55 protein-coding genes are annotated in these 54,853 nt (G+C 71.6%); 34 read left to right on the top strand and 21 right to left on the bottom strand.

Translation table 11 applies throughout. From position 1 onward, the window contains the following. The first annotated feature begins 214 nt into the window (after positions 1-214). From ACFWUY_RS25390 to ACFWUY_RS25380, 3 genes are all read left to right on the top strand, one after another. Positions 215-904, top strand: coding sequence for a TetR/AcrR family transcriptional regulator (locus tag ACFWUY_RS25390; RefSeq protein ID WP_384113487.1), 690 nt, complete (start codon positions 215-217; stop codon positions 902-904). Positions 905-1,097: 193 nt separating this feature from the next. Continuing rightward, positions 1,098-2,483 carry a serine hydrolase domain-containing protein gene (locus ACFWUY_RS25385; RefSeq protein ID WP_384113484.1) on the top strand — a complete coding sequence of 462 codons (1,386 nt, stop codon included), beginning with the start codon at positions 1,098-1,100 and terminating at the stop codon, positions 2,481-2,483. Between the two features lie 118 nt (positions 2,484-2,601). Further along, positions 2,602-3,090, top strand: a complete 489-nt coding sequence (locus ACFWUY_RS25380; RefSeq protein WP_384113482.1) for a carboxymuconolactone decarboxylase family protein — start codon at positions 2,602-2,604, stop codon at positions 3,088-3,090. Positions 3,091-3,120: 30 nt separating this feature from the next. Here the strand turns inward: ACFWUY_RS25380 and ACFWUY_RS25375 are convergent, their stop codons facing one another. The 4 genes from ACFWUY_RS25375 to ACFWUY_RS25360 form a co-directional block, all read right to left on the bottom strand. Continuing rightward, the gene (locus ACFWUY_RS25375) at positions 3,121-3,306 is read right to left on the bottom strand and encodes a DUF1272 domain-containing protein (protein WP_384113480.1); all 186 of its coding nucleotides are present in this window, start codon (positions 3,304-3,306) and stop codon (positions 3,121-3,123) included. A gap of 198 nt (positions 3,307-3,504) precedes the next feature. Beyond that, complete coding sequence (locus tag ACFWUY_RS25370; RefSeq protein ID WP_384113475.1) at positions 3,505-3,822, bottom strand: hypothetical protein; 318 nt, start codon at positions 3,820-3,822, stop codon at positions 3,505-3,507. Positions 3,823-4,044: 222 nt separating this feature from the next. After that, the gene (locus tag ACFWUY_RS25365; protein ID WP_384113468.1) at positions 4,045-4,422 is read right to left on the bottom strand and encodes a VOC family protein; all 378 of its coding nucleotides are present in this window, start codon (positions 4,420-4,422) and stop codon (positions 4,045-4,047) included. A 35-nt stretch (positions 4,423-4,457) separates the two neighbouring features. Continuing rightward, a complete protein-coding gene (locus ACFWUY_RS25360) occupies positions 4,458-5,354 on the bottom strand; it encodes a DMT family transporter (RefSeq protein ID WP_384113597.1) in 897 nt (298 codons plus the stop codon). 204 nt (positions 5,355-5,558) lie between these two features. Between ACFWUY_RS25360 and ACFWUY_RS25355 the strand changes: the two genes are divergently transcribed. Then, complete coding sequence (locus ACFWUY_RS25355; RefSeq protein WP_384113461.1) at positions 5,559-6,416, top strand: LysR family transcriptional regulator; 858 nt, start codon at positions 5,559-5,561, stop codon at positions 6,414-6,416. Between the two features lie 5 nt (positions 6,417-6,421). Here ACFWUY_RS25355 and ACFWUY_RS25350 read toward each other — a convergent pair whose 3' ends face one another. The 3 genes from ACFWUY_RS25350 to ACFWUY_RS25340 form a co-directional block, all read right to left on the bottom strand. Continuing rightward, complete coding sequence (locus tag ACFWUY_RS25350; protein WP_384113458.1) at positions 6,422-6,994, bottom strand: GNAT family N-acetyltransferase; 573 nt, start codon at positions 6,992-6,994, stop codon at positions 6,422-6,424. Positions 6,995-7,142: 148 nt separating this feature from the next. Beyond that, entirely contained in the window at positions 7,143-7,673 is a 531-nt protein-coding gene (locus ACFWUY_RS25345) for a cytochrome b (protein WP_384113455.1), read from the bottom strand. An 80-nt stretch (positions 7,674-7,753) separates the two neighbouring features. After that, positions 7,754-10,561 carry an FAD-binding and (Fe-S)-binding domain-containing protein gene (locus tag ACFWUY_RS25340; RefSeq protein WP_384113451.1) on the bottom strand — a complete coding sequence of 936 codons (2,808 nt, stop codon included), beginning with the start codon at positions 10,559-10,561 and terminating at the stop codon, positions 7,754-7,756. Positions 10,562-10,612: 51 nt separating this feature from the next. On the opposite strand from ACFWUY_RS25340, the gene serC reads away from it, so the two are divergent. Continuing rightward, positions 10,613-11,731, top strand: coding sequence for a phosphoserine transaminase (gene serC / locus ACFWUY_RS25335; RefSeq protein ID WP_384113445.1), 1,119 nt, complete (start codon positions 10,613-10,615; stop codon positions 11,729-11,731). Between the two features lie 78 nt (positions 11,732-11,809). Here the strand turns inward: serC and ACFWUY_RS25330 are convergent, their stop codons facing one another. Next, positions 11,810-12,178: a hypothetical protein gene (locus ACFWUY_RS25330; protein ID WP_384113438.1), complete on the bottom strand. Its 369-nt coding sequence runs from the start codon at positions 12,176-12,178 to the stop codon at positions 11,810-11,812. Positions 12,179-12,300: 122 nt separating this feature from the next. Further along, positions 12,301-13,290 (bottom strand): WD40 repeat domain-containing protein, encoded by a 990-nt coding sequence (locus tag ACFWUY_RS25325; RefSeq protein WP_384113434.1) that lies wholly within the window; start codon positions 13,288-13,290, stop codon positions 12,301-12,303. A 71-nt stretch (positions 13,291-13,361) separates the two neighbouring features. On the opposite strand from ACFWUY_RS25325, the gene ACFWUY_RS25320 reads away from it, so the two are divergent. Together ACFWUY_RS25320 and ACFWUY_RS25315 are read left to right on the top strand one after the other, a co-directional pair. Continuing rightward, positions 13,362-14,213 carry an alpha/beta fold hydrolase gene (locus ACFWUY_RS25320; RefSeq protein ID WP_384113426.1) on the top strand — a complete coding sequence of 284 codons (852 nt, stop codon included), beginning with the start codon at positions 13,362-13,364 and terminating at the stop codon, positions 14,211-14,213. A 125-nt stretch (positions 14,214-14,338) separates the two neighbouring features. After that, complete coding sequence (locus tag ACFWUY_RS25315; protein WP_384113419.1) at positions 14,339-15,043, top strand: GDSL-type esterase/lipase family protein; 705 nt, start codon at positions 14,339-14,341, stop codon at positions 15,041-15,043. Here the strand turns inward: ACFWUY_RS25315 and ACFWUY_RS25310 are convergent. Continuing rightward, a complete protein-coding gene (locus tag ACFWUY_RS25310) occupies positions 15,027-15,446 on the bottom strand; it encodes a carboxymuconolactone decarboxylase family protein (RefSeq protein ID WP_384113414.1) in 420 nt (139 codons plus the stop codon). The genes ACFWUY_RS25315 and ACFWUY_RS25310 overlap by 17 nt on opposite strands. A gap of 63 nt (positions 15,447-15,509) precedes the next feature. Here ACFWUY_RS25310 and ACFWUY_RS25305 point away from each other — a divergent pair, with 63 nt between their 5' ends. Next, on the top strand, positions 15,510-16,040 hold the full coding sequence (locus ACFWUY_RS25305) for a MarR family winged helix-turn-helix transcriptional regulator (protein WP_384113411.1): 531 nt from the start codon (positions 15,510-15,512) through the stop codon (positions 16,038-16,040). A 47-nt stretch (positions 16,041-16,087) separates the two neighbouring features. Here the strand turns inward: ACFWUY_RS25305 and ACFWUY_RS25300 are convergent, their stop codons facing one another. Continuing rightward, positions 16,088-17,077 carry an aldo/keto reductase gene (locus tag ACFWUY_RS25300; protein ID WP_384113405.1) on the bottom strand — a complete coding sequence of 330 codons (990 nt, stop codon included), beginning with the start codon at positions 17,075-17,077 and terminating at the stop codon, positions 16,088-16,090. A gap of 189 nt (positions 17,078-17,266) precedes the next feature. Continuing rightward, positions 17,267-17,875 carry an RNA 2',3'-cyclic phosphodiesterase gene (gene thpR / locus ACFWUY_RS25295; RefSeq protein ID WP_384113397.1) on the bottom strand — a complete coding sequence of 203 codons (609 nt, stop codon included), beginning with the start codon at positions 17,873-17,875 and terminating at the stop codon, positions 17,267-17,269. A 33-nt stretch (positions 17,876-17,908) separates the two neighbouring features. Here thpR and ACFWUY_RS25290 point away from each other — a divergent pair, with 33 nt between their 5' ends. Continuing rightward, positions 17,909-18,409, top strand: coding sequence for a GNAT family N-acetyltransferase (locus ACFWUY_RS25290; RefSeq protein ID WP_384113391.1), 501 nt, complete (start codon positions 17,909-17,911; stop codon positions 18,407-18,409). A 41-nt stretch (positions 18,410-18,450) separates the two neighbouring features. Here ACFWUY_RS25290 and ACFWUY_RS25285 read toward each other — a convergent pair whose 3' ends face one another. The 3 genes from ACFWUY_RS25285 to ACFWUY_RS25275 form a co-directional block, all read right to left on the bottom strand. After that, positions 18,451-19,851: a signaling protein gene (locus ACFWUY_RS25285; protein WP_384113385.1), complete on the bottom strand. Its 1,401-nt coding sequence runs from the start codon at positions 19,849-19,851 to the stop codon at positions 18,451-18,453. Between the two features lie 241 nt (positions 19,852-20,092). Beyond that, the gene (locus ACFWUY_RS25280) at positions 20,093-21,430 is read right to left on the bottom strand and encodes an MFS transporter (RefSeq protein ID WP_384113378.1); all 1,338 of its coding nucleotides are present in this window, start codon (positions 21,428-21,430) and stop codon (positions 20,093-20,095) included. A 26-nt stretch (positions 21,431-21,456) separates the two neighbouring features. Continuing rightward, entirely contained in the window at positions 21,457-21,900 is a 444-nt protein-coding gene (locus ACFWUY_RS25275; protein ID WP_384113372.1) for a MarR family winged helix-turn-helix transcriptional regulator, read from the bottom strand. 210 nt (positions 21,901-22,110) lie between these two features. Between ACFWUY_RS25275 and ACFWUY_RS25270 the strand changes: the two genes are divergently transcribed. Further along, positions 22,111-22,365 (top strand): hypothetical protein, encoded by a 255-nt coding sequence (locus ACFWUY_RS25270; protein ID WP_384113364.1) that lies wholly within the window; start codon positions 22,111-22,113, stop codon positions 22,363-22,365. On the opposite strand, the gene ACFWUY_RS25265 is transcribed toward ACFWUY_RS25270, so the two are convergent. Further along, positions 22,335-23,789: an NCS2 family permease gene (locus tag ACFWUY_RS25265; RefSeq protein ID WP_384113356.1), complete on the bottom strand. Its 1,455-nt coding sequence runs from the start codon at positions 23,787-23,789 to the stop codon at positions 22,335-22,337. The two genes, ACFWUY_RS25270 and ACFWUY_RS25265, sit on opposite strands and share 31 nt — an antisense overlap. Positions 23,790-23,953: 164 nt before the next feature. Between ACFWUY_RS25265 and ACFWUY_RS25260 the strand changes: the two genes are divergently transcribed. From ACFWUY_RS25260 to ACFWUY_RS25250, 3 genes are all read left to right on the top strand, one after another. After that, a complete protein-coding gene (locus ACFWUY_RS25260; protein ID WP_384113352.1) occupies positions 23,954-24,247 on the top strand; it encodes a DUF2530 domain-containing protein in 294 nt (97 codons plus the stop codon). An 88-nt stretch (positions 24,248-24,335) separates the two neighbouring features. After that, a complete protein-coding gene (locus ACFWUY_RS25255; RefSeq protein WP_384113346.1) occupies positions 24,336-26,744 on the top strand; it encodes an HAD-IC family P-type ATPase in 2,409 nt (802 codons plus the stop codon). 183 nt (positions 26,745-26,927) lie between these two features. Then, positions 26,928-27,260, top strand: coding sequence for a hypothetical protein (locus tag ACFWUY_RS25250; RefSeq protein ID WP_384113343.1), 333 nt, complete (start codon positions 26,928-26,930; stop codon positions 27,258-27,260). Positions 27,261-27,443: 183 nt separating this feature from the next. Here ACFWUY_RS25250 and ACFWUY_RS25245 read toward each other — a convergent pair whose 3' ends face one another. The 3 genes from ACFWUY_RS25245 to ACFWUY_RS25235 form a co-directional block, all read right to left on the bottom strand. Then, positions 27,444-28,100 carry a hypothetical protein gene (locus tag ACFWUY_RS25245; RefSeq protein ID WP_384113340.1) on the bottom strand — a complete coding sequence of 219 codons (657 nt, stop codon included), beginning with the start codon at positions 28,098-28,100 and terminating at the stop codon, positions 27,444-27,446. A 226-nt stretch (positions 28,101-28,326) separates the two neighbouring features. Beyond that, the gene (locus ACFWUY_RS25240) at positions 28,327-28,614 is read right to left on the bottom strand and encodes a hypothetical protein (protein ID WP_384113337.1); all 288 of its coding nucleotides are present in this window, start codon (positions 28,612-28,614) and stop codon (positions 28,327-28,329) included. 471 nt (positions 28,615-29,085) lie between these two features. Next, positions 29,086-30,255, bottom strand: coding sequence for an IS701 family transposase (locus ACFWUY_RS25235; RefSeq protein ID WP_384113334.1), 1,170 nt, complete (start codon positions 30,253-30,255; stop codon positions 29,086-29,088). Positions 30,256-30,430: 175 nt separating this feature from the next. Here ACFWUY_RS25235 and ACFWUY_RS25230 point away from each other — a divergent pair, with 175 nt between their 5' ends. After that, positions 30,431-31,330 (top strand): TetR family transcriptional regulator, encoded by a 900-nt coding sequence (locus ACFWUY_RS25230; protein ID WP_384113331.1) that lies wholly within the window; start codon positions 30,431-30,433, stop codon positions 31,328-31,330. A 160-nt stretch (positions 31,331-31,490) separates the two neighbouring features. Here the strand turns inward: ACFWUY_RS25230 and ACFWUY_RS25225 are convergent, their stop codons facing one another. After that, a complete protein-coding gene (locus ACFWUY_RS25225) occupies positions 31,491-32,117 on the bottom strand; it encodes a ScbR family autoregulator-binding transcription factor (protein WP_384113328.1) in 627 nt (208 codons plus the stop codon). A 111-nt stretch (positions 32,118-32,228) separates the two neighbouring features. Between ACFWUY_RS25225 and ACFWUY_RS25220 the strand changes: the two genes are divergently transcribed. The 5 genes from ACFWUY_RS25220 (at position 32,229) to ACFWUY_RS25200 (ending at position 37,474) form a co-directional block, all read left to right on the top strand. Further along, positions 32,229-33,176, top strand: coding sequence for a ScbA/BarX family gamma-butyrolactone biosynthesis protein (locus ACFWUY_RS25220; RefSeq protein ID WP_384113325.1), 948 nt, complete (start codon positions 32,229-32,231; stop codon positions 33,174-33,176). A gap of 163 nt (positions 33,177-33,339) precedes the next feature. Beyond that, a complete protein-coding gene (locus ACFWUY_RS25215; RefSeq protein ID WP_384113321.1) occupies positions 33,340-33,948 on the top strand; it encodes a sigma-70 family RNA polymerase sigma factor in 609 nt (202 codons plus the stop codon). 62 nt (positions 33,949-34,010) lie between these two features. Further along, on the top strand, positions 34,011-35,246 hold the full coding sequence (locus tag ACFWUY_RS25210) for an MFS transporter (protein WP_384113312.1): 1,236 nt from the start codon (positions 34,011-34,013) through the stop codon (positions 35,244-35,246). A gap of 288 nt (positions 35,247-35,534) precedes the next feature. After that, the gene (locus tag ACFWUY_RS25205) at positions 35,535-36,740 is read left to right on the top strand and encodes an IS701 family transposase (protein ID WP_384113309.1); all 1,206 of its coding nucleotides are present in this window, start codon (positions 35,535-35,537) and stop codon (positions 36,738-36,740) included. Positions 36,741-36,790: 50 nt separating this feature from the next. Next, a complete protein-coding gene (locus ACFWUY_RS25200; RefSeq protein WP_384113304.1) occupies positions 36,791-37,474 on the top strand; it encodes a response regulator transcription factor in 684 nt (227 codons plus the stop codon). 88 nt (positions 37,475-37,562) lie between these two features. Here the strand turns inward: ACFWUY_RS25200 and ACFWUY_RS25195 are convergent, their stop codons facing one another. Continuing rightward, positions 37,563-38,318, bottom strand: coding sequence for an arylmalonate decarboxylase (locus tag ACFWUY_RS25195; RefSeq protein ID WP_384113300.1), 756 nt, complete (start codon positions 38,316-38,318; stop codon positions 37,563-37,565). Between the two features lie 281 nt (positions 38,319-38,599). On the opposite strand from ACFWUY_RS25195, the gene ACFWUY_RS25190 reads away from it, so the two are divergent. The 15 genes from ACFWUY_RS25190 (at position 38,600) to ACFWUY_RS25120 (ending at position 54,625) form a co-directional block, all read left to right on the top strand. Then, entirely contained in the window at positions 38,600-39,754 is a 1,155-nt protein-coding gene (locus ACFWUY_RS25190) for an isopropylmalate synthase (protein ID WP_384113297.1), read from the top strand. Between the two features lie 50 nt (positions 39,755-39,804). After that, positions 39,805-39,993 carry a lysine biosynthesis protein LysW gene (locus ACFWUY_RS25185; protein ID WP_384113294.1) on the top strand — a complete coding sequence of 63 codons (189 nt, stop codon included), beginning with the start codon at positions 39,805-39,807 and terminating at the stop codon, positions 39,991-39,993. Between the two features lie 27 nt (positions 39,994-40,020). Beyond that, positions 40,021-40,872, top strand: coding sequence for a RimK family alpha-L-glutamate ligase (locus ACFWUY_RS25180; protein ID WP_384113291.1), 852 nt, complete (start codon positions 40,021-40,023; stop codon positions 40,870-40,872). Beyond that, complete coding sequence (gene argC / locus ACFWUY_RS25175; RefSeq protein WP_384113288.1) at positions 40,869-41,927, top strand: N-acetyl-gamma-glutamyl-phosphate reductase; 1,059 nt, start codon at positions 40,869-40,871, stop codon at positions 41,925-41,927. The genes ACFWUY_RS25180 and argC overlap by 4 nt, the downstream gene beginning before the upstream one ends. Then, positions 41,924-42,730 carry an acetylglutamate kinase gene (locus ACFWUY_RS25170; protein WP_384113285.1) on the top strand — a complete coding sequence of 269 codons (807 nt, stop codon included), beginning with the start codon at positions 41,924-41,926 and terminating at the stop codon, positions 42,728-42,730. Before argC ends, ACFWUY_RS25170 begins: the two co-directional genes overlap by 4 nt. Positions 42,731-42,758: 28 nt before the next feature. Beyond that, entirely contained in the window at positions 42,759-43,325 is a 567-nt protein-coding gene (locus tag ACFWUY_RS25165; protein ID WP_384113283.1) for a type 1 glutamine amidotransferase, read from the top strand. A gap of 167 nt (positions 43,326-43,492) precedes the next feature. Continuing rightward, positions 43,493-44,602, top strand: coding sequence for a Glu/Leu/Phe/Val dehydrogenase dimerization domain-containing protein (locus tag ACFWUY_RS25160; protein WP_384113280.1), 1,110 nt, complete (start codon positions 43,493-43,495; stop codon positions 44,600-44,602). Next, the gene (locus ACFWUY_RS25155) at positions 44,599-46,332 is read left to right on the top strand and encodes an AMP-binding protein (protein WP_384113277.1); all 1,734 of its coding nucleotides are present in this window, start codon (positions 44,599-44,601) and stop codon (positions 46,330-46,332) included. The genes ACFWUY_RS25160 and ACFWUY_RS25155 overlap by 4 nt, the downstream gene beginning before the upstream one ends. A gap of 29 nt (positions 46,333-46,361) precedes the next feature. Beyond that, the gene (locus ACFWUY_RS25150; protein ID WP_384113594.1) at positions 46,362-47,633 is read left to right on the top strand and encodes a pyridoxal phosphate-dependent aminotransferase; all 1,272 of its coding nucleotides are present in this window, start codon (positions 46,362-46,364) and stop codon (positions 47,631-47,633) included. 99 nt (positions 47,634-47,732) lie between these two features. After that, positions 47,733-48,662 carry a fumarylacetoacetate (FAA) hydrolase gene (locus tag ACFWUY_RS25145; protein ID WP_384113274.1) on the top strand — a complete coding sequence of 310 codons (930 nt, stop codon included), beginning with the start codon at positions 47,733-47,735 and terminating at the stop codon, positions 48,660-48,662. Between the two features lie 93 nt (positions 48,663-48,755). Beyond that, the gene (locus ACFWUY_RS25140) at positions 48,756-49,724 is read left to right on the top strand and encodes a PDR/VanB family oxidoreductase (RefSeq protein ID WP_384113271.1); all 969 of its coding nucleotides are present in this window, start codon (positions 48,756-48,758) and stop codon (positions 49,722-49,724) included. 100 nt (positions 49,725-49,824) lie between these two features. After that, complete coding sequence (locus ACFWUY_RS25135; protein WP_384113268.1) at positions 49,825-51,135, top strand: acyltransferase family protein; 1,311 nt, start codon at positions 49,825-49,827, stop codon at positions 51,133-51,135. After that, positions 51,132-52,205, top strand: coding sequence for a pyruvate dehydrogenase (acetyl-transferring) E1 component subunit alpha (pdhA, locus tag ACFWUY_RS25130; RefSeq protein ID WP_384113265.1), 1,074 nt, complete (start codon positions 51,132-51,134; stop codon positions 52,203-52,205). Before ACFWUY_RS25135 ends, pdhA begins: the two co-directional genes overlap by 4 nt. Before the next feature lies 1 nt (position 52,206). Next, a complete protein-coding gene (locus tag ACFWUY_RS25125; protein ID WP_384113259.1) occupies positions 52,207-53,229 on the top strand; it encodes an alpha-ketoacid dehydrogenase subunit beta in 1,023 nt (340 codons plus the stop codon). Positions 53,230-53,269: 40 nt separating this feature from the next. Then, positions 53,270-54,625 carry a dihydrolipoamide acetyltransferase family protein gene (locus ACFWUY_RS25120; RefSeq protein WP_384113591.1) on the top strand — a complete coding sequence of 452 codons (1,356 nt, stop codon included), beginning with the start codon at positions 53,270-53,272 and terminating at the stop codon, positions 54,623-54,625. Positions 54,626-54,853 lie beyond the last annotated feature (228 nt).

The raw sequence follows: 54,853 nt of genomic DNA, 5'->3' as shown, positions 1-54,853 counted from the left end.
ACAATCAAGCGTGCTTGCTTTAGTTTGTCGGCAACGGCCCGGCTCGCCGTCGTGGTGGTGTCGTACGCGAAGGGTGGACGGTGCGCGACACGGGATCGGGACTTTTACGGTGTTCAAGTCCCGGCACCGAGGGCTGCGGGCCTCGACTTGAACACTGCGCAAGCGCAGACCTGAACTTTGTGCAAGACGCCTGCCCGGCCTTATCGTGAGAGCCATGCCACGTGACACGCTGACCCGCGAGCAGATCATCCGGACCGCCGTCGAACTGCTCGACGCCGAGGGCCTGGAAGGCCTCAACATGCGCGCCCTGGGCAAGCGTCTCAACTCCGCCGCCACCGCCGTCTACTGGCACGTCAAGAACAAGGACGATCTGCTCGTACTCGCCGGGGACCAGGTCTGGGACGAGATCCGCCTCCCCGACCTCGACGCGGTGGACTGGCGCACCGCGGCCACCGCGATGGCCGGCGACCTGTACGCGATGTTCACCCGCCACCCCTGGCTGGTGCAGGCGTTCGCGACCCACCTCTTCCGCGGTGCCGGAAAGGCCCGCCACGACGACCACAACCTCGCCGTGTACGAGAAGGCGGGCTTCGTCGGCCCGCAGGCCGACCTGGCGGCCGCCGCCGTCTTCACCTACGTACTCGGCAACGCCGCGCCGGCCGCCGCCACCACCTCCCTCACCCGCCGGATCGAGCGCGAGGGCGGCGACCCCGCGGAGGTGTTCGGCACGGTGATGAAGGAGGCGGTCGAGGCGGCCGCCGGGTTCCCCCGACTGCGGGCCCGGATCGACTCCGCCGCCGACTCGTCCGCCGGCTACGCCGAAGTCCCGTACGACAGCTTTGAGTTCGGGCTCAGTGCACTGCTGTCCGGACTGGCGGCCGGGCTGCCGGGCCAGGCGAGCTGACGGCATTTCGGATCAGGGCCCGGGTCGGCGACCCGGGCCTTTCGCATGGGCGCCCGAGCGGGCCGGAGGAAGGCCGAGAACTACTTGCACATCGTTCAAGCCCTGTGTAGCTTTTCACTTGAACTTAGTTCAACCGACGGGGAATGCCGCTGCCGCCGGGTGTGGCGCGCCGAGTACGACAGGGGGAGACGTCATGTCGCAGAACACGCTGGCCGCCTTCGTCGCGAAGACGGCCGAGGAGTACGGCCTGCCCGGCGCCGCCGTCGGCGTCCGGGCCGCCGGACAGGAGACGTACGCCTGCCACGGGGTGACCAGCGTGGACCACGCGCTACCCGTCGACGAACGGACGCTGTTCCTCCTTGGCTCCGTCAGCAAGACCTACACGGCGACCGCGCTGATGCGTCTGGCGGCGAGCGGCCGCATCGACCTGGACGCGCCGGTCCGTCGCTACGTCCCCGAGCTGACGCTCCCCGACGAGCGGGCCGCCGCGGAGATCACCGTGTTCCAACTGCTCAACCACACCGCCGGGCTGGACTGGCGGATGGCGGTCGACACCGGCGAGGGGGACGACGCCCTGGCCGCCTACGTGGCGGACATGGCCGACTCGGAGCTGATCGCACAACCCGGCACCCGCGCCTCCTACAGCCAGATCGGGTACAACCTGGCGGGGCGGGTCATCGAGAAGGTCACCGGCCAGACCTACGAACAGGCCGTCGCCACGCTGCTGTTCGAGCCGCTGGGTCTTGAGCACACCTCCTTCTCGGTCGCCGACGTCATGACCCGGCGCTTCGCCGTCGGTCACCACACCGGCGACGACGGCGAGCCGGCCGTGGTCCGCCGGTGGAAGGACAGCCGTGCCAACAACCCCGGCGGGGGCGCCGCGGCCTCGGTGGAGGACCTGCTCCGCTGGGCCCGCTTCCACCTCGGCGACGGCCGGACCCAGGGCGGCGCCCCCCTCCTGCCGGCCGAGACCGTACAGCGGATGCGACAGGAGAGCGTCGAGCTGCGCGGCTCCACGCTCGGCGACGCCTTCGGCGTCTGCTGGTTCCTGCGCGAGGTGGGGGGCGTGCGGACGGCGGGCCACGGCGGTTCCGCCAACGGCCAGTTCGCCGAGGTGCTGATCGCACCCGAACACGACTTCGCGGTCGTCGTCCTGTCCAACGCGGGCCCCGAGACCGGCCTCGCCTTCAACCAGGCCGTCCTCCGGTGGGCCCTCGAGCACCACCTGGGAGTGGTCGAGCGGACCCCGGAGCCGATCCCGTACGACGAGGCCCGCGCCCACGAGGTCACCGGCAGTTACGAGAACGAACTGATGAAGCTCACCATCGCCACCGACGGAACCGGACTGACGATCGCCTGCGACATCAAGCCGGAGATCCGCGCGGCGGCCGACACCGAGCTGCCCCCGGACCTCCCCCCGGCCGGTCTCGGCCTGCTGCCCGGCGACGCCGACGAGTACATCGTCACCAGCGGCGGTCTCGCCGGCCAGCGCGGCTTCTTCACCCGCGACGACGACGGCACGATCACCGGCGCCGACCTCGCCGGCCGCCTCTTCACCCTCGCCCGGGCAGACCGGTAACCCGACCCCGGCGACTCCCGCCGGCTTTCCTGTCACATCCCCGTGCGCCCGTCCGTCAGTGCTGTGAAGACACCGACAGACCCCCTACGAAACAGACCCACCACGAAGGAGACACGCCATGACGAACCCCTCGATCTCCCGGATGCCCGACCCCGCCAAGTTCGTGCCCGAGCTGAACGACATCAGCGCCGCCCTGTTCCGGGCCACGGGCAACCAGTCGGTGCCCCGCACCACGATCAACCTGATCCACCTCCGCGCCGGGCAGATCGTCAACAACACCTACCTGACCATCCTCAACACGGGTTTCCTCCGCAAGGCCGGGGAGTCCGAGGAGCGCATCACGGCCGTGTCGTCCTGGCAGGACGCCCCCTACTTCACCGACGCCGAGCGTGCCGCCCTCGCCTTGGTGGAGGCCACCCTCCAGCCCGCGCCGCACGGCCGGGAGCGGGTCACGGACGAGCTGTACGCCACGGCGGCCGAGCACTACGACGAGAAGGCGCTGGCCACCCTCACCGTCGCGATCGGCCAGATCAACTTCTTCATCGCCCTCGCCGTCATCGGCAAGCCCCAGCCGGTCGCGTCGCTGGCCGGCGAGCAGTGGGACTGACCCGGTACGTCGTCCGACAGGATCCGGGCCTCAGGACGCGCCGGCGCGTCGCGGCCGGGGCACCAGCTCGCCGCCGCAGTTGGGGCACACCGACGCCATGGCGTCGGCGCAGGGAACGCAGAAGCTGCACTCGTACGAACAGATCCGCGCGGGCCCGTCAGGTGTCAGGGCCGCCGTCTCGCAGCGCTCGCACCGGTCTCGCATCTCCAGAGCCACGATCGGCCCCCTCCCTCGTACGTCCACGGACACCCCATGGTCCGTGGACGCCCCGTCCGCTCTCCACCGCCCCGACGGCCAATGACCAACGGAATCGGGTCAGCGCCCCCTCGCCTCGGGGCTCGGGGGCGGGCTCGGGATCTCAGGTGCTCAGGGACTCAGGGACTCAGGGACTCAGGGACTCAGGGACTCAGGGACTCAGGGACTCAGGAACTTCACCGAGTAGAAGTGGTCGGGCGCCCACTGACCGGGCTCGAGAAACGTCACCACGTCACCGATACGGCAGTCCGTACCGTGGAACAGTACGGCCGTCCGGTCGGTGTGGTTGGACAGCTCGTTGGCCTGGCCCGGCATGTTGTAGCAGTGATCGTCCTGAGGGTCGGGCTTGTGGTACCTCCACCCGTCCACGTGGTAGGTGAAGGACCCGCGCGCCGCCTGAGCGGTCGTCGAGAACCCGCCGCACAGGACGGCGGAGGCGGCGACGGCCGTGACCAACGCCTTTCCGAGGTACTTCATGAAATCGCTCCTTCGGTGACGCCCTCGGCGGGCGCCCTTGGGAGGCGCCCCGGGCTGACGCCTTCACACGGACGGACGCCAGTGTGGGCGCCCGGCCGTGTGAGCGGCACGGCCGTCACCCGAACGGCGAAGGAAGAAACGATCCCCTCTCACTCGTCGGAGCTATCCCCCGCCCCGCAAACTTCGCCTCCTTGACGAAAAGCCCCCATCGACGGAATCCGGTCAGTGCCTGACCAGGCAGAACGGATGGCCCGCCGGGTCCGCGTACACCCGCCAGCCTCGCGTCCCGGCCCCGTCGTCGAGGAGCGTCGCGCCCCGCGCGAGGACCTGTTCATGGGCGGCGTCGAGATCCGCGACGCCGAAGTCGAGGTGGAACTGCTGGGGGCGTTCCGGGTCCGGCCACACCGGCGGGCGGTGGTCGGCGACGCCCTGGAAGCAGAGGACGAGCCCGCCGGGTGTGTGCAGCGTGGACCAGGCCTCGTCGAGGGACCAACGCCGGTCCGGCCGGTCGACCTCCCCGCCGAGCACGGCCCGGTAGAACTCCGCGAGCTCGCGGGGCGCGGAACAGTCGAGGACGACGCACTGCAGTTCAGCGATCATGCGGGGATCCTAGGAGGCCGCCCGGCCGCCCGGCCTTACGCGGCGCCCCTGACCTGGGTGCGGACCGCGCCCATGCTCGCCGCTATGACGAGGGCGATGGCGAGGGCGTCCGTGACCGACAGGGCCTGGCTGAGGACGAGGAAGCCGGCCGTCGCCGCGATGGCCGGTTCCAGACTCATCAGGATCGCGAAGGTGGGCGCGGGCAGGCGGCGCAGGGCGAGGAGTTCGAGGGTGTACGGCAGGACCGAGGACATCAGCGCGACCACGAGGCCGAGGCCGATCGTCGACGGCACGAGGAGCTTGTCGCCCGCCTCCACGATCCCGAACGGCAGGCTGAGGACGGCGGCGAAGGCCATGGCGAGCGCCAGCCCGTCCGCCTGCGGGAAGCGCCGGCCCGTACGCGCGCTGAACACGATGTACGTGGCCCACATGGCGCCCGCCGCGAGCGCGAAGGCCGCGCCGAGCGGATCGAGGCGGTCGAAGCCGCCGCCGCCGAGGAGGACGACCCCGCCGAGGGCGAGTCCGGCCCAGAGCAGGTTCACGAGCCGGCGCGAGGCGATCACGGAGAGGATCAGCGGACCGAGCACCTCCAGGGTCACGGCGGCGCCCAGCGGAATCCGGTCGACGGACTGGTAGAAGAGGATGTTCATGCCCGCCATGGCGGCGCCGAAGGCGACGATCGTCCCCCAGTCGGCGCGGCCGTAGCCGCGGACCTCGGGCCGGCAGACGATCAGCAGGACGGCGGCGGCGAGCACGAGCCGCAGGGTGACGACCCCGAGGGCGCCCGCGCGCGGCATGAGGAGGACGGCGACGGCGGAGCCGAACTGCACGGAGAGCCCGCCCGCGACGACGAGCGCCACGGGCCCGAGCCGGTGACCGGCCGCCCCCCGTCCGGGGGCGCCCAGCGGTCCCGCGCCGGTGGCGGCCGCCACCGGAGCCACATCCTTGACCGGACCGTCCACCGACCGCTCCTCACACACCGCACGACATCAAGTCCAACACACTGTACTCATAGTGCAGGGTAATGAACTACCAGTTTTCCGGACCCAGAGCTTCCGGCCTCCTCACAGCCCTACGCTACGAGCCTCCGCGCGGCACCGGAAATGTCGATTGCGCTGCGGTTATGCTCCGGACGCATGAGCATCGAGCTACGCCACCTCCGCTGCTTCCTCGCCATCGCCGAGGAATCCAGCCTCACCAGGGCGGCCACCCGGCTCCACCTCACCCAACCCGCCGTCTCCCGCACCCTCGCCGCCCTGGAACAGCACCTCGGCGCCCGGCTCGTCGACCGCTCCACCCACCACCTCGCCCTCACCGCCGAGGGCCGCGCCTTCCAGGACCGGGCCGCGGCCGCCCTCGCCGCCTTCGACGCCGCCGTCGACCCGGCGCGGCTGCGCCACCGCCCGCTGCGCCTCGGACACGCCTGGTCGGCCTTCGGCCCGTACACCACTCCCCTGCTCCGGCGCTGGCAGCACGAACACCCCGAGACCCCGCTCGAACTCCTCCGCGTCGACGACCGCACGGCCGGCCTCACCCGGGGCGAGGTGGACGCGGCCCTGCTCAGGGGACCGGTCGACGCGCCGGGCCTGGTCACCGAGGAGCTCACCACGGAGGAACGGGTCGCGGCCGTGCCCTCCGACAGCCCGCTCGCCGACCGGGCGGGGCTCACCCTCGACGACCTGGCCGGCAAAGCCGTCGTCCTCAACACCGTCTCCGGTACGACCACCCTCACGCTCTGGCCGCCCACCGCCCGCCCGGCGGCCACCGTCACCGTCGCCAACACCGACGACTGGCTCACCGCGATCGCGGCGGGCCGGGGCGTCGGCGTCTCGTCCGCGTCCACGGCGGCCCTGCACCCGCACCCGGGCGTCAGCTACCGCCCGCTGCCCGACGCGCCGCCGCTGCCGGTGGTCCTGGCGTGGCGGGACGCGTTCCCGCACCCGGCGACGGGCGCGCTGGTCGCGATGGCACGGGAGATCGTGAGCGGGGGCTGAGGCGACTACCGGGGCCGGGGCCCGAGCGCGTCCCACTCCTCGCGGAGGATGCCGTACGTCACCGAGTCACGCCACGCGCCCCGGACGAACACGTGCCCCCGGATCAGCCCCTCCTCGGTGAAACCGGCCGCGAGCAGGGTCCGCGCCGAGGCGGTGTTGAGCGGCGCCCGGGCGGCCCACACCCGGTGGAGGTCCAGTTCGCCGAAGGCCAGGTCGAGCAGAAGGCCCACGGTCTCCCGCCCGTACCCGACGCCCCAGGACTCCGGCCGCAGCGCGAACCCCACGGTCGCGGCCCGCTGCTGATGCGGATCGACCGCGAGCCGCCCGAACCCGACGAGCACGCCGGTGGCGAGCTCGACGACACCGAGGGCGTACTCGTCGCGGGGAAGGACCCGGGCCGACGCGATCGACCGCTCGACGATCCCCCGGACCTCGGGCAGGGAGCGGGGCGTGAAGCTGAGGTGCTCGGTCGCGGCCTCGGAGCCGTAGATGCCGTGGACGGCCGGTACGTCACCGTCCTCCAGCTCACGGAGTACGAGCCGGGCGTGCGGAGATGGAGACGGGGCAGGGCGTCCCATCCGCCGAGCGTATCCGGACTCCCCCTGAGCCCGAAGCGGATGTCGTTCCGCCGCTCGTCGGTGAGGGCGTCACCGCAGCAGGAACAGAGGGAGGCCGGAAGGAACTCGGGCCTGCGGGCGCGGGGAAGCGGGCTTCCCGGGCTTCGTCTCACAGCATGCGGTGGAGAAGCCGGTCACGGTCGAGGAGCTGATGCTTGAGGACCAGGGCGACATGACCGGCGAGCGCGGTGAGGAAGAGGATCTGGGCCGCCACGTGCACCCACAGGAGGTCGTCGTCACCCGAGGCGAGGAGCAGCGCCCCGGTGAGGGGGACGACGAACGTCAGCACGTAGAGCACGACCTCCGTGCCATGGGCGAAGCGACGCTCGACGTGCGTGAGGGTCGGCGCCCAGGGCGGCAGGGTGGTGCGGCGCCGCCACAGCAGTCGCGTCACGCCCAGGGTGACGATGACGGCTCCCACGAGCACGTGAGCGGTCAGCAGGGCGTCCTCGCCGAAGGCTTCGTAGCCACCGCCGCGTCCACGCCCGCGCCCGGGACCTCCGCCACGGCCACGACCCCGGCCGCGCCCGGATTCCGAAGCGTCCAGCGCGTATCCCAGAACGAACTGGACGGCGAACGCGACCACGACGCTCCAGTGGAGGACCTTCGTGAAAGGCCGGTATCCAGGACCAGTTTCCATTCCCCCATCACAACCCACACCGGCGCCCGCCACCCCGCACCGCGCCCCACCGCCGGAAGGGGCACCGTCCCCCTCACCCCTCAGAGACCCCCCGCTCCCGCGTCCAGCCCCTCCGCCAGTACTTCCGCCAGATGCCGGGCCCGGGTCCCCGTCAGGTCTCCGATCTGCGTCCTGCACGAGAAGCCGTCCGCCAGGACGGTCGCCCCTTCCGGGGCCGAGCGGAGTGCCGGAAGGAGCTGGTCCTCCGCGCACGCCACCGAGACCTCGTAGTGGCCCGGTTCGAAGCCGAAGTTGCCCGCCAGGCCGCAGCAGCCGCCCGCCGGTTCGCCCGTCAGGCCCGCCCGTTCCCTCAGTCGGCGGTCGGCCGCTTCGCCCAGGACCGCGTGCTGGTGGCAGTGGGTCTGGCCGGTGACCGGGCGGTCCAGGCGCGGCGGTTCCCAGTGCGGCGCCAGGGTTTCGAGCGCCTCGGCGAAGGTGTGGACCGACGCCGCCAGGCGCGCCGCCCTCGGGTCGTCCGGGAGCAGTTCCGGCAGGTCGGTGCGGAGGGCCGCCGCGCAGGAGGGTTCCAGTACCACCACCGGCCCCTCGGTCCCCTCCAGCACGTCCAAGGTCCGCCGCATGACCTTCCGTGCCGCCCCCAGTTGCCCCGTCGACACGTACGTGAGCCCGCAGCAGACCCTGCCCTCCGGCAGCGCCACCCCCAACCCCGCCGCCTCCAGGACGTGGACCGCCGCCCTGCCCACCTCCGGGGCCAGGTGGTTCGTGAAGGTGTCCGGCCACAGGGTCAGCGTCGGCGGGCGGTTCGAGGCGCGTTCGGCGAACCAGGACACGAAGGACCGTCCCGCCACCCTCGGCATGGTCCGCTCCGGCGTCACCCCCGCGAGCCTCGCCGCGAACGGCAGCCCCATCGCCACGTTCAGCCCCCGCCCGAAACGCGCCAGCCATCCCGGGAGGTGTCCCATCGTCCAGTGCGAGCGCGGTCGGCGCAGCCGGCCGACCGGTCCCGCGTAGTGCCGGTCCAGGAACTCCGCCTTGTACGCGGCCATGTCGACGCCCACCGGGCAGTCGCTGCGGCAGCCCTTGCAGGACAGGCACAGGTCGAGGGCCTCCCGGACCTCCTCCGAGCGCCAGCCGTCCGTGATGACCTCGCCGAGCGCCATCTCGTGCAGCAGCCGCGCCCTCCCCCGCGTGGAGTGCTTCTCCTCCCCCGTCGCCCGGTAGGACGGGCACATCACCCCCGGACCCGAACTCGGCCCGTCCACCCGGCACTTGGCGACCCCGACGCACCGGGCCGCCTCCCTCCCCACCCCCACCGGTGGAAGGCCCGCGAACCGCAGCCCCTCGTCCAGCGGCTTCGGCCTCACGAGCATCCCCGGGTTGAGGACGCCGTCCGGGTCCCACACGTCCTTGACCGCGCCGAAGAGGCCGACGAGCTCCTCCCCGTACATCTTCGGCAGCAGTTCGGCCCGCGCCTGCCCGTCGCCGTGCTCCCCGGAGAGCGAGCCCCCGTGGGAGACCACCAGGTCCGCCACCGCCTCCGAGAACCGGCGGAAGTGCCGTACGCCCTTCTCCGTCCACAGGTCGAAGTCGATCCGGACGTGCACACAGCCGTCACCGAAGTGCCCGTACGGGATTCCCCGGAGACCGAAATCGGCGAGGAGCGAGCGGAACTCGCGGAGGTACGCCCCGAGGCGGGCCGGCGGCACCGCACAGTCCTCCCACCCCGGCCAGGCCTCCCCACCCCTTGCCGGTCCCCCCGGCCGGGCCTCGCCCCCCGTCCCGCCCCCGGGCAGCCGGGTCGCAGTCCCCGCCGCGTCCTCCCGGATCCGCCACAGCACCCGCTGCCCCGCCGGGTCCCGCACCACGGCCGTGTCGAGCGCGTCCGCCGCCCTCACCAGGCGCCGGGCCGCCGCCTCCCCGTCGGTCTCGCAGAACAGCCAGGCCCCGCCCCTCGGGAGCCCTTGCACGCCCTGGACGAGATCGGCCGCCATGCCCTCCACCGTCAGCGGCCCGTACGCGAGGAGTCCCGCCGCCGCCTCGGCCGCCGCGCTCTCGTCGGCGTACCCGAGGACGACGAGCACCGGCTCCGCCGGCAGCGGGACGAGCCGTACCGTCGCCTCCGTCACCACCCCGAGCGTGCCCTCGCCGCCACAGAACGAGCGGGCCACGTCCACGCCCCGCTCGGGAAGCAGCGCGTCGAGCGCGTAGCCGGAGATCCGGCGCGGGAGGCCCTCCGGGTAGCCGGTCCGCAGCAGGGCGAGGTTCCGGCCGACGAGGTCGAGGAGTCCGGGCGGCGCGCCCCGCCCGTCCCGCCCCAGCGTCAACCGCGCGCCCCGGCCGGTCACCACATCCAGCGAGCGCACGTTGTCCGCCGTGGTCCCCCAGGCGACCGAGTGCGCCCCGCAGGCGTTGTTGCCGATCATCCCGCCGAGGGTGCAGCGGCTGTGCGTCGACGGGTCGGGGCCGAAGGTCAGCCCGTACGGCCGCGCCGCCTCCCGCAGCCGGTCGAGGACGAGCCCCGGCCGGACGACGGCCGTCCGCTCCTCCGGGTCCAGGGAGACGAGCCCGGCCATGTGCCGTGTGAGGTCGAGCACGACACCGGTGCCGGTGGCCTGGCCCCCGATGGACGTACCGCCGCCGCGCGCCACGACCGGCGTCCCGTGCGCCCGGCACACCTCCAGGACGGCGGCGACGTCGTCGGCGTCGCGCGGCGCGACCGTACCGACCGGAACACGGCGGTAGTTGGAGGCGTCCATCGAGTTCAGAGCCCTGGCGGTGGCGGAGAAGTCGACGTCTCCCGCGACGGCGGCGCGCAGCTCCGCGGCAAGGCCGGACGCATGTTCCTCGTGTGTTCCCACAGGCCCAGGATGTCTCAGGGCTCGTCTCATCGGGCGGACATCCGACGACCGGCCCCTCCCCGAACCGATACTCTCCGCCTCGTGGCTGATATCCAGATTCCCGCTGACATCAAGCCCGCCGACGGCCGTTTCGGCGCGGGCCCCTCCAAGGTGCGTACGGAGGCGCTGGACGCCCTGGCCGCCACCGGCACCTCTCTCCTCGGCACGTCCCACCGCCAGGCTCCCGTGAAGAACCTGGTCGGCGAGGTACGTACCGGCATCCGTGACCTCTTCTCGCTCCCCGAGGGCTACGAGGTGATCCTGGGCAACGGCGGCTCCACCGCCTTCTGGGACGTCGCGACCCACGGTCTCATCGAGAACAAGTCGCAGCACCTCACCTTCGGCGAGTTCTCCTCCAAGTTCGCGAAGGCCGCCAAGCTGGCCCCGTGGCTGGCGGACCCGACCGTGATCTCCTCCGACCCGGGCACCCACCCGGAGCCGGTGGCCGAGGCGGGCGTCGACGTCTACGCGTACACCCACAACGAGACCTCCACCGGTGTCGCCGCCCCGATCAAGCGGGTCGCGGGCGCCGACGAGGGCGCGCTCGTCCTGGTCGACGCGACCTCCGGCGCGGGCGGCCTCCCGGTCGACATCACCGAGACGGACGTCTACTACTTCGCCCCGCAGAAGTCCTTCGCCGCCGAGGGCGGCCTGTGGCTCGCGGCCTTCTCCCCGGCCGCCCTGGAGCGGGCGAAGAAGATCCACGAGTCCGGCCGGCACGTTCCCGAGTTCTTCTCGCTGCCGACCGCGATCGACAACTCGCTGAAGAACCAGACGTACAACACCCCGGCGCTCTCGACCCTCTTCCTGCTCAACGAGCAGCTGAAGTGGATCAACGGGCAGGGCGGTCTCGACTGGGCCGTGGCCCGGACGAAGGAGTCCTCGGACGCGCTGTACGGCTGGGCCGAGGAGTCCAAGTACGCGTCGCCGTTCGTCACGGACGCGGCGAAGCGCTCGCAGGTCATCGGCACGATCGACTTCGCGGACGACATCGACGCGGCGGCGGTCGCGAAGGTGCTGCGCGCGAACGGCATCGTGGACACCGAGCCCTACCGCAAGCTGGGCCGCAACCAGCTGCGGATCGCGATGTTCCCGGCGATCGACCCGGCGGACGTGCGCGCCCTGACGGCCTGTGTCGACTACGTGATCGAGAAGCTCTGACCTTCTGCGCATCCGGAGGGCCTTCTGTACGTACAGAAGGCCCTTCGCCGTGTCCGGCGCGGCTCAACCGTCCGACTGTCAGCCGCCCGACTGGGCCTTCACGTGGTCGATCACCGCGTTGAACTCGGCGGTCGGCGAGAACTCGACGACGTCGACGTCCTCCAGGGCCTCGGGGGCGTGGCCGGGTCCCCAGTAGTAGGCCTGTCCGGCCTCGTAGATCTCCTCGCCCGAAGCGGTCCGCATCCTGATCCGGCCGTTCAGGAGGTAACCCCAGTGGGGGCACTGGCAGAGATCGCCTTCGAGTCCCTTGAGCGCCGGGGCCATGTCGGTGCCCTTGGGGAGGTGGATGAAGGCGACGCTCATGTCGCCGCCGGCCTCCTGCATACGGAAGTCCACGCCGCCGCCTTCCATGGCGACGGGGGTGTCCTCGCGAGTGAATCCGGTCATGATTCCTCCACGCCTCGTACCCGGACCTGCCCGGTCTCCTTCTCCTTCCAGTCTCGACCCGGGGGCGCGCCCGGTCGACACGGGAGGCGGGCGTCGGGAGGCGAGCGGGGCAGGGGCGGGCGTCAGCCCCGGCGGAGCAGGCGCTTGGCGCCGAAGACGAGGAGGAAGGCGCCCGCGAGGACCAGGAAGCCCACCGTGGCGTTCCCGCCCTCCCCGTCGGCGGCCGGCGACTGCGGGGACTTCGGCGCGCCCGGGGTGTCCGCCGGCTTCTCCGAGGGACGCGGCGCGGTCTCCTGCCGCTCCACCCGGACGACCTTGCTGCCCTGCCCCTCCGAGCCGAACATGAACGCCGAGCCGTCCTTCGTGTACGTCACCGACTCCGCCTGCCCCTGGAAGGGCGCCCCGACGGAAGTGCCGTCACCGTCCGGGCGGCCGTCCTTCCACGCGTACTCCCGCGCGCTGAAGTAGCCGCGCAGGACGAGCCGGCCGCCGTCCGGGGAGAAGGCGCCGTCGGTCACCCACGGGACCTCGCCGACGCGCCGGAAGACGTTCGTCCCGGACGAGGAGAGCCGCTCGGGGCCCGCGTACAGTCCGCCGCCGTCCTCGTTCTTGCTGGCGATGTACACCCGGCCGGTCTTCGGATGGACCATCAGGGCCTCGGCGTTGCGCGCTCCGTCGGCGTACTTCACGACGTACTGCCTCGCCGCCACCTTCTGGTCCTTCAGCGTCTTCGGTTCGGGGAAGCGGTAGATCCAGACGTGGTCCCAGGAGCCGTCGAGGTTGTCGCCGATGTCGCCGACGTAGATGTCGCCGTCCGGGCCGACCGCGACGGCCTCCATGTCACGGGGGGTGCCGACGCCCTGCATGGTCAGGGTCGCGACCGTCTTTCCCGTACGGGAGTCGATGCCGTAGATCAGGGGCGCGTCCTGGTCGTTGTGCGTCCAGTAGATCCCGGGGTGGGCACGGCTCGCGGCGAGGCCGCTGGACTCGGTGACGCGGGAGTCCTCGATCGTGAAGTCCTGGTCGGGCTCCTGCCCTTGGGCACGGGCATGACCGGCCGGGAGCAGCACCAGGGCCGCCGCCGCGCCGAGGGCGCACAGAGCAGTTCGCATGGTCTCAAGCCTGCCACGCGCCGGGGGAAACCCGCTTGACCAGCGGGGAAGCTGCTGCCATGGTCGCGCGCATGCCCACTTTCACCGCGCCTGACGGCACGGCACTCGCCTACCACGTCTCCGGAGCCCTCCCCCGTTCCGGCTCCCCGCTGCTCTGCCTGCCCGGCGGTCCGATGCAGGACTCCGCCTATCTCGGGGACCTGGGCGGGCTCACCGCCTTCCGGCGGCTGATCCGGCTCGACCTGCGGGGCACGGGCGCGTCGGCGGCGCCGGACGACCCGTCCTCGTACCGCTGCGACCGGCTCGTCGAGGACGTGGAGGCGCTGCGGGTCGAGCTCGGGCTCGACACCGTCGACGTCCTCGGGCACTCGGCGGGGGCGAACCTGGCCGCGCTGTACACGGCCCGGTATCCGGAGCGTGTCGGCCGGCTGGTCCTCGTGACCCCGGGCACGGCGGCGGTCGCGCTGGACACGGCCGGCGAGGAGCGGCTCGCGGCGGCGCGGCTGCGGAGCGCGGAGCCGTGGTTCGGGCCGGCGTACGCGGCCCTCGAGGAGCTGGCGGCGGGACGCGGGTCGGCCGAGACCTTCGAGGCGGTGCAGCCCTTCTTCCACGGGACGTGGGACGAAGCGGCGCGGGAGCGGGACGCGGCCACGGTGCGGCAGCGGAACGGGGAGGCGGCGGGGGTCTACGGCGGTGAGGGCGCGTTCGACGCGGCGGCCACGCGCGCGGTGTTCGCGGAGTTCGGGCGGCCGGTGCTGGTGGTGGCCGGGGAGGGGGACGTGAACACGCCGGTGCCGACGGCCGCCGCGTACGCGGAGCTGTTCCCAAAGGCCGAGCTCGCGGTCCTGGCGGGGGCCGGGCACTTCCCGTGGCACGACGACGCGAGGTGGTTCACGGAGACGGTCGACGGCTTCCTGACCTGATGACCGCATGGCCGCATGGCCGCATGGCCGCATGACCAGACGGCCGGCGGGTCCGGCCTGATGACCCGAGGCTCGTGTCCTGGATCACGTCGCAGGCCAGGGACGGCGTCCGCGATGATATGACCATGCGTTTTCTGTTCGTCGGCGACAGCATGACCATCGGACGCGCCGGCGACTGGACCTGGCGGTACCGCATGTGGCTGCACCTGGAGTCGACGCTCCCCGGCGGGTACGAGATCGTCGGCCCGCGCACCCGGCTGTACGAGCCCACCGCCGACGCCCCGGTCTCGGACGCCTACGCCGACCCCGGCTTCCCCGCCCCGGCCCGGCGCCATCTGGCCGGCTGGGGCGAGGGCTGGCTGCACATGGCGCCCGTGATCGGCGAGACGGTCACGGCGACCGGGGCGGACGTGCTGCTCGTCTCCCTCGGCCTGATAGACCTCGGTTTCTACACCGACAGCGACCAGACCCACGCCAACGTCCGGGCGTTCGTCGCGGCGGCCCGCGCCGCGAACCCCCGCGTACGGGCCGTGCTCCTGCCGGTCATACCCAACGTCCGCGCCGGGTACGACGCCCCCTTCGCCGCCGAGTGCGCCCGCTTCAACGAGCTCCTCGCGAAGGCGGTCGCCGACCTGGACACGGCCGCGTCGCCGCTGCTGCTCGCGACGGTCCCGGAGTCGTACGATCTCGGCGCCGACACCTACGACGGCACCCACCCGGGCCCCTCGGGCGAGCACAAACTGGCCGCCGCCTTCGCCGACGCGATGCACCAGGCGTGGGGCCTGGGCGGCCCGTACGGGCACGCCCGGGACCTCACGCCGCCCGGGTGAGGCGGTTCGCGAAGGTGGAGAGGGTGTACGCGCCGACGCCGAGGACGACCTCCAGGGCGTTGCGTCGGGTGTAGCCGGCCTTCTCGAAGGCGGCCAGGTCCGCGTCGCTCACCGCGCCGGAGGTGGCGAGCACCTGGAGGGTGAACGTCCGCACGGCGTCGAGGCGTTCGGGGTCCGACGCCGGGCCGAGGGCGGCCATCTTGGCGTCGTGCATGTCGACGCAGAGGTGGCACTGGTTGCGGTGGGCGACGGTCAGGATGACGGTCTCGCGGGAGTGCGGGTCGAGGGTGGTGGACTCGAAGGTCTGGCTGAGCTTCAGGAAGCCGTCGAGGGTCTCCGGCGATTCCTTGAGGAGGGCGACGGCGGCGGCGGTACGGGCGGACAGCGGTTCGGGTGCGGACAAGGCTGGTTCCCCCTGGATGGACGGTCCGGATGGACGGTCCGGACGGACGATAGAATCGACAACATGGTTGACCATGCGACAGGGGAAAACGTAAACCAGGTTGTCGACAAGGGCAAGGGGGAAACGGGCGGCGGCCCGGGATACGAACTGCCCCTGCTCCTCTTCGGCGGCTTCCGCACCCTCATCGACCGGCTCCACGCCCGCCTCGCCGCCGAAGGCCACCCCGACCTGCGCCCCGCCCACGGCTTCGCCATGCAGGCCATCGGCGTCCGGGGCGCCACCGCCAGCGACATCGGGCGGCGCCTCGGCGTCTCCAAGCAGGCCGCGGGCAAGACCGTCGACCGGCTCCTCGCCCTCGGCTACGCCCAGCGCGCCGACGACCCCACCGACGCCCGCCGCAAACTCGTCCACCTCACCCCGCGCGGCCGCGAGGCCCTCGCCCGCTCCGCCGCGGTCTTCGACGAACTGCGGGCGGAGTGGGCCGCGACCCTCGGCGCGGACCGCGTCCGGGACATCGAGACGTCCCTGCGGAACGTCGTCCCCGCGGAGACGGCGTTCCGCCTGGACGCCACCAGCTGGCTGGGCGCGCCCTGAACCACGGGATCCTCGGCGCGCCCTGAACCGGAGGACCCCCTACGGGATCACCAGGCGAAGGCCTCCGGGGAAGGACCCGGGCCCGGGAAGATCTCGTCGAGCGCGGTCAGGAGCTCCTCGCTCAGCTCGATCTCCAGCGCGCGCAGCGCGCTCGTCAGCTGCCCGGGCGTCCGCGGGCCGACGATCGGCCCCGTCACCCCCGGGCGGGTGAGCAGCCACGCGAGGGCCGTCTCCCCCGGTTCGAGGCCGTACTTGTCGAGCAGGTCCTCGTACGCCTGGAACTGCGCCCGCGCCGCCGGGTCGGCGAGCGTGGCCGCCGCGCGGCCCTCCGTACGCCGCTTGCCCTCGGTCTCCTTCCTCAGGACACCGCCGAGCAGGCCACCGTGCAGCGGCGACCAGGGGATGACCCCGAGGCCGTACTCCTGCGCGGCCGGGATCACCTCCATCTCGGCGCGCCGCTCGAACAGGTTGTAGAGGCACTGCTCGCTGACGAGGCCGACCGAGCCGCGCCGGGCGGCGGTCTCGTTGGCCTGGGCGATCTTGTAGCCGGGGAAGTTCGAGGAGCCGGCGTACAGCACCTTCCCCTGCTGGATCAGGACGTCGACCGCCTGCCAGATCTCCTCGAAGGGGGTCGCGCGGTCGATGTGGTGGAACTGGTAGACGTCGATGTAGTCGGTACCGAGGCGCTTCAGGCTGCCCTCCACCGCCCGGCGGATGTTCAGCGCGGAGAGCTTGTCGTGGTTGGGCCAGGCATCGCCGTCGGCGTCCATGTTCCCGTACACCTTGGTGGCGATGACGGTCCTGTCGCGGCGGCCGTCGCCCTTCGCGAACCAGGAACCGATGATCTCCTCGGTCCGGCCCTTGTTCTCACCCCAGCCGTACACGTTGGCGGTGTCGAAGAAGTTGAGCCCCACGTCGAGCGCCGTGTCCATGATGGCGTGACTGGTGGTTTCGTCCGTCTGGGGGCCGAAGTTCATCGTCCCGAGGACGAGTCGGCTGACCTTGAGTCCGGTGCGTCCGAGCTGCGTGTACTCCATGGGCGTCAAGCCAACTGCTTCGAGTGCGCTCGAAGCAAGGGGGTTCCCACAGTGCGGCGGACGGGGCAGGCGGGCGCCCGTCCGGGACGTCTACAGGCCGGCCACGGACGCCAGCGCGATGATCGCGAACATCAGTACGAGCACGCCGGCCATGATTCGATTACGGGTCTTCGGATCCACCCTTCGAGGTTAACCCGACCGGCCGCCCCGCCCGTCCCCGGCTCCCTCCCCGGCTCCCTCGAGGGGCCAGCCCCCGACCTTCTCGTACCGGGGCTGCTCACCCGGCACCCCGCTCACCGGCAGGTTCGAGCGGACCAGGACCAGCTCGTCCACCTGCCACCGCGTGCCCTCGAAGGCGCCGAGCTCGTCGAGGAAGGGGTGCGGGTCCACCTCGCCCGTCCGCCCACGGGCGAGCGTCAGGTGCCCCTGGTACCGGCGGTGCTCCTCCATCGGGACCCCGGCCCGGCGGGCGGCCGCGTCCGCGCGCTCGGCGAGCAGCCGCAACCCGTCCAGGTCCCCGGCGACCCCGGTCCACAGCGTGCGCCGCCCGAAGTGCCCGCCGCCGTGCAGCCGCAGCGGGAACGGCGGGGTGCGGTGCGCGGCCCTGGCGAGCCGGACGCGCAGCTCGGGCAGCAACTCCTCGTCGACCTCGCCCATGAAGGCGAGCGTGAGGTGCCAGCCGGGGCGCGAGGTCCAGCGGAGCCCCTCGGCCCCGGGCAGCCGGTGCAGGCGGTCGACGACGTGACCGAGCTCGTCGAGCCGGTCGGGGGGCGGCAGGACGGCGACGAAAAGCCTCATGGGGCGAGTGTGGCAGCGGTTAGCCTCGGCGGCATGAAGATCAGGAAGGGCGGGGCGGCGGACCTCCCCGCGATACTCGCGCTGCTCGACAGCGCCGTGGTCTGGCTCAACGGCAGGGGGATCACCGCCCAGTGGGGCACGGAGCCGTTCTCCGCACGTCCCAGGGCGGTGCGGCAGGTCGAGGAGACGGTGGAGGCGGGCGACCCGTGGATCGCCGAGGTCGACGGCGTACCGGCGGGGACGATGACGCTGACGCCGTTCCCCGGGCAGCACGTCGGACCGGCGGACGAGCCCGAGGTGTACGTACGACTGCTCGCGACGGACGCGCGGTTCCACGGGCACGGGGTGGGGGCCGCGCTCCTGGAGCACGCGGCGGCGGAGACCCGGCGGCAGGGGGTGTCGCTGCTGCGGGTGGACTGCTTCGCGGGCAGCGAGGGACGGCTCGTCGCGTACTACGAGAGCCAGGGCTTCACCCGGACGGAGACCTTCGCGGTCGGCGACTGGGCGGGCCAGGTACTGGAGCGGCGGGTCTGAGGACCCGCCGCTCCCTGACACGCGGTCGGCCGGGCAAGCGGTCAGCTGGTGAAGTACCCGGCGTCCAGCGCGATCCAGCCGGTGAACCCGCGCTCGTCGTAGATGCACAGCGAGCCGCCGGCGGTGACCTCCCAGCGGATGGTGAGGGGGCCGGTGATGTCGCCGCTGCCGGTCGTCGTGCCCACCATGCCCTGGGTGCGGACGGGGCGGAGGTACGACGGGAGCGTGAGGATCGTCTCGCCGCTGGTCCACGCGGCGGCGTCGGCGCGGGTCACCCGGAGGCGGAGGTCGACGCGGTCGCCCGTCTTGCGGTACTGCGGCCGGTAGCTGCTGGTGGCGGCGTAGACGGTCTTGTCGTACTCCAGGTCGGTCCACGGAGTGGTGCTGGTGATGCCGTAGAGGGCCATGCGTCGGTCTCCTCGGGTAGCGAAGCCGAACACGAGCTGCGGCCCGTCGGACGTTCGGCGGACGGTGATGGCTTCGGTCTCTCGATGTTCCAGGTGGAGAGCGGTGTCGTTGCGGGTCCGCTCGATCACCGCGCCGGCGGTGACGTCGTAGACGGTCCACCAGGAATCGCTGTCGGCGTCGCCCGCGTTCTGGTAGACGAAGTTCCCGTACAGACACCAGGACTGGATGCCGTACTTGCCCGGGAAGCGCGCCAGGGGGGTGAAGTCGTGGCGCTTGAAGGCGTCGAGATCGTAGACGCGGTACTCCGCGGCGCCGGACGACGACACGTGACGTACCGCGATGTGGCCGTGGTCGAGATCCAGGGACGGGGTGACGCCGGAGGTTCCCGGGACGGGGTCGAACACCTCGATGAGGTCACTCCTGGCATCGACGATGGCGTCGGGCTCGAACGCGATCCGGCCGATGTGCTTGCCGTGGGCGTTGCTTCCGAGGGCAGCGGGGTCCGCGTCGGTCTCCAGCCAGAGCCAGGCGGTGCCGTCGACGTGCTCGACGCCGAGTCCGGCGCCGTGGCCGAAACCCCTCAGGTGCATGACGGCTTGGACCGTGCCGTCGGGCGCGACCCTGTTGACGCACAGGTCGCCCCGTGCGTCGCGCGCCTCGCGACTCAGGAGAACGGTCTCGCCCTGGAGCGGGGGGATGTTGTTGCTGATGCCCTGCACGGCGTAGGCCAGGCCGGTCACCGGATCGAAGGCGACTTGCTGGTGCACCCTGGTGTACTTGAGGCGGAGCTCCCTGCCGAGCAGGCCGTCGGGCTCGACCGGCAGGCCGTCGGGCTCGGCCTTCAGGTCGAACCTGTACCCCGGAGGCAGATCGGGGCCCGGCGGGCCGGCGGCCGGCAGGGTCACGGCGACGGGCGCGACTTCGGGCGCGGTTCCGGGCAGGGCCTGCGGTACGGCCGCCCGGGCGGGACCGACGGAGGCGAGGACCGGAGCGGCGGCCATCGCGGTCAGGAGGCCGCGGCGGGTCAGCGGCATGACGGAACGGCTCCGTTCCGTCGCTGCGGCGGTCCGGCGGTGACCGCCGGAACCTTGGACGAGCCGCGGTCCGGTATGTGGGCGAAACGCTTGGTCATGGGCGTGCAAGCCCCCCTTTCAAGATCTTCACCTGCACGGTGTCGCGATCTTCGCACAGGAAAGCGAGGGGGCAGAAGGGAAGATTCGGGGACCTGCCGGAGGGCCGGGGCGGAGGCAGGACTTCCGCCCCCGCCCCGGAGGGTCAGGCCGCCGTCGCCAGCCGTTCGCGGGCCACGAAGCGGACCTGCGGGTGGCCGTGGCGCCAGGCCCAGGCGACCTTGAGGCCGCCGACCCTGGCCAGGACCAGGCCCACGACGATCGCCGCGAGGAGCGAGATCACACCGCCCGTGGCGAAGCCGACGCGGGCGCCGTACGTGTCGGTGACCCAGCCGAGGAGCGGCGCGCCGATCGGCGTACCGCCGGCGAAGACCATCATGTAGAGGCTCATCACCCGGCCCCGCATGGCGGGGTCGGTCGCCATCTGGACGGCCGAGTTCGCGGTGATGTTGACCGTGAGGCCGATCATGCCGATCGGTACGAGCAGCAGCGCGAACAGCCAGAAGGCGGGCGACAGGGCCGCCGCGATCTCCAGGACGCCGAAGACGCCGGCCGCGAGGACCAGCATCCGGAGCCGGGTCGAGCCGCGCCGGGCCGCCGCGAGGGCGCCCACCAGGGAGCCGGCCGCCATCAGGGTGTTGAGGAAGCCGTACGTGCCGGCGCCGACGTGGAAGACGTCGCCCGAGAAGGCGGTGAGCCAGATCGGGAAGTTGAACCCGAAGGTGCCGATGAAGCCGACGAGGACGATCGGCCAGATCAGGTCGGGCCGCCCGGCCACGTATCGCAGGCCCTCCCGCAGCTGGCCCTTGCCGCGCGGGGCGCGCTCCACCTTGTGGAGTTCGCTCGTCCGCATCAGCAGGAGGCTGACGAGGGGGGCGAGGAAGGACAGGCCGTTGAGGAGGAAGGCCCAGCCGCTGCCGACTCCGGCGATGAGGACACCGGCGACGGCCGGTCCGACGAGCCGCGCGGACTGGAAGTTCGCGGAGTTGAGCGAGACGGCGTTGCGGAGCTGCTCCGGGCCGACCATCTCGGCGACGTACGCCTGCCGGGTCGGGTTGTCGACGACGGTCACCATGCCGAGGAGGAAGGCGATCAGGTAGACGTGCCAGACCTGGATGTGGCCGGAGAGGGTGAGGACGGCGAGCGCGAGGCCGCAGAGGCCGAGGGCTGCCTGGCTGAAGAGCAGCAGGAGCCGTTTCGGGTAGCGGTCGGCGATGACACCGCCGTACAGGCCGAAGAGCAGCATCGGCAGGAACTGCAGGGCCGTGGTGACGCCGACGGCGGCGGCCGAGCCGGTGAGGCTCAGGACCAGCCAGTCCTGGGTGATGCGGGCCATCCACGTACCGGTGTTGGAGACGATGGCTCCGGTGAAGAACAGCCGGTAGTTGCGGATACGGAGCGAGGAGAAGGTTTCCCCCCGCCCACGGGTCTTGAGGGTGGGTTTGTGGACGGGTGCGGAGTCTGCTCCGGGTCCCGTACTCAAAGCGCGTCGCCTCCTTGGCGCATGGATTACAGGTGGGCGAGCTTCTCCAGGACCGGGGCGGCCGCGCGCAGCTTGGCCCATTCGTCCTCGTCCAGGCCTTCGGCGAGGGCGGCCAGCCAGGCGTTCCGCTTGCGGCGGGACTCTTCGAGCATGGCCTCGGCCCGCTCGGTCTGGCTGACGACCTTCTGCCGGCGGTCGTCGGGGTGCGGCTCCAGCCGGACCAGTCCCTTGGCTTCGAGCAGCGCGACGATGCGGGTCATCGACGGCGGCTGGACGTGCTCCTTGCGGGCCAGCTCGCCGGGGGTGGCGGAGCCGCAGAGCGCGAGGGTGCCGAGCACCGACATCTCGGTGGGGCTCAGCGACTCGTCGACGCGCTGGTGCTTGAGGCGTCGGCCGAGGCGCATGACGGAGGAGCGGAGTGCGTTCACGGCCGCGTCGTCGTCAGCGGTGCCGTGGGACAGGTCTGGCATGTTCGTTAGCCTAACTCATTACTCTCGCTAAGTACTAACGAGAGTGCGCCGACGTCGCACGGATCACACCCGCACGGACGACTCCTGGTGGCGCATTCGGCAGCACAGCGCCGGACGGATCACACTTCGGCATCCATGTATCACCCAAACGAGTGAGTCAGATCCAGAAAGTGACGCAAAGAGGCCCCAGCTGCCCCGACCCTGAACGGCATGGGATCGACAGTGCTCAGCCTGCGCATCGACGGTGAGCTGCTCGACCGGCTCAGGAGTCACGCCGCGAGAAGAGGAATGAGCGTCCAGGACTATGTCGTCCGGACGCTCATTCGGGAGGATTTCGACGAGCGGTTCAAGACCGCCGTCGACGAGACGGAGAGGTTCTACGGGGCGGCCGACACGGCCACCGGCACGGAGCCGGCGGCCGAGGCGCCCCGGGATCACGTGAGGCCGAGCGCCGGCATCGCGTAGTAGAAGACGAAGACCGCCGACACGGCGTACATGGCCACCGGGACCTCACGGCCCCGGCCGGCCGCGAGACGCAGCACGCTGAACGCGATGAAGCCGATGCCGATGCCGTTCGTGATCGAGTACGTGAACGGCATCATCACCATGGCCAGGAACGCCGGCACCGCGATGGTGAAGTCGCTCCAGTCGATGTCCTTGACCGAACCGGCCAGGATCAGGAAGCCGACCGCGAGCAGCGCGGGCGTCGCCGCCTGGGACGGGACCATCGTGGCCAGCGGCGTGAGGAACAGCGCCACCGAGAACAGACCGCCGGTCACGACCGAGGCGAGGCCCGTGCGCGCGCCCTCGCCGACGCCCGCCGTGGACTCCACGAAGCAGGTGGTGGCCGAGGAGGAGGTCGCGCCGCCGGAGGCGACGGCCAGGCCGTCCACGAGCAGGACCTTGTTGATGCCGGGGAAGTCGCCGTCCTTGTCGATCAGCTTGGCCTCGTCGCCGACGCCGAGGATCGTGCCCATGGCGTCGAAGAAGCAGGACAGCAGCACGGTGAAGACGAAGAGGACGCCGGTCAGGTAGCCGACCTTCTCGAAGCCGCCGAAGAGGCTGACCTCGCCGACGAGACCGAAGTCGGGGGAGGCCACCGGGTTGCCCGGCCACTCCGGGGTGGTCAGGCCCCAGGAGGGGACGGTCGCGACCGCGTTGATCACCATCGCGACGATCGTCATGACGACGATCGAGATGAGGATCGCGCCCGGCACCTTGCGGATGATCAGGGCCAGGGTGAGGAGCGTGCCCAGGACGAAGACCAGGACGGGCCAGCCGGTGAGGTGGCCGTCGCCGCCGAGCTGGAGCGGGACGGTGGTGTGCGCGGCGTCGGGGATGCGGGAGACGAAGCCCGAGTCGACGAGGCCGATCAGCATGATGAAGAGGCCGATGCCGATCGCGATGCCCTTGCGCAGGCCGACCGGGACCGCGTTCATGACGCGCTCGCGCAGACCGGTCGCGACGAGCAGCATCACGACGACGCCGGCGAGGACGACCATGCCCATGGCGTCCGGCCAGGACATCTTCGGCGCGAGCTGGAGCGCGACGACGGTGTTGACGCCGAGGCCGGCGGCGAGGGCGATCGGGACGTTGCCGATGACGCCCATGAGGAGCGTCGAGAACGCCGCCGTGAGGACGGTGGCGGTGACGAGCTGGCCGCCGTCGAGCTGGTGCCCGTACATGTCCTTGGCGCTGCCGAGGATGATCGGGTTCAGCACGATGATGTAGGCCATCGCGAAGAAGGTGGCGAGACCGCCACGGACCTCGCGGGCGACGGTCGAGCCGCGCTCGGAGATCTTGAAGTAGCGGTCGAGGCCCGAGACGGGAGCGTCGGGGCCCTGGAGTCCCTCGGGGGACGTGGCCTTGGCGGTGGCCGTGGTGCTCATGGGGGTGGGTTCCTCTTCGGAGCGGAGAAGTCCGTTTAAGGGATCTTTTGGCGGTTCATACGAAGGAAACCCGCCAGAGGCAAACCGTTTCAGTATGAACACATGAGCGAGCGGCCGTCTATCTCCGCGCGTAGATATGAATGCGGGCCACCTAGACTGAGCCCATGGCGAAGTGGACACCGAAGCACGAGGCACCCGAGCCCCTCGAAGGGCCCGTCGTCGCCACCATCACCGGCGGAACGATCCTCTGGTTCGTCCTCTTCCTCGTCCAGGTCCCCTTCTACGGCTGGTTCGACGACCGGGACCTCACCTGGTGGGTGTGGACCTGCCTGGCCGGCGCGGGCCTCGGCCTGATCGGCATCTGGTACGTACGGAAGCGGGACGCGGCGATCAAGCGCCACGAGGCGGCGGAGTCGGCGGGGGCGGCGACCTCCGAGGGACCGCGCCCCGGCGCGTAGTACCGGGGGACCCTTCCCCTCCTCCCCCGGTCGGATCTTCGCCCTGCTCGGCAGGTGAACGCCCCGTTCCGGTCGTACCGTCGAAAACATGACTCAGCGGGCGAAGATCGACACGGGCGGCAGCGGGACCGGGACGGCCGGCCCGCCCGTCGTCCACCGCGCCGCCGGGCTCACCTCGGCCGAGGTCGCCGAGCGCGTCGCACGCGGCGAGGTCAACGACGTACCGGTACGGAGCTCCCGCTCGGCGACCGACATCGTCCGCGCCAACGTCCTCACCCGCTTCAACGCGATCATCGGCGTGCTCTGGGTGATCATGCTCTGCGTCGCACCGATCCAGGACAGCCTCTTCGGCTTCGTGATCATCGCCAACACCGGCATCGGCATCATCCAGGAACTCCGCGCCAAGAAGACCCTCGACGGACTCGCCGTCATCGGAGAGGCCAGGCCGACCGTCCGCCGCGACGGCGTGACGGCGGAGCTCTCGACTTCCGAGATCGTCCTCGGCGACCTGATCGAGCTCGGCCCCGGCGACAAGGTCGTCGTCGACGGCGTCGTCGCCGAGGCCGACAGCCTGGAGATCGACGAATCGCTCCTCACCGGCGAGGCCGACCCGGTGGTGAAGAAACCCGGCGACCCGATGATGTCGGGCTCGTTCGTGGTCGCCGGCGGCGGCGCCTTCACGGCCACGAAGGTCGGCCGCGAGGCGTACGCGGCACAGCTCGCCGAGGAGGCCTCCCGCTTCACGCTCGTCCACTCCGAACTGCGCTCCGGCATCTCCACGATCCTCAAGTACGTGACGTGGATGATGGTCCCGACCGCGCTCGGCCTGATCATCAGCCAGCTCGTCGTCAAGGACAACGACCTCAAGGACTCGATCGCCCGTACGGTCGGCGGCATCGTCCCGATGATCCCCGAGGGCCTCGTCCTGCTCACCTCGGTCGCCTTCGCCATCGGAGTCGTACGCCTGGGCCGCAAACAGTGCCTCGTGCAGGAGCTGCCCGCCATCGAGGGCCTCGCCCGCGTCGACGTCGTCTGCCTGGACAAGACGGGCACGCTCACCGAGGGCGGCATGGACGTCACGGAGCTCCGTCCACTGGGCGGCTCGGACGAGGCGTACGTACGGAAGGTCCTCGGCGCCCTCGGCGAATCCGACCCGCGTCCCAACGCCTCCCTCCGGGCCATCATCGAGGCGTACCCGGAGACGGTGGAGTGGCGGTGCACGGAGGCACTGCCGTTCTCCTCCGCACGGAAGTACAGCGGCGCCGCGTTCAGCGAGGGCGACGGCGAGAACTCCACCTGGCTCCTGGGCGCCCCCGACGTCCTCCTCCCCGCCGACGACCCGGCCCTGACCGAGATCGACCACCTCAACGAGCAGGGCCTGCGGGTCCTCCTCCTGGCCCGTACGACACACGAACTCGACGATCCCGGGGTCACCACCGACGCCCACCCGACCGCGCTCGTGGTCCTGGAACAACGCCTCCGCCCCGAGGCCGCCGACACCCTCGCCTACTTCGCCGACCAGAACGTCGCCACGAAGATCATCTCGGGCGACAACGCGGTCTCGGTCGGCGCGGTCGCCGCGAAGCTCGACATGGAGGGCGCGAAGAACACGGTCGACGCCCGCACCCTCCCCGCCGACCGGGAGGAGATGGCGAAGGTCCTCGACGAGAACGCGGTCTTCGGCCGGGTCTCCCCGCAGCAGAAACGGGACATGGTCGCGGCGCTCCAGTCCCACGGCCACGCCGTCGCGATGACGGGCGACGGCGTCAACGACGTGCTGGCCCTGAAGGACGCCGACATCGGCGTCTCGATGGGCTCGGGCTCGGAGGCGACGAAGGCGGTGGCCCAGATCGTCCTCCTGAACAACAGCTTCGCCACCCTCCCGTCGGTGGTGGCGGAGGGCCGCCGGGTCATCGGCAACATCACCCGGGTGGCGACCCTCTTCCTCACCAAGACGGTCTACTCGGTCCTCCTGGCGGTCCTGGTGGTCTGCTCCCAGGTGGAGTACCCCTTCCTCCCCCGCCACCTCACGCTCCTCTCCACCCTCACGATCGGCGTACCGGCGTTCTTCCTCGCGCTCGCCCCCAACAAGGAACGTGCGAAGCCGAACTTCGTACGGCGGGTCATGCGGTACGCGATCCCCGGCGGCGTCATCGCGGCGGCGGCCACCTTCACCACGTACCTCCTGGCCCGCCACCACTACACGGGCCCGGGGGCCCTGCCGGCCGAGACCAGCGCCGCCACCCTCACCCTCTTCCTGGTCTCCATGTGGGTCCTGGCGATCATCGCCCGCCCGTACACCTGGTGGCGCCTCGCCCTGGTCGCCACGATGGGCGGCGCCTTCCTGCTCGTCCTGGTCGTCCCCTGGCTCCAGGACTTCTTCGCCCTGAAGCTGGTGGGCGTGACGATGCCGTGGACGGCGGTCGCCGTCGCGGCGGCGGGAGGACTGCTGCTCGAGACCGCGTGGCGGTGGGTGGACCGGCGGTTCCCGGCGTGATGAAACTCCGCACCCTCCGGGCGGGATGTCCGTTATCTCATTGAGCACTACATCCAGCACCACGCCGGCGTCGCGGGGCTCGGACCTGCGGTTCGACACAAGGGCGACGAGGAGCGCTCCTCGGGGGCATGCGCGTGGAGCCATCCGTGGTAGTGCGACGGAGATCCTGCCAAGGAGTAACTGATGCGACGCAAGATGCCTGTCACCCTGGCCGCGCTCGTCGGGGCCGCCCTGCTCTCGGCGGGTGCCCCCGCGACCGCCCACACCACCGGGGCGGCACCCCGCGCGGCGGCCAACGCACTGAACTGCCAGACGTGGGTCAACGGCTACCAGGGCTTCGCGGACTGCACCAACCACACCAACCGCGCCATCGCCTTCCGCGTCACCATCGTCTGCGGCTGGTGGCCGGACACGTACGGCCAGTGGGTCACGCTGAACTCCGGCCAGCGCGGCACCTCGGCGGGCGAGTGCGGGGGCGGTTCAGGGGCGGGCAGCGCTTCCTGGGTCGAGGGCTGACCGTTCGGTCCTGACCGGGGCCGGCCCTGACCGACCGCCGTTCACTTCTCCGATCACCTCTCCGAAGCCCCGGGCCGACACGGCTCGGGGCTTCGGCCTTCCTGCCCGCCCCACGCGAGTTGCCCGTCCCACGTCAGTCACGGGCGGCGGAACGGCTCACCGCCGTGATGGAGCCGTCCGCCCCTATGACCGCGGTGTGCTGTCCGAGCGCCACGTGGTGAGACGAGGGTGCCCCGGCAGTTCGGCGCGGCCGGTGGCCCACAACAGGGTGAGCCAGGGATCCGCGCCGCCCGGCGCCTCTGGAAACAGACGGGCGAGCACCCGCGAGCAGAGAGCGGAGGGCGGGGTCCAGGAAAGCCCGAAGCCTTCCGCCAGATCGTGCATGTGCACCAGCGTCTCCTGCAGCCCCAGCGCCGCGAAGCCTTCGGGGTCCGACACCCCGGCGGCGTGGTGGGCGCGGACCCGGGGCGGCGTCGTACGCACCATGGCGCCCAGCAGCGCGCCGCACGCCTCCAGCACCTGCACCAGGCCGGCCGGACCCGCGTCGCGGTCCGCGAAGACGAAGACCGCGGGTCCGTCCGGCCTCGTCCGGCTCAACGCGAAAGGCACATGGGTGTCCAGCGGCGGGCTCTGCGGCCCCAGCTGCACGGCGTAGTAGAACAGGTCGTTGGCGAGGTGCTCGGCGGTCTCCCAGCAGTCCCACTCCAGCGAACCGGCCTTTCCGCCCCACCCCTCCGCGGGTGCGTCCCGAAGGACGCCCACGGCGAGCCGCACGGCAAGGTCGACGTCGTCCGCGGTGACGGGAGACGACATTGATCCGGCTTCGACTGATCGAGACATCGCAGCACCGTATCGCGAGGGGTCACCGGAGCCCCGGGCAGCGGTCAGGGCCGTCATGGGCCTGACCGGTCGTGGTCCGGAACACGGCCCAGGCCTCGTCGTCACCGAAGTCGGTACGAAGAACCAGGGACGTCAGATCATCGGGGTAGGGCAGTGGCACGGGAGGGATCCTCCCACCCGCCTCCGACACCGGCCGTTGTCCACGGCACGCCGAGCGGCCGACCGGTCAGGCAGCGGACCGGCACTCGGCGCACTCGGCGTCCGGGTCGTGACTGCGGAAGGCCCGGTCGCACCCGTCGCAGTTGACGAGCGGCGCGGGCCCGTCGGTCGCGGACGGCGGCGGTACGGCGGCCAGCAGGGGCGGCAGGAGGGCGGAGAGCCGGAACTCGACGAACCGGCCCGGGTGGTGGACGGGAACGCGGGCGGGCGGGAGGGCGGCCGTGAGCGTACGGATCACCTGCTCCGGACTCGCGTCCCTGGCCAGCCACTCGTCGACACCGGGCGCGAGCCGCACGACGGGTGTTCAGCGTACGGATCGACTCCGGGCTGCGCCCGTACTCCTCGAGGTCGAGGCCGGGTCATGGGCCGCGCTTCGACGCGACGGCCCACGGCGGACCGTCCACCAGCGCGGTCGGGACCACCTGTGGAGCCGGATCGAGGACCACGCGACCCGCTGGCGGCGAGACGGTTCACCGGCCCTCGACCGCTTCCGGATCACGGCCGCTCCGGACGGTACGACCATCACCTGGCCGAACGCGGGAGGAGGGGAGGCTGCTCAGCAGGCTGGGTCCGGACGATCGTGAGGGCGGCCAGGACACACCGACGATGCCGGTCCTCCCTCGGGGCACCCGGGAGTTCGCGGCGGCACGGGCCGCCCGGTCGGGAGCGCGTAGCCGTCCGGGGGCGGCGGTGGCCGGGTCGCCCGCTCCCACAGGTCGTCGGGGGCGGGATCAGCGTGTGTTCCGGGCGTCCCGCCGCACCTCCGTCACGCTCCGACGGCCAAGCGGGGCCTGTGGTGGAGGTGGTGGAGGGCGTAGGCGGCGGAGACCAGGGTCATGTGGTGGTGCCAACCGGGGTACGAGCGGCCCTCGAAGTCGAGGAGGCCCAGGTCGTCCTCCAGGTGGCGGGTGGTCTGACGGGCGCGGGCGGGGAGGCGGGTGAGGGCGAGGAGGTTCTCGGTGCGGGCGTGGGTCATGTTGGTGAGCCACAGCTGGGACGGGGGCCGGCTCTCCCCTGAGCGAACCATGAAGAGGCGGTAGGCGCGGTGCGGGGTGCCCAGCGAGGGGCGGTCGACGGGGTGCACGAGGGCCGTCGCGACCGCGGCACGGTGCTCACGGCCGCCGGGCCGGACCGTGTCCTCGGTGCGGAGCGGGCCCGGGCCGTGGTCGAGCACCCCACGGGCCGTGCGCACCGGGCCGCATCCCTCGCGGTGGGGGCAAGGCGGGTGGCCGGCGGGGCGGGCGGTCCTGACCCGCAGTCCGTCGGGAACGGCCAGCACGAAGTCCTGGTTCCGGGCCGCGAGCCCCCGCACGAGGGCGCCCGCCCGGGGGGTCGCGCCCAAGTGGGCGACGACCGGGACGGGGGCGGCGCGGCTCGCGACGGCCAGGGCGTCGACGAGTTCGAGGGCGTGCTGCTCGGGCGGCCGGAAGCCCACGTCGTCGGGTATCCGGGCGCGCCGGCGGTAGTGCTGGTTCTTGCCCCAGGCGCCGGGCAGTTGGAGGCGCCAGTCGACGGGTACCGCGTCGGCCGCCGTGGCGAGGAAGGCGCCCACTCCCACCTGGCAGGTGACGGCCCGTCCGGCGGCGGCGACGAAGCGGCGGTGCACCCCGCAGGAGTGCTCGCCGCGCTTCGGCAGCACAGCCAGGTCGACGACCCAGGCCTGTGGGGCGAGCCGTCGTTCGGTCCAGCGGACCAGCTCCTCGCGCACTGGGGTCCAGTCCCAGGGGCTGACGTTGACGAACTGGTGCAGGGCCTGGGCCGCCGTCGGCGAGGCCGAGACGCTGGCGGCCAGTCGGCGGGCGGACTTCTTGCCGGGGGTGGTCAGCAGGGCCCGCAGGTATCTCCATGCCCAGGCGCGCTGGTCGGCCCGCGCCAGCGGTTCGAAGACCCGCTCGGTGAAGCGGGAGACGACGTCGTCGGGCGGGAGGGTGACCATGGTCAAAGAATAGCGAACGTTCTCTTTCCTGGTGTCCCGCCGGGCGCCCCGCGGAGGCTGCGGGCCCCTCCGACGGGCCCGGAGGAAATCGCGTCGCATCTTGACCAACTCGGCGTTGCCGACCCTTGGGACGACCGCCGAGGATGCTCATTTCAGGAGCTCACTCGGAGTCAGCATGGTGAAACAGGAGAGGGCCGTACGCACCCGCGCGGGACTCGTTCGGTCGGCCGCGGCGGAGTTCGACCGCGACGGATACGCCGGTACGTCGCTGTCCCAGATCAGCAAGGCCGCAGGCGTGTCCATAGGAGCGGTCACCTTCCATTTCGCCTCCAAGGCCGATCTGGCCGAGGCCGTGCGGGAGGAAGGCCACGCCGTCACACGGACCGCGCTGGAGCGGGTCACCGCCGAGCGGACCTCGGCGCTGCGCGCCGTGGTCGACCTCACCGTCGAGTTAGCGCGGCTGATGGAGCGTGAGGTCCTGGTACGGGCGAGCGTCCGGCTGGCCCGGGAGCTCCCGGGAGGCGCCTCCTGGTCGGGCAACTGGCTGCCGACGGTCCGGGACCTGCTGGACGAGGCCCACCGGACGGGGCAGCTCCGCGACGGCGCCCCGCCGGAGGACGTGACGATCCTGGTGGAGTACCTGACCGGTGGGGCGGAGGCCTCGTTGCGCGCCCGGCCGGGCACGGAGGGCGAGCCGGAGAGCCCCGTCGACCAGCTGAACCGGGTCTGGCGACTGGCTCTCGCGGGAGTCTCGGCGACGGGCGACACCGGTGCGGGTCTTCCCTCCCCGGTCGCCTCGGGTGGCCCTGGTACCCCCGGTGTCCCCGGTGTCCGTAATGCCCCGGACGTCCCGGCCGACCGGGGAGCCTCGGATGCCCTCGAAGCTCCGGAAACCCGGCAGTCCGGGGAGGCCGGAGAGGCCGTGGACGCCCGAGTGGACCTGGGCGACCGGGAGGCCGGGGGTACCGCGGGCGGTACCCGGAAGACCGGAGGCGTCTCGGGCGGTCCCCAGGACGCCGGAGGTGCCGCGGACGGCGCCCAGGACGCCGGGGGTGGCCGGGCAGTGGAGGGCTGAGCCACGATCCCGGCCACCGCGACCGCAAGGGTGGCCGGCGCGGCCGTAGCGGTGGCCGCCGCGACCATGACAGTGGCCGACGCCGCCGTAGCAGTAGCAGTAGCAGTAGCCGCCACGGTCCCGGCCGACGCGACCGAGACGGTGGCCGACACGGCCGTCGTCAGGCGGGGAAGTCCCCCTTGCCCGGGCGGATGCGGAGCCGTTCGCGGACCTCGGGGGCCGCGACGGCCGGCAGCGTGAACTGCCACAGCAGGGCGATGCGCCGCGGAAGGTCCTTCCGCTCGCTGACGATGTTCGAGTAGAGCTGAACCCCGGTATAGGCACCCACGAGGGTCGTGGCGAACTCGCCCTCGTCGACGTCCGGCAGGAGCTCGCCCAGCTCGCGCGCCACGCGCAGGTGCTTCAGGAAGTAGTCCACCCACTCCTGGTAGGGCGTGTCGCTCCGGATGCCGAACTCGCCCTGCTCGACCGCGAGCCGCACACTTGCCCGGAACACCACATTCCGCTGGAGCTCGCGGGCCAGGTAGAAGGTGAGGTCGATCAGCGCCTGGAGACCCGAGGAGCGCTCGGGGGGCTCCACGAAGTCCTGCTGACTCGCCATGACGGCCATGGCGAGGCCCCGCTTCGACTTGAAGTGGAAGTACATGCCGCCCTGGGTCACCCCGGCCCGGTTCATGATCTTGCTGATGCTGGCTCCACTGAAGCCGTGCTCGTCGAACACCTCGGCGGCGGCGTGGAGGATGACGTTCCGCGTCTTCACCGCCCGTTCCTGCTTCGGCTCATCCATGGGCGCCCCGTAATCCCTCGACAAAAAAAACGAACACCCTTATTTTACAGGCAAGGTCCCGCCATCGGTAGATCGGCCGGGCCTCCACATCCGCACGCCAGGGGGAGAGGCATGCCTACCACGATGGAACGTTCCGGCGTCTTACGCACCCAGCTCACCACCACGGTTCCCCGGGAGTACGTCCACCGGGCAGCCCTGTCCGAGGTCTTCCTGACAGACTGGCGCAGGAACGGCCCCGACTCCTTCACGGTCAACGCCCAGTGGCCGCGCAGCCACTGCTTCTACACCCCCGAGCGCGGGATGTACGACCCTCTCATGCTGTGCGAGACGGTCCGGCAGACCTTCCCGCTGCTCGCCCACGTCGCCTACGACATGCCCTTCGGCTACCAGCTCAGCTGGCGTGACCTGCGGTACGAGATCGACCCCTCGGGCCTGCACATCACCGGCGCGCCTGCCGAGGTCGAGCTGCGCGTCTCGTGCTCCGACATCCGGTACCTCCGGTCCCTGCCCGCCTCGATCAGGATGCGCATCGAAGTCCTCCGCCACGGCGCGCCGGTCGCCGTGGCCGAGACCGAGTTCGGCTGTCACTCGCCCGCGGTGTACCAGCGACTGCGGGCGGGCCGCGGTGACGTGGCCGGCATGTTCGGCGGCGCACCCGCGCCGACGTCCCCCGTCCCGCCGGGTCTGGTCGGCCGCGGTCGCGACCAGGACGTGGTGCTCTCCCCGTCCGGGGAGCCCGGCCGCTGGCGCCTCCGGGTGGACACCACGCACCCGGTCCTCTTCGACCACCCCGTCGACCACGTGCCGGGCATGGTCCTGCTGGAGTCCGTACGACAGGCGGCCCACGCCCTGACCCCGTCCCGGGGGCCGGCGCTGCCGCTCTCCATGGACGTGCGCTTCAGCCGGTACGTGGAGTTCGACTCACCCTGCTGGATCGAGGCCGAGGCGCTTCCCGGGGAGTCCGCTCCCGGCCGCCACCGGCTCCGCGTGGACGCCCTCCAGGGCGAGGGATCCGCCTTCTCGGCCATCGCGGAGATGGCGTCCGTCTCCGCCTTCTAGTACGCCCGACACACCCGGTCCGGGCCGTCGCGTCCCCCACCGCGGCGGGCCGGACCCGTGCCGGGAAACCGATTTCACACGCCGTTCCGGAAGTTGCCAAGGTCGTCGCGGATCGCCCCGCCCCAAAAGAAAACCGAACGTTTTCTATGTAATGCTCCCGGCCATGACGGACACGACCATCGCCCCCGCCGCCGAGACGGACGAGCAGCGCACGGCCCGCTTCGAGCGGGACGCCGTCGGCTTTCGTCCCCAGCTGTACGCCCGGGCCATGCGGCTCACCAAGAACCCCGCGGACGCCGAGGACCTGGTACAGGAGACGTACGCCCGGGCGTACCGCAGCTTCCACCAGTTCCGGCCCGGCACCAATCTGCGGGCCTGGTTCCATCGGATCCTCACCAACGTCCACCTGACCGCCTGCCGGAAGCGACGGGTCGAGCAGACGTACTCGACCAGCTCGGGCATCGAGGACCGGCAGCTCGCCCGCGCGGCCTCGCACACGGCCGAGGGCCTGCCGTCGGTCGAGGCACAGGTCATGGCCCGGATCCCGGACCCGGTGATCAGCGAGGCGCTGCGGTCGATCCCCTGCGACTTCCGGACCGTCGTCTACCTGGCCGACGTCGAAGGGCTGCCGTACGGGGAGATCGCCTCGCTCGTCGGCATCCCCTGCGGCACCGTCAACTCCCGTCTGCACCGCGGCCGCAGGCGGCTGCGGTCGCTCCTGGACGGACAGTTCGGCTACCGGGCGGACACCGCTTCCGCCGCCGGGGCCTGACATCCACCCCTCACCCACGACACCCGCGCCCGGACGCGGGCGGAGATGCGAGCTGATACCCCATGACCACACATGCGCCCGCCCACGTACGGACGGAGGAGGCCGGGCCGCCACGGCTGCCGTTGCTCGCCCTGCTCGCCCTCGCCACGGCGGTCTTCATCACCAGCCTCACCGAGACCCTGCCGGCCGGTCTGCTGCCCGCGATGAGCGCCGACCTCGGCGTCGGCGAGTCGGCGGCCGGTCAGACGGTCACCATCTACGCGATCGGCACCGCGCTGACCGCGATCCCGCTGAGCGCGGCCACCGCCGCCTGGCGGCGTAAGCGGCTGCTGCTCACCGCGATGACCGGCTTCGCCATCGCCAACACGGTGACCGCGGTCTCCACCTCGTACCTGCTGACCATGGGCGCCCGGTTCGTCGCCGGTGTGGCCGCGGGTCTCGCCTGGGCGCTGCTCGCCGGCTACGCCCGGCGGATGGCGCCGAAGCACCTCCAGGGCAAGGCGATCGCGATCGCCATGGCCGGCATCCCGGTCGCCCTCTCGCTCGGCGTGCCGGCCGGCACCTTCCTCGGCAAGGCCGTGAACTGGCAGGTGGCCTTCCTGGTCATGACCGGCCTCACGGTGATCCTGCTCGGCTGGATCGCCGCGGCCGTACCGGACTACCCGGGACAGAAGGAGGAGGGCAGGAGGGCCCCGATGCTGAGCGCGCTGAAGGTGCCCGGCGTGACGCCCGTCCTCTTCGTGACGCTCGTCCTCGTGCTCGCGCACACCATCCTCTACACCTTCATCGCGATCTTCCTCGACGAGCTCGGCCTGGGTGGCTCGACCGACCTGGTGCTGCTCGTCTTCGGCGGCGCGTCCCTGCTGAGCATCTGGGTGGTCGGCGTCGGGATCAACCGCCGGCTACGGGTGCTGACGCTCGCGAGCGTGCTGCTCATGGGGGTGGCGGCCGCCGCGCTCGCCGTCCTCTCCGGCAACACCGTCGTCATCTACGCGGCGGTGACGCTGTGGGGCCTCGGCTGGGGCGGCGTGCCGACCCTGCTGCAGACGGCGGCGGGCGACGCGGGCGGCGCGGGCGGCGACGAGGCCGCCGACGCGGCCCAGGCCATGCTCGTCACCCTGTGGAACGTGGCCATGGCCGCCGGCGGACTGGCCGGCGGACTGCTGCTCGACCTGTTCGGCTCCGGGTCCTTCCCGTGGAGCGTACTGATCCTGATCGTGCCGGTCCTGGCCGTGGTGGTCGGGGCACGCACGCACGGCTTCCCCGCCGAGCGGGCGGGCGCGGGCGCGAGCTCGTAGCCGAGGGACGGCCGCGCCGGGGCCCGTGTCCGCATCCGTGCGGTACGGGCCCCGGCGCGGCCGTCCGTCCGTGCGGGAGCGGTCGGCGCGAGGGCCCGGCCCGGTGCCGGTCGGCCCTGCGGGAGCGGTCGGCGCGGGGGTCCCGGCGCAGTGTCGGGCCGTGGCGCGGCCGAAAACCGACCTGGGCTGTCCGACTTGGCGAAGTCGCGGAGGCCCCTTCCCTTCCCTCGCAAAAAAAGAGGGCGTTCGTTATTCTTTCTGTGTCACCTGACGGGGGAGGAACACGGCATGGAGGAACACCGCACGGCCGGAGCAGGGGCTCCGGGCCACGACACACGGGTCTCCCGCTTCGCGGAATCGCTCTTCGCCCATCTGCCGAGGGCGGACCAGCGCCGCTGGGCCCAGCTCTACCTGCGGGGGCTGCTGACCACACCGGGCCGGAAGTCCATCCGCCGGCTCGCCGCCTCGGTCTCCGCCGCCCCGGCCACCACCTCCCAGTCGCTGCACCAGTTCATCAGTGCCAGCCCCTGGGACTGGGTGCCCGCCCGGCGGGAGCTGATCCGGCTGGCGACCGAGCACTTCCCGTTACGGGCGCTGACCATCGGCACCGTCGTCCTGCCCAAACGGGGCGAACACACCTGCGGGGTGCACCGCCGCTTCGTCCCCGCCGCCGGGCGGACCATCAGCTGCCAGGTCGGCCTCGGGGCCTTCGTCTCCACCGGCGACGAGGAACTGCCGGTGGAGTGGCGGCTGCTGCTGCCCCAGCAGTGGAACGAGGACGCGAAACTGCGCGAGCGCGCCCGGGTTCCCGATTCGGCCCGGCACCGGCCGGTATGGGAGCACGTCCTGGACCTGGTGGACTCCGTCTCGGAGGCCCTGCCGCGCGGACTGCCGACCCACGTGCCCGTGGTGGCCGACCTGAGCGAACACCTCGACGCCGGGCGGCTCCTCGCGGGCCTCGACCGGCGCGGCCACGACTTCGTGATCGCGGTGCCCGCCGCGCTGCCGGTGCTCCCCGCCGACCCGCGTGTCTCCCGGACCGTCCCCGGCGCAGCCAGCACGCCGCTCGGCCCGATCGGCGCCCGGCAGTTCCTTCAGCAGCACCACGTCCTGCCGCCGCGCGCGGTGAACCCGGCCGCGCCGGCCGGCCGGGGCCGGCGGTTGCGGGTGGTCTCCGAGCTGGTACGGCTGCCCGGCCACTGCCGGACGTACCGGCTCTTCACCGAGCGGTGCCCGGCGGACTCCCGCGCCCCCCGGGTGTGGATCACCAACCTGACCGGGCGGAGGGTGGAGCAGCTGGCGACCCTCGCCCAGGCGCAGCCGGGCGCCTTCCTCACGGCGTCCGTGCTCGAACGGGAATACGGGCTGCTCGACTTCGAGGGCCGCTCCTTCCCCGGCTGGCACCACCACATGACCCTGGTTTCCGCCGCTCATGTCTACGACCGACTCCTCCGCACGGGAGCGCTCGACGAAAGGCTGTCGCAGAGCGCCTGAAATCCTCGGACCGGTATTTCTCATCCAGACCAAGGGAGTTGACGACCAAGATGGTGAACGCACTCGTGGTGGAGGATTCGGAATCGATCGATTCCATCGTGCGGGACCTGCGTCTCCAGGGATACCAGGCAAGGGGGGTCAGCACCGGATCGGGCGCGCTGAAACTCCTACCACGGGCCGATCTCGTCCTGCTCGATCTCGAACTTCCCGATATGGACGGCCTGGAGGTGTGCCGAGCGATAAGAGCGGCCGGGGACACGCCGATCATCGCCTTCAGCCGCCGGAACACGGAATTGGACCGGGTGCTCGCGCTCCAGGCCGGGGCGGACGACTGCGTGGTGAAGACCTGCGGCTCCCGCGAGGTCATGGCGCGCATAAGAGCGGTGCTCCGCCGGGCGAATCCGGGGACCGACGGCGCCCCGCAGTCGATCTCCCTGCGGCCGCTGCACGTCGACGGGCGGTCACGGGAGGTGCGTCTGGACGGCCGACTGGTGGACATGACATCGAAAGAGTTCGAACTCCTGTACGTGCTGGCGTCCAACCCCGAGCGGGTGGTGTCCCGGAAGGAACTGATGGCGAAGGTATGGCAGACCGACCGCGCGGCGTCCAGCCGCACCATCGACACCCACGTCAGCAGCCTCCGGGCCAAGCTCGGCTCCAGCAGGTGGATCGTCACGGTGCGCGGTGTCGGCTACAAGATCGGCGCCGCCCGGAGGGACCACGCCCGGGTCTGAGCCGATACGGCGACGACACCGCCGACGAGGGCGCGGACGGTCCCGAAGACCGGCCGCGCCCTTCCCGTGCGCGGGGACCGGCACCGGATCAGGCCGCCACCGCGGCCGTGTGCCGCTCCAGCCGGGCGAGCAGCGGGTGGCCACCGGCCGGATCCCCGTCGGCGCCGGCCTCGCTCAGGGCCCACCAGGCGCCGGCGAGGTTCGAGGTGAGCAGCACCTGATCGCTGTCGCGGCCCAGCTCCTCCAGGGCGGCGAGCGTACCCATGCCGGTGCCGGTGAAGAGGAGCGCGGTGTCGTCGGCGAGCCGGGCGTCACGGACCCGTTCCAGTATCGCCGCGGTCGTCACCTCGTACGGGTTGAAGTGGTCCTCCCGGGACGGGACGAGAAGCGCCTCGTCCACCGAGAGCCCGGCCGCGCGCCAGAAGCCGACGGAGGTCTCCGTCAGCCACGGCTCGTACGGGGAGACCAGGGTCAGCCGCTCCACACCGAGCCGCTCGCAGGCGGCGAGGATGGCCTGGGTCGAGGAGCGCACGGGGTAGCCGGCCCGGTCGCCGAGCTCCTCGCAGAAAGCCCGGTCGCCCTCGGGCCCGAGCAGGTAGTGCGAGGCGCTGCAGGCGACGACGGCGGCGTCCAGGTCCATGGCGCCGAAGCCCGCCAGGGTGTCGGGCAGCGCCTCGTTCCACGCCTCCAGCATCCCGAGGAGTCCCCGGCCCGGTGTGACCGGGAAACGGCTCGTGTACACGTTCATGCGCCCGTCGACCAGCCGGTTGAACTCCGGCTCCGCCGTGGGGTTCTCCGGCGGGACGACGACGCCGAGCCGTGGGGTCGCGAGAAGGTCCATCATGAAATCCCCGTCTCCTGGAGTGATTCCCGGTTTTCCGGTTGCTTGCACCGATGGAATTGCCCGGCCATACGGAACCTTCCCGTCCGGCCTCAATGCGTCCGTCAATCGATGCTTTTCGCACCCGACTTCACCCTCGGCTTGCATTCCTTGCCCGGCCTCACACTCCTTGACAAAAGCCAAGGAAGCCTGACACGCACTTCCTTGACCCTCCTGCCCCGTCAGCCGATTCTTGAACTCAGCACCAGCCACATTCCAACGGCTTCGACCAAGGAGTAACGGAAATGGCAGTATCACAGAACGGTGGCAGTGTCCCGGAGGTGCTGCCCCACATATCCGACGCGACCCTGCGGGACTCGGCCCACATGGCCGGCGTCGAATTCGGCCCCCGCGACGCCTCGGTCATCGCGGACCTGCTGGTGAAGACCGGCGTGTCCCTCGTCGAGGTCGGGATGGTGTCCGGACCCTCGTCGAAGGACGCCGACCTGGTCCTCACCACGCACGAGACCGTGGGTCCCGAGCGCAGCCTGACCCTGGTCGTGGTGCGCGACCGCCGACAGGTGGAGGAAGCCCTCGACGAGGCGCTGCGCCTGGGCGTGGAGAACGTGATGTTCTCCATCCCCACCTCGGAGGAGCACGCCGCGCTCAAGCTCGCCTCGCCGAGCACCAAGTACCTGATCAACGTGGCGCGCGCCGCGATCGAAGGGGCCAAGGAACGCGGCTTCCACGTCACCTTCAGCGGTGAGGACGGCGCCCGCACCCCCAAGGAGCGGCTGGTCCCGTACGTGACCGCGGGCTTCGAGGCCGGGGCCGACCGGTTCCGGCTCGCGGAGACCGTCGCGTACCTCTCGCCGTGGCAGATGGAGGAGAAGATCGCGGACCTGACCTCGATCGACGGCTCCGAGATCGAGATCCACTCGCACAACATGCTGGGCATGGCGGTGGCGAACTCGCTGGCCGCGGTCCGGGCCGGCGCCCGATGGATCTCGACCACCGTCGGCGGCATCGGCGAGCGCGGCGGCAACGCGCCGCTGGCCGAGCTGCTGACCTCGCTGCGGATCATCCACGGCGACACCCGCTTCGACCTGACCCATCTCACCGAACTCTCCGAGGTGGCGCTCAAGGGCGCCGGGCTCGGTGAGGCCTTCCAGTCCGGCCCCACCACGCCGCACGCCTTCGCGTACGAGCTGCCCGGCCAGCTCACCCACCCCGCGGCGTACGAGACGCTGCCCGCCGAACTCGTCGGCAACAGCCGCGAGCTGCGCGTCCGCACCCGCCTCACCACGGCTCTCGTCAGCTGGGCGCTGGCCGAAGAGGCCACCGGCCTCGACGTCGCCGCCTTCACCACGTGGCTGACCAGGCGACAGAAGGACTCGGGAGCCGAGCTCCTGGACCGGGACGACATCCGCAAGGCCGCCGTCGCCTTCCGGTCGCTCTGACCCGCGGCCCGCACCCCCACCCACCCCGCACCACCGAAACGGAGACATCCATGTCCACCCCGCTCCTCAGCGCCCTCTGCCCCGAGTGCGAGACCGGCCTCTCCACCCCGCCGATGGTCCAGGGCGAGACCCTCGTCTGCCCCGAGTGCATGCTCACGCTGCGCGTCGAGAACGTCCAGGACGACGGCACCCTCTCCCTCGCCATGATCGAAGTGACGCTGCGCGACTGGGGCCAGTGAGCCGCACCACCGGATAGGAGTCCCTCAATGAGCGGCAGCAGCATCGCCATCGTCGCGGACCGGATCGGCTGGGAGGAACGCCGGCTGATCGAGACCGCCCCGGCCTTCGGGCACCGCATCGAGTGGGTCAACGACGAGTCCCTGGCCCTGGGCGCCGAGGATTCCCCGCTCGGTGGTTACGACGTCGTCCTCATCCGCAGCCGGAGCTACACGCGGGGCGGCCTCCTGGCCGTCGAGGCGGAGGCGTCCGGGATCAAGACCCTCAACACGGCCCACGCCATCCATGCCTGCGAGAACAAGCTCGCCCTGCGCACCCTGCTGCGCAAGGCCGGCGTCCCCGTCGCGGACCACCGTCTCGTCCTCTCCCGCAAGGACTTCGACAAGACGCTGAAGGAGCTTCCGCTGCCCCTGGTGCTGAAGCCCGTCTTCGGCGGCATGGGCAAGCGGGTCACGCTCATCCGCGACGCGGACACCGCCCATTCCGTCTACGACTACATCGAGGACCTCGGCCACGGCTTCGAACAGGCCGCCCTGGTCGAGCCGTTCCTCGACGGCGGCAGCTCCGTCCGGTGCTTCGTCGTCGGCCGCGAGCTGATCGCCGCCGCCGAGTTCACCAGCGCCGGCGAGGACTGGCGCAGCAACGCGGCCCTCGGCAACCGCCACCAGGCCATGGACCACGACCCCATGGTCCAGAAGATCGTCGACGGCGTGGTGAACGAACTCGGCGAGGGCATCTACGGCATCGACCTCTTCAAGACGGCCGACGGCTACGTCGTCAACGAAGTCAACCACGCCCCGGCGTTCCGGGCGATCACCTCGGCGACCGGTGTGGACATCCCCTCCGCCGTCAGCCGCTACGTGCAGGAGATCCTCGCATGATCCGTGTCGGAATCGTCGGCGCCTCCGGGCTGGCCGGCGGTGAACTGATCCGCCTGGTCACCCAGCATCCCGAGCTGGAACTGACCTTCCTCGGCGGCTCGTCCAACGTGGGCCGACGCCCCTCCGAGCTCCACCCGGGCCTCCGCCTGGACCTGGGCCTGAGCGTCGAGTCCACCGCGGACACGGACCTGTCGGACCGCTGCGACGTCGTCTTCCTGGCCACGCCCGCCACGGTCTCGGCCGCGCTGGCCGCCCGGCTGGCCGACCAGGTGCCCTGTGTGATCGACCTCAGCGGCGCCTTCCGGATCCGTACCCCGAAGCTGCACGAGCGCTGGTACCCGAAGGTCGAGCGGACGGCCGAACTGGCCGACCGGTTCGTCTACGGCGTCCCGGAGCTCATCGGCGACCAGCTCGTCGACGCCTCGCTGATCTCGCTGCCCGGCTGCTACGCGACCGCCATCACCCTCGGCCTCGCCCCGCTGACGCTCGGGCTCGGCCTGGACCTCAAGACGGTCATGATCGACGGCAAGAGCGGCTCCAGCGGCGGCGGTCTGTCGCTGCGTACCGCGGACCTCCACCCTCTGCGCAACGGCGCCATCGCCCCGTACGCCCCGACCGGGCACCGGCACGCGGCGGAGGTGAGCGACTTCTTCGAGCGGGCCAAGCCCGGCAAGATCTCCTCCCTGTCGATGTCGGCGTACGGCGTCTCGCACGTGCGCGGGCTGCTCGCCAGCTCCTACGTCCTCACCGACGACGAGGTCGACGCCCGCGAACTGCAGCGCGCCTACCTCCGGTTCTACAAGGACAAGCAGTTCGTCCGGGTCCGCCGCAACACCGAGACCCTGATCCCGGTGCCCGACCCGCAGGCGGTGCTCGGCTCCAACTACTGCGACGTCACCGTCATGCACGACCCCGAGGGCGGGCGGATCGTGGTCCTGTCGGCCCTCGACAACATGGTCAAGGGCGCGGCCGGACAGGGCGTCCAGGCGCTGAACCTGCGGTTCGGGCTGGCCGAGGAGACGGGTCTCACGGCACAGCCGGTGATGCCGGCATGACCGCGATCCACAAGACCCCGTACGCCCCCACCGTCGTCAAGCTCGGCGGAAGCTGCCTGGACGACATGTCCGAGGGATGGTGGGACGACCTGGCCGAGCACGGCCGGAACAACCCGCTGATCCTCGTGCACGGCTGGTCCAAGCCGCTGCGCGAGCTGAACCCCCGCTACACGGAGCCGTCCGCGATCCTCCGCGACCGCTACGGCAACCAGAGCCGCTGGACCACCCCCGAGGTGATCGCCGACATCAAGACGGTCAGCGAGAACGTCGGCCGCATCGTCACCGAACGGCTCTCCCGACGCGGCATCACCGTCGAGCGGGTCATCGGCAGCCACGGCCTGGTCCAGGCAGGCGAGGGCGAGCGCTGGTGGTGGCAGGGCAAGCAGCTCGTCGAGCTGGAGAACCTGGTCGGTCCGATCACCGAGGTGACCCCGGCCCGGCTGACGAACCTCCAGCCCGGCCACTGCTACCTCGTCACCCCACTCGCCCGCAACGCGGCCGGGCAGGAGGTCAACACCGACGCCGACCGGGCCGCGGCCGCCATCGCCGGCGCCTCGGCGGCCACGTCGCTGACCCTCGTCACCGACGTGGAGCACCTCCTGATCGACGGCGAGCCGGTCCGCCGGATCAGCGCCGACGTCGCCGCCGAATTCCGCGACCGCGGCGCCACCGGCGGCATGAGGAAGAAGCTGCGGGCCGCCGGCGAGGCCCTGGACCGAGGCGTCCAGCGGGTCGTCATCGGCAGCGCGCCGGTCAGCCGACTGCTCGCCGAGTCCACCGGAACCGTCATCACGAGATCGTGACACCCGACCATCGAGAGGAGCAGAACTCGTGGCGACTTCCCGGGTTCTCGTAGTCAACAACGGAACGCTCTCCCTGCCGCAGCTGCGCAAGCGCTTCGAGGACCTGGGCTCCGAGACCGACGTGGTGAGCGCCGCCTCGGTCCCCGCCCGCCTGGACCCCAAGTACCAGGCCATCGCCCTGAGCGGCACCAAGGTCCGCGCCTTCGACGGCGACTACTACAAGCCGCTGATCGATCTGGTGATGGGCGCCAAGGTGCCGGTCTTCGGGATCTGCGGCGGTATGCAGATCATCGCGGTCGCCAACGGCGGGGAGCTGAAGGAGGGCACCCAGCGCGTCGGCGGCTACGACGTGCAGGTCGACAAGGAGGAACCGATCTTCTCCCACGTCAAGCCGACCGTGACGGTCTTCCACCGCCACACCCTGTACCTGCAGGCCGCGCCGGCCGGCTTCCGGGCCATCGGCCGCTCCGAGCACGCCCCCGTCGAGTTCCTGCGCTCCGACGACGGCCGCGTCTTCGGCGCCCAGGCCCACCTGGAGTTCCGTAGCGACGGCATGGAGATCCTGCGCGGCTTCGCGGAGATCTACCAGCAGTGACCGACCGCGCCCAGCGGTCTCACCCCAAGACCGGTGTGCCGCGCGGCAGGCTCCAACTCTCCCCCGCCCGCCTGCCGCGCGGCACGCCGACACCTCCCCGTACGACAAGCCTTCCCGAGCCGATTACGAGGTCAACGGCAATGAACTCTCCGAAGGGAACGACCGAAGTGGAAACATCCCAGGACCCCGCGTTCGTCGTGTCGCTGAACGGCAGCGGCGGCCCGCTCAAGGGCTGGGTCGTCGTCGACTCGCTGTACGACGGTCTGGCCATGGGGGGCACCCGGATGACCCCCGGCGTCACCCAGGAGGAGGTGGCCGGCCTCGCCCGGGACATGACGCACAAGTTCACCCTCGCCGGCCTGCCCATCGGCGGCGCCAAGGCCGGCATCGCCTCCGACGGCAGCAACCGCGAGGAGACCTTCCGCACGTTCGGCCGCACCGTCAAGCCGCTGCTGCACGGCGGCATCCACCTCGGCATCGACATGGGCGTCACGCCCGCCGACCGTGCCGTCTTCTTCGACGAAGCCGGGTACGACCCGCGCTACCGGCTCGGCGCCCCGGACATGCCGATCGACTGGCGCACCTACTACGAGCCGCTGATCGACTGCACCGGGCACGGCGTCGGCGTCGCCGCGATCACCGCTCTGGAGGCGAGCGGCCGCAAGGGGCCGGCCCGGGTCGTGGTGCAGGGATTCGGCGCCGTGGGCCGCGCGGTCGCGCACTTCCTGGAGGAGCGCGGGCACACCGTCGTCGGCGTGGCCGACGTCCAGGGCACGATCAGCGCGGACCGGCTGCCGGTGTCCGACCTCGTGGCGATCACCGACGAGTTCGGGAAGATCGACCGGTCGCGGCTGCCCCAGGGCGTCACCGTGTCCGACGAGCGGGACGCCTGGCTGGACGTGGAAGCCGACCTGCTGATCCTCGCGGCGCAGAAGCACGCGATCAACGCCGAGAACGCGCACCGGGTACGGGCCGGCCTGGTGGTCGAGGGCGGCAACCTCAGCTCCAGCACCGAGGCGAAGGAGAAGGTGCGGGCCTCGGGCACCGTCCTCGTGCCCGGCGTGATCGCCAACATCGGCGGGGCCGCCTCGGCCGCCCTGGCCGTCACCCGGGTCGTCCCCTTCGACCTGCCGGCGGACGCCCGCAAGGCGTGGGTCTTCGACTGGGTCGGTTCCTGTGTGCGCCGCAACACCCGGGATCTCCTGGAGATCGCCGCGGCGCACGCGGGCGACCCGCTGCCGCCCCTGCTCGCCGCCCGCAGGAAGGACCGTTCGTGACCACCGAGGTCAAGGAAGCGCCGGAGGCACCGGCGCCCCGCATCGTCGACGGAGTCGTCCTCACCCGCGAGACGATGCCCGTCATCGAGATCACCAGCCCCATGCCCGACGGCCGCGAGGCCCGCGAGGCCCTCTACTACCAGCGCGGCTGGTGGCGGAGCGAGACCTTCCTCGACGACCTGCGCCGCCAGGCCCGGCTCCGCCCGCACAAGCTGGCCGTGGCCGCCCGACGCATCAAGGAGGCCCGCACCGACACCCTCGACTACATCGAGCTGAAGCAGCTCACCGACCGGTTCGCCGGCGGCCTGGTCGAACTGGGCGTCCAGCCGGGCGACTTCGTCGCCGTCCAGCTCCCCAACCGGTGGGAGATGGTGCCGCTGCTGTACGCGTGCATCCGCGTCGGCGCCGTCATCTGCCCCATCGACCCGACCACGCCCGAGGAGCCGCTGCGCCACCGGCTCTCCCTCACCGGGGCCCGCGTGATCGTGACCATGCCGGACTGGGAGGGCAACCCGCTCGGCGAGACCGCGGACCGGCTGCGGCGGGAACTGCCCGGCCTGGAGCACGTGGTGATCGTCGACGGCACCACCCCCGAGGGGTGCCTCGACTTCCGCCGCCACTTCATCGACACCGTCTGGGAGGACGTGCACGACGACCTCGCCGGGCGTGAGCGCGGCCCCGACGACCCGTTCGTGGTGCTCTTCACCTCCGGCACCACCGGCGAGTCGAAGGGCGTGCTGCACAGCCAGAACACGGTCCACTCGGCCATCCGAGGCTATGTCGACACCTTCCTCCTCGACGAGCACCTGGTCGCCGCCGTGACCACCCCGCTGGTCCACTACTCCGGCTTCGGCCAGGGCATCCTCGCCAGCGTCATGCTCGGCGGCACGATCGCCTTCCAGGACCGCAGGAAGAACGAGGTGCTGCTCGACCTCGTGCAGAAGTACGGGGCGACCCTGCTGTACGGTCCACCGCCGACGCTCACCGACATCGCCCAGTCGCAGCGGGTCGAGCCGCGCGACGTGCACACCCTGCGGCACGTCGTCACCGGCTCGGCGCAGGTCCTCCAACCCCTGGTGGACGAGCTCCGCGAGATGCTCGGCGCCCGTACGTACTCACTGTGGGGCATGTCCGAGAACGGCCCCGTCACCATCACCAAGCTGGACTACAACCAGGACTGGGCAGCGCACAGCAACGGCCGTCCGATCGACTCGATGGAGATCCGGATCGACAAGTGCATCAACCCGACCGAGCGGGGCCCCGTCGGCCGGCTCCGGGTGCGCGGCGCGTCCCAGGCACTCGGCTACTACAAGCGGGACGCGGAGTACGACGCGTTGATCCTGGACGACGGCTGGTTCGACACCGGCGACGTGGCCCGCGACGACGGCCGCGGCGGCATCCGCATCCTGTGCCGGGCGAGCGACGCCATCAAGCGCGACGGCATGGTCGTCCCGCTGGCCGAGATCGAGTCGACGATCAACCGGCACCCGAAGGTCGTCGAGACCACCCTCGTCGGCCCCACGGGCCGGGTCGAGGACCCGATCCTGGCGGTCGTCGTGCCCGCCGGCGACGAACACCCGACGTTGGAGGAGCTGCGCTCCTACCTGCGCGAGACGGAGCTCGACGAGCGGTTCCTGCCGGACCGCCTCGAGGTCGTCGCCGCCCTGCCCAAGACCCTCACCGGCAAGGTCCGGAAGAAGGTCCTCCGCGACCTGTACGGCGAGGCGTGAGCACCGTGCCCGAAGCCAACCAGGTCACCATGTCGGCGACGCTCGCCGCCGACGAGGCCATCGCCCGCCGCCGCGCCGCCGGCGAGTCCGTCCTCTCCATGGCGAGCGGCGAGATCGGCCTGCCGGTCCACCCCGGCCTGCGGTCCCGGCTCGCCGACGCCGCGGAGCTCGGCTCGTACGGCCCCGTCGCCGGCAGCCCCGAGCTTCGCGAGGCCGCCGCCGGTTACTGGGGCCGGCGCGGTCTCGCCACCACCCCGGACCAGGTCGTGTGCGGCCCCGGGAGCAAGCCGATGCTCTTCGGCCTGCTCCTGGCGGTCGGCGGCGACGTCGTCATCCCCATGCCCAGCTGGGTCAGTTACGCGGCGCAGGCCGGTCTCATCGGCGTCCGCCACTTCCCCGTCCCGGTCCTGCCGGGCCAGGGCGGGGTGCCCGACCCCGACCGGCTGCGCGAGACGGTCACCGCCGCCCGCGCCGCCGGCCACGACCCGCGTTCCGTCATCGTCACCCTGCCGGACAACCCGACCGGGTCGATCGCCGCCCCCGAGACCGTACGGCGGCTCGCGGAGGCGGCCCGGGAGCTGGACCTCGTCGTCATCTCCGACGAGATCTACTGCGACCTCGTGTACGACCCGGTGGCCACGCCCGCCGTCTCCCCGGCGGTCTTCGCCCCCGAGCGGACCGTCGTCACCACCGGCCTCACCAAAAACCTCGCGATCGGCGGCTGGCGGACCGGCGTGGCCCGGCTACCGGACGGCGAGACCGGGCAGCGGCTGGGGGAGCGGCTGGTGAGCGTGGCCAGCCAGATCTGGTCCAGCCCCGCCGCTCCCGTACAGGCCGCCGCCGCGTACGCCTTCGCCGAGCCCGACGAGATCGTGGAGCACATCGCCGCGAGCCGCCGCCTCCACGAGACGGTGGCCCGGGCGATGGCCGAGCGGTTCGCCGCCGCCGGAGCGGTCCTGGAACCGGTCGTGGCGACCTGCTACCTGTACCCGGACTTCGAGCCGCTCCGCGCCCACCTGGCTGAGGCCCACGGAGTACGCACCGGCGCCGACCTCGCCGGACTGCTCGTCGAGCGGTACGGCGTGGGGCTGCTGCCCGCGAGCGCCTTCGGCGAGGCGGAGGAGTCGCTGCGGCTGAGGGTGGCCACCAGCCGCCTCTACGGCGACACCGAGGAGCGGTGCCGGGCGGCCCTCCACGCCGAGGACCCGCTCGCGCTCGACTGGATCCGCGCCTCCCTCGACCGGGTCGAGGAAGTCCTCGGAGACCTCACGGCGGGCGCCGCCGTACCGCACCTCACCTGACTCCCCCTTCCAGCTTCCGGACGCCGGCTCCCCTGCGGGCGTCCGGAACCCTTCCCCGGCGGCTCTGCCGCCGCCCCCGGCCTAGGAGGGCCGACCGACATGTCCATCTCCATCCTGTTCGAAGCCGAATACAAGGGCGAGCGGTACGCGGGGTTCGAGAAGCCGGCCGCCGATCAGCCGCTGACCCTCTTCCCGGTCGCCGACGGCCGGCTCCAGGCGGAGTTCATCGCCGCCACCACCCCCGAGGCCGTCATCGCCTCCGTCACCGGCGGGGGCGGGCAGATCACCGTCGCCGCCGACGACCCCGAGCTGCGCTTCCTGCCGCCGCTGCTCCCCGGCTCCGGGAACGCGCTCCTCAGCGGCTTCATGCGCACCCACAGGTCCAAGTTCGAGGACGAGCCCACCGACGAGACCGAGTTCGTCGCCCCCAACTGGTTCTTCAAGGGCTTCGGCTCCTGGATCCGGATGCCCGAGGAAGACCTCGTCGTCCCGGAGAAGGCCGTCGCGCTGATCGAGGAGCCCGAGGTCGCCCTCGTGTACGTCAACGACGACAACGGCGACCCGCACTACGTCGGCTACACCTTCGGCAACGACCTGTGCGACATCGGCCTGCACCGGCTGAACCCGGGCTGGAACCCGTACTGCAAGCTCAGCGACACGTCCCTCTCGCCCTTCGTCTTCCTCGGCACCCCGCCGACCACCGTCACCGGCCGGGTCACCATCGAACGTGACGGCGTGTCCGCCTGGGAGGGCACCTTCGACTGCGGCGAGAGCGCCCTCTACTTCAAGGTCCGGGACATGACGGACCACCTCTTCACCTACCCGGCGATCCGCCGCCCCGGGATGGTCAACTACGTCCTCCTCGGCGCCGACGAGGCCAGCTTCCACGACGGCTTCCGCATCGCCGACGGCGACCGCGTGGTCATCGACGTCAAGAGCCACGGCGTGAGCTTCGCCAACTCTGTCCGGTTCGGCAGGGAGGCCGACCGCGTCGGCAGCGCCGACCGTGCCGCCGAGGCCGCGGCATAGCACCGAGCGACCCGGACCCCTTCCCTGCGGGGGGGGTCCGTTCCCCCTCCCCCATCGACCCCCGGCCCCCGACGCCGGCAAGGAGGACGAGCCATGAGCACCACCCAGGAGAACCCGTTCGACCTGCTGGTACGCCGGATGACGTGGGAGGCCGACGACGTCCTGTCCGTCGAACTCGTGCGCCCCGACGGAAAGCCGCTCCCCGACTGGGCGCCGGGCGCGCACATCGACCTGTACTCCGGTGACCTGATCCGGCAGTACAGCCTCTGCGGCGACCCCGCGGACACCGCGCACTATCGCATCGCGGTCCTCAAGTCGCCCGAGTCACGTGGCGGTTCCTCCTTCGTCCACGACGAGCTGCGACCCGGCGCGACCGTCACCGTGCGCGGCCCCCGCAACCACTTCGCGCTCGCCGACGCCGACGCGTACGTGTTCGTGGCCGGCGGCATCGGCGTCACCCCGCTGCTCGCCCAGGCCCGGGAGGCCGCTGTGCGCGGCAAGCCCTGGCAGCTCTGGTACGCCGGCCGGTCCCGCTCCACGATGGCCTTCGGCGAGGAGCTCACCGCCCTCGCCGCGCACGGCGGCGCCCTGGAACTGCACCCCAAGGACGAGCGCGGCCGCATGGACCTCCGGCAGGTCCTCGGGCAGCTCCCCGAGGGCGCCCACGTCTACTGCTGCGGCCCGCAGGCCCTGATGGACGGCGCCCTGGAGGTCTGCGCAGAGCTCGGGATCGCCGACCGGCTGCACGTCGAACGCTTCGCCGGCGTCACCGCCCCGGCCCTCGAAGGCGGCGAGGCCTCCTTCGAGGTCGAGTGCGTCCGCTCCGGGCAGACCGTCACCGTCGGCCCCGACGAGTCGATCGTCGACGTCCTCGACGACGCCGGGATCTACGTGGACGCCTCCTGCCGCGAGGGCGTCTGCGGCACCTGTGAGACCGGTGTCCTCGGCGGAGTCCCTGAACACCGGGACTCCCTGCTCAGTCCGGCGGAGCAGGAGGCCGGCGACGTGATGATGATCTGCGTCTCGCGGTGCGCATCGAAGCGCCTGGTCCTCGACGTCTGAGACCCCGCCCGTCTCCGCGCCACCCATCCCCCCCACCTCCAGAACGGCCCCGCGCCACCCACCAGCACTCCGACGCGCATCCATCCAAGGAGAGAGTTCCGTGAGCATCGAGAGCCTCGCCAGACCGGGCACCGCCGCATCACCCGGTACCGGAAACGGCACCACGGCCGGCGGCACGGCCCCCGCGGCGTCGACCGCGCCCCGCGTGAGCCGGCTGCCCACGCTGACCGGCCTGCGCTTCCCGGTCGCGCTGCTGGTGTTCCTCTTCCACGCGGTCCTGCCCTTCGCCAGCATCCGGATCTTCGCCGACTCCGGCGTGGAGCGTGGCATCTACCACTCGCTCGGCATGGTCGCGGGTCTCACCATGCCGTTCTGGTTCATGCTGAGCGGCTTCATCCTGATCTGGTCCGCCCGCGAGGGCGACACGGCCACGGCGTTCTGGCGCCGCCGCTTCGCCAAGATCGTCCCGCCGTACATCGTGGCGTGGGTCGTCGCCCTGGTTCTCGTCGACGGTGTCGACGGCGCGCCCACCACTCCGCTCCAGGGCTTCCTCAGCTTCTTCATGCTGCAGTCCTGGGTGCCGGACGTCGCCACCAACTTCGCCGTCAACAACGTGAGTTGGTCCCTGTCGACCGAGGCGTTCTTCTACATCGCCTTCCCGGCCCTGTTCCTGGTGCTCAAGAAGATACCCGCGCACCGGCTCAAGTACTGGATCGGCGGCGTCATCGCCGCCATCGCCGCGACTCCGCTGGTCACGTACGCGATCATCCCCGTCGGCACCGAGGTCGTCCCCAACGAGCCCGGTCAGTCCGCCCACTACTTCTGGTTCGCCTACGTCCTGCCCGCCGGCCGGCTCCTCGACTTCGCGCTCGGAATGCTCGTCGGCCGCGCCGTCGTCCTCGGCCGCTGGCGCAACATCGGCATGACCTGGTCGCTCCTGCTGGTCGCCGTCACCTACGTCGCCGGCCTGTACGTGCCGTGGCTGTGGGGCATCCGCCTGATCTGCGTCGTCCCGGCCGCGCTGCTGATCGCCGCCGGTGCCATGGCCGACAACGAGGGCCGGTTCACGCTCTTCCGCAACCGGCCGATGGTCTGGCTCGGCGAGATCTCCTTCGCCTTCTACCTGGTCCACTTCACGGTCCTGGAGTACACCCGCCACCTCCTCGGCGACCAGCTCTACGACACCCCGACCGCCCTCGGGATCCTCCTCGGCGAGCTCGTCGTCTCCGTCCTCCTCGCCTGGGCGCTGTACTCCTGGGTGGAGGTCCCGCTCACTCGCCGCTGGTCGCGCTCCCGCAAGGACCGGGAGGCCGCGGAGGCGGCGAGGGCCGCCAGGGCCGCGGCCGCCGCGGAGGCAGCCGTCGGCACCATCCCGGTGTCCGCCGGGACCGACGGGAGGAAGAACCTGTGAGCACCGACGCCGTCCAGCTGCTCACCCCCGAGGGCCGGCGCGTCCGGCACCCCGACTACGACATCGACCTCAGCCACGAGGAACTGCGCGGCCTCTACCGCGACATGGTCCTCGCCCGCCGCGTCGACGGCGAAGGCGTCACCCTCCAGCGCCAGGGCGAGCTCGGCCTGTGGCCCTCGCTGCTCGGCCAGGAGGCCGCCCAGGTCGGCTCCGCCCGCGCCCTCGACGCCGACGACCACGTCTTCCCGAGCTACCGCGACCACGCCGTCGCGCTCTGCCGGGACGTAAACCCGGCAAACCTGCTCGCCATGTTCCGGGGCGTCAACAACGGCGGCTGGGACCCCACCGAACGCGGCTTCCACCTCTACACCCTGGTCATCGGCTCGCAGACGCTGCACGCCACCGGTTACGCGATGGGCGTCGCCAAGGACGGCGCCGAGACCGCCGTGATCGCCTACTTCGGTGATGGCGCCACCAGCCAGGGCGACGTCAGCGAGGCGTTCAACTTCGCCGCCGTCTACAACGCGCCGGTGGTGTTCTTCTGCCAGAACAACCAGTGGGCGATCTCCGAGCCCACCGAGCGGCAGACCCGTGTCCCGATCCACCGGCGCGCCGACGGCTTCGGCTTCCCCGGCGTCCGCGTCGACGGCAACGACGTCCTCGCCTGCCTGGCCGTGACCAGGGCGGCCCTGGAGCGGGCCCGCCGCGGCGAGGGCCCGATGCTCGTCGAGGCGTTCACCTACCGCATGGGCGCCCACACCACCTCCGACGACCCCACCAAGTACCGGGACTCCGCCGAGGTGGAGGAGTGGGCGGGCCGGGACCCGATCGCCCGTCTCAAGGCCCATCTGCTCGACCTCGGCGCCGCCGACGAACCGTACTTCGACTCCGTCGACCAGGAGGCCGGCGAGCTGGCGCAGCGCCTTCGCGCACAGGTGCGCTCCATGCCCGCCCCCGACACCGAGGCGATCTTCGAGCACGTCTACGCGGACCAGCACGCGCTGGTCGACGAGGAACGCGCCGCGTTCCGCCACTACGAGGCGTCCTTCGCCGCGACAGGAGGGAACTGAGATGACGACCCTCACGGTCACGCGCGCGACGGACGGGGCGAGCCCCGCGGCGCGGACGCTGCCCCTGGGCCGGGCCATCAACGAGGCGCTGCGCGCCGCGATGGAGCAGGACCCCAAGGTCCTCGTCATGGGCGAGGACGTCGGCAGGCTCGGCGGTGTCTTCCGGATCACCGACGGCCTGCAGAAGGACTTCGGCGAGAGCCGGGTGATGGACACCCCGCTCGCCGAGTCCGGCATCGTCGGCACCGCGATCGGTCTGGCCCTGCGCGGCTACCGGCCGGTCGTGGAGATCCAGTTCGACGGCTTCGTCTTCCCCGGATACGACCAGATCGTCACCCAGCTGGCGAAGATGCACGCCCGCTCGCTGGGCCGGATCAAGCTGCCGGTCGTCATCCGCATCCCGTACGGCGGCGGCATCGGCGCGGTCGAGCACCACTCCGAGTCCCCCGAGGCGCTCTTCGCGCACGTCGCGGGCCTCCGGATCGTGTCCCCGTCGAACGCCCGCGACGCGTACTGGATGCTCCGGCAGGCGATCGCGTCCGACGACCCGGTCATCTTCTTCGAGCCCAAGCGCCGCTACTACGAGAAGGGCGAGGTCGACACGGAGGCCGTCCCCGGTGACCCGCACCGCGCCCAGGTGGTCCGCGAGGGCCGGGACGCCACGCTCGTCGCGTACGGACCGACCGTGAAGACCTGCCTGGACAGCGCCGCCGAGGCGGAGCGCGAGGGCCGCAGCCTGGAGGTGGTCGACCTGCGGTCGGTCTCCCCGATCGACTTCGACACCATCCAGGCATCGGTGGAGAAGACCGGCCGGCTCGTCGTCGTCCACGAGGCACCCGTCTTCTTCGGCTCCGGCGCGGAGATCGCCGCCCGGATCACCGAGCGCTGCTTCCACCACCTGGAGGCCCCCGTCCTGCGGGTCGGCGGCTACCACGCCCCGTACCCGCCGGCACGCCTGGAGGACGAGTACCTGCCCGGGCTCGACCGCGTGCTCGACGCCGTCGACCGCTCGCTGGCGTACTGAGGAGAGCACCGTGACCGAACAGCACGTCCGCGAGTTCACGATGCCCGACGTGGGCGAGGGGCTCACCGAGGCCGAGATCCTCACCTGGTACGTCAAGCCCGGCGACACCGTCACCGACGGCCAGGTGGTGTGCGAGGTCGAGACCGCGAAGGCCGCCGTCGAGCTGCCGATCCCGTACGACGGAGTAGTGCACGAGCTGTACCACCCAGAGGGCGCCTCGGTCGACGTCGGCCGGCCGATCATCTCCGTGGCGACGACCGTCGCGGCTCCGGTGGCCGCCGCGGCTCCCTCGGGTTCCACGCCCCCCGCTGCTCCCGCCCGGGAGCCGGTCCTCGTGGGCTACGGCGTCTCCGAAGGCCCGACCCGCCGCCGCCCGCGCAAGCAGGGAGCGGCCGCCACCGCCGTACCGGAACGGGGCCCGCGGCCGACCACGACTCCGGCACCGGCTGCGGCTGCGGCACCGGCACGGCCGCTGGCCAAGCCCTTGGTGCGCAAGCTCGCCAAGGACCTCGGCGTCGATCTGGCGACGGTCACCCCGACCGGCCCGGACGGGATCATCACCCGTGAGGACGTTCACCGCGCGGCGGCCCCGGCCCCGCAGCCGCAGCCGTGGCCCGAGCCGCCGCTCACCGCTCCGGAGCCCACGCCGGCCCCTGACCCGGTGGCGGCCCCCGTCGCGGAGGCCTCCGCCGGCGCCCGAGCGACCCGTATCCCCGTGAAGGGCGTACGGAGGGCCACGGCCCGGGCCATGGTGGCGAGCGCCTTCTCCGCCCCGCACGTCACCGAGTTCGTGACGGTCGACGTGACGCGCACGATGAAGCTCGTCGAGGAGCTGAAGTCCGACCCCGGCATGACCGGCCTCCGTGTCACCCCGCTCCTCCTCGTCGCGAAGGCCCTGCTCGTCGCGATCAAGCGCAATCCCGAGATCAACGCGTCCTGGGACGAGGTGAACCAGGAGATCGTCATCCGTCACGACGTGAACCTGGGCATCGCCGCGGCCACCCCGCGCGGCCTCGTCGTGCCGAACATCAAGGACGCCCACGCCAAGACGCTCTCCCGTCTCGCCGGCGACCTCGGCGACCTCGTGGCAGCGGCCAAGGCGGGCAGGACCCCGCCCTCGGCCATGGCGGACGGCACCGTGACCATCACCAACATCGGCGTCTTCGGCGTCGACACCGGCACACCGATCCTCAACCCCGGGGAGGCGGCGATCCTCGCCGTCGGCGCTGTCAAGACCCGGCCCTGGGTGCAAAAGGGAAAGGTGAGGCCACGCCAGATCACCACCCTCGCCCTCTCCTTCGACCACCGGCTGGTCGACGGCGAGCTGGGCTCCAAGGTCCTCGCCGACGTGGCCGGACTCCTCGAACGGCCCAAGCGGTTCCTGACCTGGGGGTGAGGGACTTCCGTCAGACGTGCCAGCGAACTCACCTACCGACGATGGGGACTCACATGAAGAACGGCGTGCAACACAGCGCGGGGGCCGGGTGGTTGTCCGCCCCCTTCTCGCCCCGGTCAGAAGGGGGGTTCGGCACCGCCGTCGAGCACGTCACGGGCGCGCAGGCCCTCATCCGTTCTCTCGAGGAAGTGGGCGCCGACACCGTCTTCGGTATCCCCGGCGGCTGCA

This window comes from Streptomyces sp. NPDC058664, from assembly GCF_042716635.1.
Taxonomy (GTDB): domain Bacteria; phylum Actinomycetota; class Actinomycetes; order Streptomycetales; family Streptomycetaceae; genus Streptomyces.
The sequence above is the reverse complement of the archived record's forward strand: the minus strand, read 5'-3'. Positions and strand labels throughout refer to the sequence as shown.

What these genes read in the sequence shown, in the direction of transcription:
- ACFWUY_RS25390 (WP_384113487.1), top strand. Translation starts at nt 215, where the DNA reads ATGCCACGTGACACGCTGACCCGCGAGCAGATCATCCGGACCGCCGTC.
- ACFWUY_RS25385 (WP_384113484.1), top strand. Translation starts at nt 1,098, where the DNA reads ATGTCGCAGAACACGCTGGCCGCCTTCGTCGCGAAGACGGCCGAGGAG.
- ACFWUY_RS25380 (WP_384113482.1), top strand. Translation starts at nt 2,602, where the DNA reads ATGACGAACCCCTCGATCTCCCGGATGCCCGACCCCGCCAAGTTCGTG.
- ACFWUY_RS25370 (WP_384113475.1), bottom strand. Translation starts at nt 3,822, where the DNA reads ATGAAGTACCTCGGAAAGGCGTTGGTCACGGCCGTCGCCGCCTCCGCC.
- ACFWUY_RS25365 (WP_384113468.1), bottom strand. Translation starts at nt 4,422, where the DNA reads ATGATCGCTGAACTGCAGTGCGTCGTCCTCGACTGTTCCGCGCCCCGC.
- ACFWUY_RS25355 (WP_384113461.1), top strand. Translation starts at nt 5,559, where the DNA reads ATGAGCATCGAGCTACGCCACCTCCGCTGCTTCCTCGCCATCGCCGAG.
- ACFWUY_RS25350 (WP_384113458.1), bottom strand. Translation starts at nt 6,994, where the DNA reads ATGGGACGCCCTGCCCCGTCTCCATCTCCGCACGCCCGGCTCGTACTC.
- ACFWUY_RS25345 (WP_384113455.1), bottom strand. Translation starts at nt 7,673, where the DNA reads ATGGAAACTGGTCCTGGATACCGGCCTTTCACGAAGGTCCTCCACTGG.
- ACFWUY_RS25340 (WP_384113451.1), bottom strand. Translation starts at nt 10,561, where the DNA reads ATGAGACGAGCCCTGAGACATCCTGGGCCTGTGGGAACACACGAGGAA.
- ACFWUY_RS25330 (WP_384113438.1), bottom strand. Translation starts at nt 12,178, where the DNA reads ATGACCGGATTCACTCGCGAGGACACCCCCGTCGCCATGGAAGGCGGC.
- ACFWUY_RS25325 (WP_384113434.1), bottom strand. Translation starts at nt 13,290, where the DNA reads ATGCGAACTGCTCTGTGCGCCCTCGGCGCGGCGGCGGCCCTGGTGCTG.
- ACFWUY_RS25320 (WP_384113426.1), top strand. Translation starts at nt 13,362, where the DNA reads ATGCCCACTTTCACCGCGCCTGACGGCACGGCACTCGCCTACCACGTC.
- ACFWUY_RS25315 (WP_384113419.1), top strand. Translation starts at nt 14,339, where the DNA reads ATGCGTTTTCTGTTCGTCGGCGACAGCATGACCATCGGACGCGCCGGC.
- ACFWUY_RS25305 (WP_384113411.1), top strand. Translation starts at nt 15,510, where the DNA reads ATGGTTGACCATGCGACAGGGGAAAACGTAAACCAGGTTGTCGACAAG.
- ACFWUY_RS25300 (WP_384113405.1), bottom strand. Translation starts at nt 17,077, where the DNA reads ATGGAGTACACGCAGCTCGGACGCACCGGACTCAAGGTCAGCCGACTC.
- thpR (WP_384113397.1), bottom strand. Translation starts at nt 17,875, where the DNA reads ATGAGGCTTTTCGTCGCCGTCCTGCCGCCCCCCGACCGGCTCGACGAG.
- ACFWUY_RS25290 (WP_384113391.1), top strand. Translation starts at nt 17,909, where the DNA reads ATGAAGATCAGGAAGGGCGGGGCGGCGGACCTCCCCGCGATACTCGCG.
- ACFWUY_RS25285 (WP_384113385.1), bottom strand. Translation starts at nt 19,851, where the DNA reads ATGCCGCTGACCCGCCGCGGCCTCCTGACCGCGATGGCCGCCGCTCCG.
- ACFWUY_RS25275 (WP_384113372.1), bottom strand. Translation starts at nt 21,900, where the DNA reads ATGCCAGACCTGTCCCACGGCACCGCTGACGACGACGCGGCCGTGAAC.
- ACFWUY_RS25270 (WP_384113364.1), top strand. Translation starts at nt 22,111, where the DNA reads ATGGGATCGACAGTGCTCAGCCTGCGCATCGACGGTGAGCTGCTCGAC.
- ACFWUY_RS25265 (WP_384113356.1), bottom strand. Translation starts at nt 23,789, where the DNA reads ATGAGCACCACGGCCACCGCCAAGGCCACGTCCCCCGAGGGACTCCAG.
- ACFWUY_RS25260 (WP_384113352.1), top strand. Translation starts at nt 23,954, where the DNA reads ATGGCGAAGTGGACACCGAAGCACGAGGCACCCGAGCCCCTCGAAGGG.
- ACFWUY_RS25255 (WP_384113346.1), top strand. Translation starts at nt 24,336, where the DNA reads ATGACTCAGCGGGCGAAGATCGACACGGGCGGCAGCGGGACCGGGACG.
- ACFWUY_RS25250 (WP_384113343.1), top strand. Translation starts at nt 26,928, where the DNA reads ATGCGACGCAAGATGCCTGTCACCCTGGCCGCGCTCGTCGGGGCCGCC.
- ACFWUY_RS25245 (WP_384113340.1), bottom strand. Translation starts at nt 28,100, where the DNA reads ATGTCTCGATCAGTCGAAGCCGGATCAATGTCGTCTCCCGTCACCGCG.
- ACFWUY_RS25235 (WP_384113334.1), bottom strand. Translation starts at nt 30,255, where the DNA reads ATGGTCACCCTCCCGCCCGACGACGTCGTCTCCCGCTTCACCGAGCGG.
- ACFWUY_RS25230 (WP_384113331.1), top strand. Translation starts at nt 30,431, where the DNA reads ATGGTGAAACAGGAGAGGGCCGTACGCACCCGCGCGGGACTCGTTCGG.
- ACFWUY_RS25225 (WP_384113328.1), bottom strand. Translation starts at nt 32,117, where the DNA reads ATGGATGAGCCGAAGCAGGAACGGGCGGTGAAGACGCGGAACGTCATC.
- ACFWUY_RS25220 (WP_384113325.1), top strand. Translation starts at nt 32,229, where the DNA reads ATGCCTACCACGATGGAACGTTCCGGCGTCTTACGCACCCAGCTCACC.
- ACFWUY_RS25215 (WP_384113321.1), top strand. Translation starts at nt 33,340, where the DNA reads ATGACGGACACGACCATCGCCCCCGCCGCCGAGACGGACGAGCAGCGC.
- ACFWUY_RS25210 (WP_384113312.1), top strand. Translation starts at nt 34,011, where the DNA reads ATGACCACACATGCGCCCGCCCACGTACGGACGGAGGAGGCCGGGCCG.
- ACFWUY_RS25205 (WP_384113309.1), top strand. Translation starts at nt 35,535, where the DNA reads ATGGAGGAACACCGCACGGCCGGAGCAGGGGCTCCGGGCCACGACACA.
- ACFWUY_RS25200 (WP_384113304.1), top strand. Translation starts at nt 36,791, where the DNA reads ATGGTGAACGCACTCGTGGTGGAGGATTCGGAATCGATCGATTCCATC.
- ACFWUY_RS25195 (WP_384113300.1), bottom strand. Translation starts at nt 38,318, where the DNA reads ATGATGGACCTTCTCGCGACCCCACGGCTCGGCGTCGTCGTCCCGCCG.
- ACFWUY_RS25190 (WP_384113297.1), top strand. Translation starts at nt 38,600, where the DNA reads ATGGCAGTATCACAGAACGGTGGCAGTGTCCCGGAGGTGCTGCCCCAC.
- ACFWUY_RS25185 (WP_384113294.1), top strand. Translation starts at nt 39,805, where the DNA reads ATGTCCACCCCGCTCCTCAGCGCCCTCTGCCCCGAGTGCGAGACCGGC.
- ACFWUY_RS25180 (WP_384113291.1), top strand. Translation starts at nt 40,021, where the DNA reads ATGAGCGGCAGCAGCATCGCCATCGTCGCGGACCGGATCGGCTGGGAG.
- argC (WP_384113288.1), top strand. Translation starts at nt 40,869, where the DNA reads ATGATCCGTGTCGGAATCGTCGGCGCCTCCGGGCTGGCCGGCGGTGAA.
- ACFWUY_RS25170 (WP_384113285.1), top strand. Translation starts at nt 41,924, where the DNA reads ATGACCGCGATCCACAAGACCCCGTACGCCCCCACCGTCGTCAAGCTC.
- ACFWUY_RS25150 (WP_384113594.1), top strand. Translation starts at nt 46,362, where the DNA reads ATGTCGGCGACGCTCGCCGCCGACGAGGCCATCGCCCGCCGCCGCGCC.
- ACFWUY_RS25145 (WP_384113274.1), top strand. Translation starts at nt 47,733, where the DNA reads ATGTCCATCTCCATCCTGTTCGAAGCCGAATACAAGGGCGAGCGGTAC.
- ACFWUY_RS25140 (WP_384113271.1), top strand. Translation starts at nt 48,756, where the DNA reads ATGAGCACCACCCAGGAGAACCCGTTCGACCTGCTGGTACGCCGGATG.
- ACFWUY_RS25125 (WP_384113259.1), top strand. Translation starts at nt 52,207, where the DNA reads ATGACGACCCTCACGGTCACGCGCGCGACGGACGGGGCGAGCCCCGCG.
- ACFWUY_RS25120 (WP_384113591.1), top strand. Translation starts at nt 53,270, where the DNA reads ATGCCCGACGTGGGCGAGGGGCTCACCGAGGCCGAGATCCTCACCTGG.